Source organism: Pseudomonas sp. 51_B, from assembly GCF_017491595.1.
Classification (GTDB): domain Bacteria; phylum Pseudomonadota; class Gammaproteobacteria; order Pseudomonadales; family Pseudomonadaceae; genus Aquipseudomonas; species Aquipseudomonas promysalinigenes.
Genome location: NZ_JAFGYW010000014.1, coordinates 57,672 through 114,185 on the forward strand (window position 1 = coordinate 57,672; position 56,514 = coordinate 114,185).

General features: G+C 60.9%; 53 protein-coding genes (2 of these 53 running past the window's edge). 12 read left to right on the forward strand and 41 right to left on the reverse strand.

Going from position 1 to position 56,514, the window contains the following annotated elements:
* The 13 genes from J5M56_RS15970 to J5M56_RS16030 all read right to left on the reverse strand — a co-directional run.
* Positions 1-679: the beginning of a sensor histidine kinase KdpD gene (locus tag J5M56_RS15970; RefSeq protein ID WP_186478545.1), read on the reverse strand. The gene continues 1,976 nt to the left of window position 1, outside the view; the window shows 679 of its 2,655 coding nt (coding positions 1-679); the start codon lies at positions 677-679; its stop codon lies beyond the left edge, outside the window.
* 127 nt (positions 680-806) lie between these two features.
* Complete coding sequence (gene kdpC, locus J5M56_RS15975) at positions 807-1,358, reverse strand: potassium-transporting ATPase subunit KdpC (RefSeq protein WP_060478555.1); 552 nt, start codon at positions 1,356-1,358, stop codon at positions 807-809.
* Between the two features lie 10 nt (positions 1,359-1,368).
* Complete coding sequence (gene kdpB / locus J5M56_RS15980; RefSeq protein WP_207937290.1) at positions 1,369-3,423, reverse strand: potassium-transporting ATPase subunit KdpB; 2,055 nt, start codon at positions 3,421-3,423, stop codon at positions 1,369-1,371.
* Positions 3,424-3,433: 10 nt separating this feature from the next.
* Positions 3,434-5,128, reverse strand: a complete 1,695-nt coding sequence (gene kdpA, locus J5M56_RS15985) for a potassium-transporting ATPase subunit KdpA (RefSeq protein WP_207937291.1) — start codon at positions 5,126-5,128, stop codon at positions 3,434-3,436.
* Positions 5,129-5,137: 9 nt separating this feature from the next.
* Positions 5,138-5,227 (reverse strand): K(+)-transporting ATPase subunit F, encoded by a 90-nt coding sequence (gene kdpF / locus J5M56_RS15990; RefSeq protein WP_060478558.1) that lies wholly within the window; start codon positions 5,225-5,227, stop codon positions 5,138-5,140.
* Positions 5,228-5,416: 189 nt separating this feature from the next.
* Positions 5,417-6,463: an AI-2E family transporter gene (locus tag J5M56_RS15995; RefSeq protein ID WP_186478548.1), complete on the reverse strand. Its 1,047-nt coding sequence runs from the start codon at positions 6,461-6,463 to the stop codon at positions 5,417-5,419.
* Between the two features lie 12 nt (positions 6,464-6,475).
* A complete protein-coding gene (locus J5M56_RS16000; RefSeq protein WP_060478559.1) occupies positions 6,476-7,270 on the reverse strand; it encodes a DUF4892 domain-containing protein in 795 nt (264 codons plus the stop codon).
* Between the two features lie 109 nt (positions 7,271-7,379).
* On the reverse strand, positions 7,380-8,234 hold the full coding sequence (locus J5M56_RS16005) for an alpha/beta hydrolase (RefSeq protein ID WP_186478549.1): 855 nt from the start codon (positions 8,232-8,234) through the stop codon (positions 7,380-7,382).
* Positions 8,231-9,019 (reverse strand): alpha/beta hydrolase, encoded by a 789-nt coding sequence (locus J5M56_RS16010; protein WP_186478550.1) that lies wholly within the window; start codon positions 9,017-9,019, stop codon positions 8,231-8,233. The genes J5M56_RS16005 and J5M56_RS16010 overlap by 4 nt, the downstream gene beginning before the upstream one ends.
* A gap of 92 nt (positions 9,020-9,111) precedes the next feature.
* The gene (locus J5M56_RS16015) at positions 9,112-9,486 is read right to left on the reverse strand and encodes a hypothetical protein (RefSeq protein ID WP_186478595.1); all 375 of its coding nucleotides are present in this window, start codon (positions 9,484-9,486) and stop codon (positions 9,112-9,114) included.
* Positions 9,487-9,597: 111 nt separating this feature from the next.
* Positions 9,598-10,056, reverse strand: coding sequence for a phosphohistidine phosphatase SixA (sixA, locus tag J5M56_RS16020; protein WP_186478551.1), 459 nt, complete (start codon positions 10,054-10,056; stop codon positions 9,598-9,600).
* Complete coding sequence (locus tag J5M56_RS16025; protein WP_060478563.1) at positions 10,053-10,400, reverse strand: DUF4389 domain-containing protein; 348 nt, start codon at positions 10,398-10,400, stop codon at positions 10,053-10,055. Before J5M56_RS16025 ends, sixA begins: the two co-directional genes overlap by 4 nt.
* A gap of 15 nt (positions 10,401-10,415) precedes the next feature.
* A complete protein-coding gene (locus tag J5M56_RS16030; RefSeq protein ID WP_186478552.1) occupies positions 10,416-11,441 on the reverse strand; it encodes an NAD(P)H-dependent glycerol-3-phosphate dehydrogenase in 1,026 nt (341 codons plus the stop codon).
* A 152-nt stretch (positions 11,442-11,593) separates the two neighbouring features.
* Between J5M56_RS16030 and J5M56_RS16035 the strand changes: the two genes are divergently transcribed.
* The 5 genes from J5M56_RS16035 to fabB all read left to right on the forward strand — a co-directional run bounded on the left by J5M56_RS16035 (position 11,594) and on the right by fabB (position 18,479).
* Positions 11,594-13,708, forward strand: coding sequence for a TonB-dependent receptor (locus tag J5M56_RS16035; RefSeq protein WP_186478553.1), 2,115 nt, complete (start codon positions 11,594-11,596; stop codon positions 13,706-13,708).
* Positions 13,708-14,592: an ABC transporter substrate-binding protein gene (locus J5M56_RS16040; protein WP_186478554.1), complete on the forward strand. Its 885-nt coding sequence runs from the start codon at positions 13,708-13,710 to the stop codon at positions 14,590-14,592. Before J5M56_RS16035 ends, J5M56_RS16040 begins: the two co-directional genes overlap by 1 nt.
* Positions 14,589-16,514 carry an ATP-binding protein gene (locus J5M56_RS16045; protein WP_186478555.1) on the forward strand — a complete coding sequence of 642 codons (1,926 nt, stop codon included), beginning with the start codon at positions 14,589-14,591 and terminating at the stop codon, positions 16,512-16,514. Before J5M56_RS16040 ends, J5M56_RS16045 begins: the two co-directional genes overlap by 4 nt.
* Positions 16,515-16,731: 217 nt before the next feature.
* Complete coding sequence (fabA, locus tag J5M56_RS16050) at positions 16,732-17,247, forward strand: 3-hydroxyacyl-[acyl-carrier-protein] dehydratase FabA (RefSeq protein ID WP_060478568.1); 516 nt, start codon at positions 16,732-16,734, stop codon at positions 17,245-17,247.
* 11 nt (positions 17,248-17,258) lie between these two features.
* Complete coding sequence (fabB, locus tag J5M56_RS16055) at positions 17,259-18,479, forward strand: beta-ketoacyl-ACP synthase I (RefSeq protein WP_186478556.1); 1,221 nt, start codon at positions 17,259-17,261, stop codon at positions 18,477-18,479.
* Between the two features lie 51 nt (positions 18,480-18,530).
* Here the strand turns inward: fabB and J5M56_RS16060 are convergent, their stop codons facing one another.
* Positions 18,531-19,538 (reverse strand): amidohydrolase family protein, encoded by a 1,008-nt coding sequence (locus J5M56_RS16060; protein WP_186478557.1) that lies wholly within the window; start codon positions 19,536-19,538, stop codon positions 18,531-18,533.
* Between the two features lie 111 nt (positions 19,539-19,649).
* Here J5M56_RS16060 and J5M56_RS16065 point away from each other — a divergent pair, with 111 nt between their 5' ends.
* A complete protein-coding gene (locus tag J5M56_RS16065) occupies positions 19,650-20,531 on the forward strand; it encodes a pirin family protein (RefSeq protein WP_186478558.1) in 882 nt (293 codons plus the stop codon).
* Between the two features lie 51 nt (positions 20,532-20,582).
* Here J5M56_RS16065 and J5M56_RS16070 read toward each other — a convergent pair whose 3' ends face one another.
* The 4 genes from J5M56_RS16070 to J5M56_RS16085 form a co-directional block, all read right to left on the reverse strand.
* Positions 20,583-21,308 carry a dienelactone hydrolase family protein gene (locus J5M56_RS16070; RefSeq protein ID WP_186478559.1) on the reverse strand — a complete coding sequence of 242 codons (726 nt, stop codon included), beginning with the start codon at positions 21,306-21,308 and terminating at the stop codon, positions 20,583-20,585.
* Positions 21,309-21,389: 81 nt separating this feature from the next.
* Positions 21,390-23,297, reverse strand: a complete 1,908-nt coding sequence (gene htpG, locus J5M56_RS16075) for a molecular chaperone HtpG (protein WP_060478573.1) — start codon at positions 23,295-23,297, stop codon at positions 21,390-21,392.
* Between the two features lie 69 nt (positions 23,298-23,366).
* Positions 23,367-23,849 (reverse strand): PaaI family thioesterase, encoded by a 483-nt coding sequence (locus tag J5M56_RS16080; protein WP_186478560.1) that lies wholly within the window; start codon positions 23,847-23,849, stop codon positions 23,367-23,369.
* A complete protein-coding gene (locus J5M56_RS16085) occupies positions 23,846-24,322 on the reverse strand; it encodes a PaaI family thioesterase (RefSeq protein WP_186478561.1) in 477 nt (158 codons plus the stop codon). The genes J5M56_RS16080 and J5M56_RS16085 overlap by 4 nt, the downstream gene beginning before the upstream one ends.
* A gap of 152 nt (positions 24,323-24,474) precedes the next feature.
* Between J5M56_RS16085 and J5M56_RS16090 the strand changes: the two genes are divergently transcribed.
* Positions 24,475-24,738: a hypothetical protein gene (locus J5M56_RS16090; protein ID WP_060478576.1), complete on the forward strand. Its 264-nt coding sequence runs from the start codon at positions 24,475-24,477 to the stop codon at positions 24,736-24,738.
* 68 nt (positions 24,739-24,806) lie between these two features.
* On the opposite strand, the gene J5M56_RS16095 is transcribed toward J5M56_RS16090, so the two are convergent.
* The 11 genes from J5M56_RS16095 to sdhC form a co-directional block, all read right to left on the reverse strand.
* Positions 24,807-25,556 (reverse strand): DUF599 family protein, encoded by a 750-nt coding sequence (locus J5M56_RS16095; RefSeq protein ID WP_186478562.1) that lies wholly within the window; start codon positions 25,554-25,556, stop codon positions 24,807-24,809.
* A 179-nt stretch (positions 25,557-25,735) separates the two neighbouring features.
* Entirely contained in the window at positions 25,736-27,049 is a 1,314-nt protein-coding gene (gene brnQ, locus J5M56_RS16100; protein ID WP_186478563.1) for a branched-chain amino acid transport system II carrier protein, read from the reverse strand.
* Positions 27,050-27,426: 377 nt separating this feature from the next.
* On the reverse strand, positions 27,427-28,311 hold the full coding sequence (sucD, locus tag J5M56_RS16105) for a succinate--CoA ligase subunit alpha (RefSeq protein WP_016393102.1): 885 nt from the start codon (positions 28,309-28,311) through the stop codon (positions 27,427-27,429).
* Positions 28,311-29,477, reverse strand: coding sequence for an ADP-forming succinate--CoA ligase subunit beta (sucC, locus tag J5M56_RS16110; RefSeq protein ID WP_023381351.1), 1,167 nt, complete (start codon positions 29,475-29,477; stop codon positions 28,311-28,313). Before sucC ends, sucD begins: the two co-directional genes overlap by 1 nt.
* A gap of 172 nt (positions 29,478-29,649) precedes the next feature.
* On the reverse strand, positions 29,650-31,086 hold the full coding sequence (gene lpdA / locus J5M56_RS16115; protein WP_060478579.1) for a dihydrolipoyl dehydrogenase: 1,437 nt from the start codon (positions 31,084-31,086) through the stop codon (positions 29,650-29,652).
* Positions 31,087-31,181: 95 nt separating this feature from the next.
* Positions 31,182-32,402: a 2-oxoglutarate dehydrogenase complex dihydrolipoyllysine-residue succinyltransferase gene (gene odhB, locus J5M56_RS16120; RefSeq protein ID WP_207937292.1), complete on the reverse strand. Its 1,221-nt coding sequence runs from the start codon at positions 32,400-32,402 to the stop codon at positions 31,182-31,184.
* Positions 32,403-32,444: 42 nt separating this feature from the next.
* Positions 32,445-35,276, reverse strand: a complete 2,832-nt coding sequence (locus J5M56_RS16125) for a 2-oxoglutarate dehydrogenase E1 component (protein ID WP_060478581.1) — start codon at positions 35,274-35,276, stop codon at positions 32,445-32,447.
* Positions 35,277-35,523: 247 nt separating this feature from the next.
* Positions 35,524-36,228, reverse strand: a complete 705-nt coding sequence (locus tag J5M56_RS16130) for a succinate dehydrogenase iron-sulfur subunit (protein ID WP_060478582.1) — start codon at positions 36,226-36,228, stop codon at positions 35,524-35,526.
* A 10-nt stretch (positions 36,229-36,238) separates the two neighbouring features.
* A complete protein-coding gene (gene sdhA, locus J5M56_RS16135) occupies positions 36,239-38,011 on the reverse strand; it encodes a succinate dehydrogenase flavoprotein subunit (protein WP_060478583.1) in 1,773 nt (590 codons plus the stop codon).
* 3 nt (positions 38,012-38,014) lie between these two features.
* On the reverse strand, positions 38,015-38,383 hold the full coding sequence (gene sdhD, locus J5M56_RS16140) for a succinate dehydrogenase, hydrophobic membrane anchor protein (RefSeq protein WP_060478584.1): 369 nt from the start codon (positions 38,381-38,383) through the stop codon (positions 38,015-38,017).
* Positions 38,377-38,763 (reverse strand): succinate dehydrogenase, cytochrome b556 subunit, encoded by a 387-nt coding sequence (sdhC, locus tag J5M56_RS16145; protein ID WP_012315350.1) that lies wholly within the window; start codon positions 38,761-38,763, stop codon positions 38,377-38,379. Before sdhC ends, sdhD begins: the two co-directional genes overlap by 7 nt.
* A 350-nt stretch (positions 38,764-39,113) precedes the next feature.
* Between sdhC and gltA the strand changes: the two genes are divergently transcribed.
* Positions 39,114-40,403, forward strand: coding sequence for a citrate synthase (gltA, locus tag J5M56_RS16150; RefSeq protein WP_060478585.1), 1,290 nt, complete (start codon positions 39,114-39,116; stop codon positions 40,401-40,403).
* Positions 40,404-40,573: 170 nt separating this feature from the next.
* Here gltA and J5M56_RS16155 read toward each other — a convergent pair whose 3' ends face one another.
* From J5M56_RS16155 to J5M56_RS16195, 9 genes are all read right to left on the reverse strand, one after another.
* Positions 40,574-41,179: an START domain-containing protein gene (locus J5M56_RS16155; protein WP_207937297.1), complete on the reverse strand. Its 606-nt coding sequence runs from the start codon at positions 41,177-41,179 to the stop codon at positions 40,574-40,576.
* 33 nt (positions 41,180-41,212) lie between these two features.
* Positions 41,213-41,467: a YkgJ family cysteine cluster protein gene (locus tag J5M56_RS16160; protein ID WP_186478582.1), complete on the reverse strand. Its 255-nt coding sequence runs from the start codon at positions 41,465-41,467 to the stop codon at positions 41,213-41,215.
* Positions 41,468-41,591: 124 nt separating this feature from the next.
* Positions 41,592-42,041: a hypothetical protein gene (locus tag J5M56_RS16165; RefSeq protein ID WP_060478588.1), complete on the reverse strand. Its 450-nt coding sequence runs from the start codon at positions 42,039-42,041 to the stop codon at positions 41,592-41,594.
* A 67-nt stretch (positions 42,042-42,108) separates the two neighbouring features.
* Positions 42,109-43,551 carry a PLP-dependent aminotransferase family protein gene (locus tag J5M56_RS16170; RefSeq protein WP_060478589.1) on the reverse strand — a complete coding sequence of 481 codons (1,443 nt, stop codon included), beginning with the start codon at positions 43,549-43,551 and terminating at the stop codon, positions 42,109-42,111.
* Between the two features lie 192 nt (positions 43,552-43,743).
* Positions 43,744-44,556 (reverse strand): OmpA family protein, encoded by an 813-nt coding sequence (locus J5M56_RS16175; protein ID WP_186478583.1) that lies wholly within the window; start codon positions 44,554-44,556, stop codon positions 43,744-43,746.
* The gene (locus J5M56_RS16180) at positions 44,553-44,906 is read right to left on the reverse strand and encodes a DUF4398 domain-containing protein (protein WP_060478591.1); all 354 of its coding nucleotides are present in this window, start codon (positions 44,904-44,906) and stop codon (positions 44,553-44,555) included. The genes J5M56_RS16175 and J5M56_RS16180 overlap by 4 nt, the downstream gene beginning before the upstream one ends.
* Positions 44,907-44,915: 9 nt before the next feature.
* On the reverse strand, positions 44,916-45,737 hold the full coding sequence (locus J5M56_RS16185) for a transporter substrate-binding domain-containing protein (protein ID WP_186478584.1): 822 nt from the start codon (positions 45,735-45,737) through the stop codon (positions 44,916-44,918).
* 78 nt (positions 45,738-45,815) lie between these two features.
* A complete protein-coding gene (locus tag J5M56_RS16190; protein WP_060478593.1) occupies positions 45,816-46,745 on the reverse strand; it encodes an FAD-binding protein in 930 nt (309 codons plus the stop codon).
* Positions 46,746-47,495 carry an electron transfer flavoprotein subunit beta/FixA family protein gene (locus J5M56_RS16195; RefSeq protein ID WP_060478594.1) on the reverse strand — a complete coding sequence of 250 codons (750 nt, stop codon included), beginning with the start codon at positions 47,493-47,495 and terminating at the stop codon, positions 46,746-46,748.
* A 527-nt stretch (positions 47,496-48,022) separates the two neighbouring features.
* Here J5M56_RS16195 and J5M56_RS16200 point away from each other — a divergent pair.
* Positions 48,023-49,705, forward strand: a complete 1,683-nt coding sequence (locus tag J5M56_RS16200; RefSeq protein ID WP_186478585.1) for an electron transfer flavoprotein-ubiquinone oxidoreductase — start codon at positions 48,023-48,025, stop codon at positions 49,703-49,705.
* 71 nt (positions 49,706-49,776) lie between these two features.
* On the opposite strand, the gene J5M56_RS16205 is transcribed toward J5M56_RS16200, so the two are convergent.
* The 3 genes from J5M56_RS16205 to J5M56_RS16215 form a co-directional block, all read right to left on the reverse strand.
* A complete protein-coding gene (locus J5M56_RS16205) occupies positions 49,777-51,102 on the reverse strand; it encodes an MFS transporter (protein WP_186478586.1) in 1,326 nt (441 codons plus the stop codon).
* Positions 51,103-51,171: 69 nt separating this feature from the next.
* The gene (locus tag J5M56_RS16210; RefSeq protein ID WP_060478596.1) at positions 51,172-51,651 is read right to left on the reverse strand and encodes a response regulator; all 480 of its coding nucleotides are present in this window, start codon (positions 51,649-51,651) and stop codon (positions 51,172-51,174) included.
* 170 nt (positions 51,652-51,821) lie between these two features.
* Positions 51,822-52,298: a sigma-70 family RNA polymerase sigma factor gene (locus J5M56_RS16215; RefSeq protein WP_060478597.1), complete on the reverse strand. Its 477-nt coding sequence runs from the start codon at positions 52,296-52,298 to the stop codon at positions 51,822-51,824.
* A 204-nt stretch (positions 52,299-52,502) separates the two neighbouring features.
* On the opposite strand from J5M56_RS16215, the gene J5M56_RS16220 reads away from it, so the two are divergent.
* The 3 genes in view from J5M56_RS16220 to J5M56_RS16230 are tightly spaced (at most 3 nt apart) and all read left to right on the forward strand, a layout consistent with a single transcriptional unit that may run on beyond the window.
* The gene (locus J5M56_RS16220) at positions 52,503-53,660 is read left to right on the forward strand and encodes an efflux RND transporter periplasmic adaptor subunit (protein WP_207937293.1); all 1,158 of its coding nucleotides are present in this window, start codon (positions 52,503-52,505) and stop codon (positions 53,658-53,660) included.
* Complete coding sequence (locus J5M56_RS16225) at positions 53,661-55,625, forward strand: MacB family efflux pump subunit (RefSeq protein WP_207937294.1); 1,965 nt, start codon at positions 53,661-53,663, stop codon at positions 55,623-55,625.
* A 3-nt stretch (positions 55,626-55,628) separates the two neighbouring features.
* Positions 55,629-56,514, forward strand: partial view of an efflux transporter outer membrane subunit gene (locus J5M56_RS16230; RefSeq protein ID WP_207937295.1) — the 5' portion only. Its footprint extends 530 nt past the window's final position; 886 of the gene's 1,416 nt are visible here — the first part of the coding sequence; the start codon lies at positions 55,629-55,631; its stop codon lies beyond the right edge, outside the window.

Genomic DNA, 56,514 nt, shown 5'->3' on the forward strand with positions numbered 1-56,514 from the left:
CTTGGGCGGCGGCGGTCTGCATGGCCAGCTCACGCAAAGCGGTCAGGTTGGTGGGCGAAAAGTAGGCATCGATAGCGGCCCGTGCCTGCTCCGGTACGTAAACCTTGCCTTCACGCAGGCGTTCAAGCAGCTCGCGCGGTGGCAGGTCGATCAGCACCAGCTCGAAGGCTTCTTGCAGCACCCAGTCTGGCAAGGTTTCACGCACTTGCACCCCGGTAATGCCACGAACCTTGTCGTTGAGGCTTTCCAGGTGCTGGACGTTGACCGTGGTGTACACATCGATACCAGCGGCAAGCAGCTCCTGCACATCCTGCCAGCGTTTGGTGTGGCGGCTGCCGGGCGCGTTGGTATGTGCCAGCTCGTCGACCAGGACCAGAGCCGGCGCCGCCTTGAGCAGGCCGTCCAGGTCCATCTCCTCGAGGGTGACACTACGGTACTCGCTGCGCAGCAGCGGCTGCTGGTGCAAACCGGCCAGCAGCGCTTCGGTTTCGGCGCGGCCGTGGGTTTCGACCACCCCGGCAAGCACCTGCACACCTTGGCGTTGCTGGGCATGGGCGGCCTGGAGCATGGCAAAGGTCTTGCCCACACCGGGGGCTGCACCGAGGAACACCTTCAGCCTGCCGCGACCGCTGCGCGGCAGGCTGGCCAACAGCGCATCTGCGCGGGTGGAATCACTCATCTTTCATCCTGTTTCCTGCGAACACCTGCAGGCGCGAACGCCGTCAATGGGGGAGCTACTGGCTTGGTGAACTGTGACCGCTTAGCGCCTAGAGCCACTTCTGAGGATTGGCGCTAAGCGATCATAGTCAATGGCCGAGTTTGTCCAGGCTCTGGTTCAAGGCCAGTACATTGACCACCGGCGGCCCGACCAATGGGTGGAGGGTGGCCTCTTCCACCAAGCCTTGCAAGCGCGCCACAGGCAACTGCCGCGCCGCCGCCACCCGAGGGATCTGGTAAGCGACCGCTGCTGGCGGCAGGTGTGGGTCCAGGCCGCTGGCAGAGGTAGTCAGCAGCGCTTGCGGCACCGGCCCCAACTGAGCCTGGTAGAGGGCAGCGGCATCCGTCGTGATCCGTTCGGCCAGGGCTGGGTTGCTCGGCGCCAAATTGCTCGCAGCGCTGGCTACCGTGGCGAATGCGCCCGCCGAAGGCCGCGAATGGAACCAGCTATCGCCTTGGAAATCCTGGGCGATCAGCGCCGAACCGCGCACTCGCCCTTGATCATCGCGCACGAGGCTTCCGTTGGCTTGCTCCGGGAACGCCACTTGGGCCACCCCGGTCACCACCAGCGGGTAAAGCCCCCCAGTGATGACGGCCATCAACAGGATCAGGCTCAAGGCCGGGCGTAGGTAATGCTTCATGGTGGCCTCCTCAGACCAGGTGCAGGGCGTTGAGCACGATGTCGATCAGCTTGATCCCGGCAAAGGGTACGATGATGCCCCCCACGCCATAGATCAGCAGATTGCGTCGCAACAGGTGCGCTGCACTTGCCGCCTGCACGCGCACACCGCGCAGCGCCAGGGGGATCAATACGATGATGATCAGTGCGTTGAAGACAATCGCCGAGAGGATCGCGCTCTGCGGGCTGACCAGCTGCATCAGGTTGAGCACGCCCAGTTGCGGGTAGATAGCGGCGAACAGCGCCGGCAGGATGGCGAAGTACTTGGCCACATCGTTGGCGATGGAAAACGTCGTCAGCGCCCCACGAGTGACCAGCAGCTCCTTGCCTACCTGCACCACGTCCAGCAGCTTGGTCGGGTCGCTGTCCAGGTCAACCATGTTGGCGGCCTCACGGGCGGCCTGGGTGCCGTCGTTCATGGCCATGCCGACATCCGCCTGGGCCAGCGCCGGGGCGTCGTTGGCGCCATCGCCGCACATCGCCACCAAGCGGCCGTCGTTCTGCTCCTGACGGATGCGCGCCAATTTCTTCTCGGGTGTGGCCTCGGCCAATACATCGTCCACCCCAGCTTCGGCAGCGATCGCAGCAGCGGTCAGCGGGTTGTCACCGGTCACCATCACCGTACGAATACCCAGCTTGCGCAGCTCGGCGAAGCGTTCACGGATGCCCGGCTTGACCACATCCTTGAGGTGGATCACGCCAAGCAGACGCTTGTCCAGACACACCAACAGCGGCGTACCACCACTCTGGGCGATGCGTTCCACCTCGCGGGCCAGGGCAACTGGCATCTCCAGGCGCTGCATCCCGACGAAGGCCAGCACCGCATCGACGGCACCCTTGCGGTAGCAGCGCTGTTGAAAGTCGATGCCCGACAGGCGCGTCTCGGCACTGAAGGCAATCGCCTGGTACTGACCTGGCGAGGGTTCGATGAAATCGTGCAACTGACGCAGGTACTCGACGATCGACTTGCCCTCGGCAGTGTCATCGGCAAGCGATGCGAACATCGCACCCTCCCCCAGTTCCTTGGCGGTCACACCGGGGGCAGCATACAGCGCACTGCAGCGGCGGTTGCCAAACGTGATGGTGCCGGTCTTGTCGAGCATCAAGGTATGCACATCGCCGGCCGCCTCCACCGCACGGCCAGAGCGGGCAATCACGTTAAGGCGCACTAGACGGTCCATGCCGGCAATGCCAATGGCCGAGAGCAGGCCGCCGATGGTGGTGGGTATCAGCGTCACCAGCAATGCGGCAAGAAAGATCAGCGGTAGGCTGCCGCCGGCAAAATGGGCGAAGGGCTGCAGGGTTACGACGACAATCAGGAAGATCAGGGTCAGGCCTATCAGCAGAATGTCCAGAGCAATCTCATTGGGGGTCTTCTGCCGCTTGGCACCTTCGACCAACGCGATCATGCGGTCCAGGGTCGATTCGCCGGGATTGCTGGTGATGCGGATCAGCAGCCAGTCCGAGACCAGCCGAGTATTGCCGGTGACAGCCGAACGGTCGCCACCAGACTCGCGGATAACCGGCGCGGACTCACCCGTGATGGCAGCTTCATTGACCGCAGCGATGCCCTCGAGCACCTCGCCGTCACCCGGAATCATCTCGCCTGCCACCACGCGTACCACATCATCCTTGCGCAGCGCCGTGGCCGCCACAGGCTCGAAACTGCCATCACGTTTGCGCCGCTGCGCCGTCAACCCCTGGCTACCGGCTTTGAGGCTATCGGCGCGGGCTTTGCCACGCCCTTCGGCGAGGGCCTCGGCGAAGTTGGCGAACAGCACGGTGAACCATAACCATAGCGCGATCTGCGCAGCCACACCGGTGCTGACGCCATTGCCGGGCGCAAAGCACAGTGCAGTTGTGAGCAAAGCCGTCAGAGCAACCACCAGCATCACCGGCGAACGTTTGAGCTGGCGCGGGTCCAGCTTGACGAAGGCCTGGAGCAAGGCTGGCCGCCACAGGGCCGCGATACGCGTCTGATCATTGGTGCCGCGTGAGGCTTTCATTTCAGGAATGGGCATGTTCATGAATAGTTCCTCAGAAACCCAGGCTCAGTTGTTCAGCGATCGGCCCCAGGGCCAGGGCCGGCAAGAAGGTCAGCCCACCCACCAACAAGATGGTCACCAGCAGCAGGCCGGCGAATAGCGGGCCGTGGGTGGGGAAACTGTTGCTCCCCTGCGGCGCCCGCTGTTTGGCTGCGAGGCTGCCGGCCAAGGCCAGGATCGGCAGGATGTAGCCGAAGCGGCCAATGAGCATGGCAAAGCCGATCATCAGGTTGTGGTACACCGTATTGGCGCCAAAGCCTGCGAACGCCGAACCATTGTTGGCGGCCCCTGAGGTGTAGGCATACAGCAACTGGCTGAATCCATGGGCGCCCGGGTTGCTCACGGCACTAGCTGGGCCTGGCAAGCTGGCGGCAAGGGCCCCCAGCACCAGAACGCCAACCGGCATCACCAGCAGGGTTGCCACGAGCAGTTGCACTTCACGGGCCTGCAGCTTCTTGCCAAGGTACTCCGGCGTACGGCCGATCATCAGCCCTGCCAGGAACACGGCGATCAGCACGAACAGCAACATGCCGTAGAGCCCGGCACCGACACCGCCGAATATCACTTCCCCAACCATCATATTGACCATGGCCACCATGCCGGTCAGCGGGTTCAGGCTATCGTGCATCGCATTGACCGAGCCATTGGAGGCCGCCGTGGTAGTCACGCTCCACAGCACCGAACCGGTGGTGCCGAAACGGCTTTCCTTGCCTTCCATTGGCGCGCTCTGCTGCACCTGGGCACTTTCCAGTGCCGGATTGGGCTGATACTCCGACCACAGCGCCGTGGCGCCCCCGATCAGAAACAGGGCGAGCATGCAGCCAATGATTGCACGGCTCTGGCGCAGGTCTTTGACGTAATGCCCGAAGGTAAATACCAAAGCCACTGGGATCAGGATGATCGAGACCACCTCGAACAGGTTGCTCAATGCCGTGGGGTTCTCGAACGGGTGCGCCGAGTTGACGCCGAAGAAGCCACCACCGTTGGTACCCAACTGCTTGATGGCGATCTGGCTAGCAGCTGGACCGAGCGGGATGGTCTGGTCCGTACCCTGCAGCGTCAGCGCGTGGGCATAGTCGGCAAACGTCTGTGGTACGCCTTGCCAGACCAGCAGCAGCGCCAACAGCAGGCTCAGCGGTAACAGGCCATAGAGCGTTGCCCGGGTCATGTCGACCCAGAAGTTGCCCAGATCGCTGGTGCAGCGACGAGCGATACCGCGGCACAGCGCGACCAGCACGGCAAGGCCGGTGGCGGCGCTGACGAAGTTCTGCACCGCAAGCCCCATCATCTGGCTCAGGTAGCTGACCGAAGCCTCGCCGCTGTATGCCTGCCAGTTGGTGTTGGTGACGAAGCTGACCGCTGTGTTGAACGCCAAAGACCACTCAAGGCCAGGCAAGTGCTGCGGGTTCAGTGGCAAAGAGCCTTGCAGCATGAGCACGCTGAACAGCAGCACGAAGCCCGCCAAGTTGAAAGCCAGCAAGGCCAGGGTGTATTGCTTCCAGTTCTGCGCCTGTTCGGCATTGACCCCTGCCAGGCGATAACAGCCCTTCTCCAGCGGCCCCATCACAGGCGTCAACCACGTACGTTGTCCCTCCATGACGTTGTAGTAAAAACGCCCGAGCCAAGGTGCTGGCAACAGCACGAGAGCAAAAAACACGATCAGCAGCGTGTAATCGTAACTGTGCATGGCTGCTCCCTAGCTGCGATCGGCGTGCAGCAACGCCACCAGCAGGTAAATTGCCAAAGCCACTGCCAGCAGCAGTGACAGACCGTCGAGCATGTACATCAGTGCAACTCCCCTTTTTGCGGCATTGGCTTGCGGCATTGGCCGCTTCGGGGAAATTGTCCGAGTGATGGGCGTAAAGAGGCGAGATCAGGGGGTGGGGGTGGGAATAAAGAATGCGTAAAGACGAGGAATCTCGAATGCCTGCGCCGGCCTGCTCGCGGGTAACCCTGCGAACAGGCCAGTTTCGGTTTACTGCTGTGGCTGCGCCGCGTTACGGCTCCATTCCAGCAGCAGGCTGTAACCAACCGCCAGTAAAGTCGGGCCGATGAACAGACCGATGAAGCCAAAGGCGATCAACCCCCCGAACACGCCGAGCAGCACGATCACCAGCGGCAGGTTGCCGCCTCGGCTGATCAGGTAGGGTTTGAGCACGTTGTCCACGCCGCTGATGACGAAGGTGCCCCAAATGCCGAGAAACACCGCCATGCCATACTCGCCCTTCCACACCAGCCAGCCGGTGGCCGGAATCCACGCCAGCGGCGGCCCCATGGGGATCAGGCTGAGCATGAAGGTCACCAGCCCCAGAACGATCGCCCCAGGCACGCCTGCGATCAGAAAGCCTATCAGCGCCAGAAGGCCTTGAGCTGCTGCGGTGCCGATCACGCCATTGACGACCCGCTGCACGGTCCCTGCCACCAGCTCCAGATAGTAATCGGCGCGTTCGCCCACCAGCCGGTTCAGCAGCCGCAGCACGAACGCCGACAACCGTGGCCCGTCCCGGTAGAAGAAAAACACGAATATCAGGCTCAGGGTCAGCTCCAGCACGCCACTGCCAATCTGCGCACTGCGTGCCAATAACCAGTTGCCCACTTGCCCCAGGTAGGGTTTTACCGATGCCAGCAGGGCCGCGCCTTGCTGGTCCAGCGACTGCCACCCGCTGACCAGGCGCTCACCTACGAAGGGGATGCCGCCAAGCCAGTCCGGTGCGTCGGGCAGGCCATCGACCTGTACGTCACGTACGAAGACGACGGTGTCGCGTATGTGATCGGCCAAGTTGAAGCCCAGCCATACCAGCGGCAAGGCGACGATGAGAATCCAGGCCACGGTCAGCACACTGGCAGCCAAGGTTTCGCGCCCTCCCAGCACACGCGTCAGCAGACGCATCAGTGGCCAGCTGGCGAAAGCGAGGATGGCCCCCCATAACAGCGCGGACATGAACGGTGCCATCACCCACAGCGTGGCGCCGAACAATGCCAGCAGCAGAATCTGGACCAACAGGCGGTCATTGATGCCCATGGCGATGCTCACTCAACGAATCAGTTCCAGGTGCAGGCCGTCGGTAGGCGCATCGCCGACTTCAAGCCGGCTGAGGCGCACGCCCGCCTTGCCCAGCAATTCGCGCCAGGCCCCGGCCTGGGCGCCACTTAGGCTCACGCGCAAAGTACTGTCGAGGTTCAGGCTGCGGGCCAGCAGAGTGACCCAACTCTCCTGAGGTGCAGCCAAATCCGGGTAGTCGAGTTTGCCCGTATCGCGCAGTTCGCGCAGCACCGTGGCGGCTGTGGGAAGTATCTCGCCCAGCGGGCTGGCGGCGACGAACTCTTCCACGTGCAGGTAGGCGCGGCGGTTGCCCCGGGTGACGCTGTACAGTGCGACCAGGGTGTCGGCCTCCTCGGCCGAGCGGCGCAGCAGGATGAACGCCTGTTGCTCGTCACCGCCGTTCAACCTTGCGTTGGCAAACACATCGTTGGCCCACAGGCTGCCTTCACCGCAATCGCGGCCCTGGCACCAGAACAGCGGGTAGCCGCCCTCGTTCTGTAGCGCCTCGCGGGCGCTAGTGAAGGCTTCGCGAGCACTACGCTCGACCGGCAGCTCGTAGGTGACCGAGCTGACCTGGCCACGGCTTTCAATCTTGTCATCGACACGCAGGCGGCCGCTGATCTTGCGCACTGGGCCCATAGGATAGACACGTTCCTGCTCCACGGCCGGTCGCAGGTCCACTACCTTGGCGTCCGCGGGCACAGGCAGGCTGCCGGCCCACAGCAGGGGGCTGGCCAACGCCAAGCAAGCGGCGGCGGCAGTATGGATGGATACGGGCATGCTCATCGGCAGCCCATGCGGCGCAGCGCGCCGGGTTGAAGCTCCAGGTTGTCTGGCATTTGCATGGTTGTCTCCCTGTTCAACCCGCCAAGCCTCGGCACTTGTCAGATGCAAGTCAAGCAAAGCCAAAGAAGCGATTGAAACAGTCTGCGACAAGGATCGCACCCTGTTCATCGTTCAAGTGCAGATGATGGCCCCCTTGCAGCAGCGTCTGCTCGAAGGGTAGCTGATCCAGCAAATCGCTATGGCGCGCCAGCATGCCCTGGGCAGCCACCACTAGGCTGACCGGGCAGTTGACCCTTTGCACGAAGGCCATCGCCTGTGCCTGGCTCAAGCGCGTCGGCGAAGGCAGCGTCAGGCGGCTATCGCTGCGCCAGCTGTAGCCACCGGGCACCGGCATCAGGCCACGCTGGGCCAATAACTCAGCGGCCTCACGGCTGACCGCAACCATACCTTTCATGCGCGCTTGCACGCCCTGCTCCAGGCTGGTGTAAACCGATTTGCGCTTGCCGTCCAGGCGTAGCTGGGCCTGCAAGGCCATGCCTAGGCGCTCGCCAGCGTCCTGCTCGGCACCGGTGGGGGGAATGACGCCGTCGATCAACGCGAGGTGGCTGACCCGTTCAGGCAAGGCGCCTGCCAATTGCACCGAGATGATCGCCCCCAAGGAATGCCCCAGCAGCGCAAAACGGTGCCAACCTAACTGTTCGGCGACCCGCAGCACATCATGGGCATAGTCGGTCAGTGCATAACTCCCACCCGGCGGCCGATGTTCGGAATAACCGTGACCGGCAAGATCAAGGGCGACGATGCGCAACCCTTTGAGCAAGGGAGCCAGGCGCGCGAAGCTGTTGGCATTGTCCAGCCAGCCATGCAGGGCAATCACTGGCAGGCCATCGGCGGGGCCGAACAAGTGCGCCGCCAGCTCGATATGGCCCAGGTTCAGGCGAACCTCCTCGACCTGGGCGCTCATGCCTGGCTCCAGCGGTCGAACAGGCCCTTGATCAGGCTGGCGGTATCGGTCGGCCGCTCCAGTGGAAACATATGCCCACCCGGCACGCTGTGGTATTCGCCGCGGGGCATGCTGCGCACCGCCAGTGCATGGTGGCGGCGGATCACCGAACTGCGCTCGCCACGCACCATGGCCAGGGGCACCTGCAACTGGCGTGCAGGCGCTGGGCTGATGTGTGGAATACTGCGGTAGATGCTGATTTCGGTCGCCGGGTCGAAACGCAGACGCAGCCCGTGCTCGACTTGCTGCAGGCCATGGTCAAGGTAGGCTTCCAGGCAGTCGGTGTCGAAGTGGCGAAACAACGACTTGCTGGCGAAATAGTCGCGGGCGCTATCTCGGTCGGCAAACGTTTCACGCCGCCCGAGGGTACGAGCGGCCGGGGTGATGCGATCGATGAAGCCAAAGCGCTTGGCCGTGCGCAGCAGCCACTGGTCAGCGCGGGTCAGCACGGGGGAATCGAGCATCACCACGCCGCGGTACAGCTCCGGTCGGCGCAGGGCGGCATGCAGGTGCAGCACGCCACCCAGCGAATGGCCAACACCCCAGACCGGCGCCGCCTGCTGCTCCAGATGGTGCAGCAGTTCGTCGACCAGATTCTGCCAATTGTCGTTCACCGGAAAACGCGGGTCGTGGGCATGCTGGGCCAGGTGACTGACCTGATAATCCGGCGCCAGGGCACTGAACAGTTTGCCGTAAGTGGCCGAAGGAAAACCGTTGGCATGGGCGAAGAAGATCTGCTGCGACATGGCGCCGGGTCCGCATGTGAGTGATGGCCCATTGTCTGCACCCGGCGGGTAAACGGCAACGCCCGTAAAGGTCATCAGCGAGGGCGATCAGGTCATGCCGACTGATCGAAACTGGCCAGCGAGCGGCGAAGGCAGGCCTGCATGTACGCAATCTGGCTTTCCAGTGCTTCGCGGGCCAAGCTCTGGTCCTCGAGGTCCAGCTGCAAGCGACGCAGAGCCAGGCAGCTGGTCTGCAGTAGTTGCGACATGCGCATGCACGATCGCTGAAGTTCCTGCAGGTCCTGCTCGAGTTGCAAGTTGTCCAAAGGTTGCTGCTCGGCCTTGCTGCGCACGCGGCCCATCAGGTGATAGAACTTGGCGTCGGCAGCCTCGCGCAGCAAGGCATATTGGGCAAAATCCAGGCGGTTGTTGCGTTGCACGCTTTCCAAGGTGGGCTGCAGGTCCAGGGAGCGCAAAAGTTCTTGCATCATTTGGCTCATTCATTACTCCCTGGCTGTGATTGCGCTGGTCTTCCGTGACCGCAAGCTTGCGTGCCCTGCAAGTGCCTGACAACTGGCAGAAATGCTAGTTGTTCAATGTCAATCAGGCCTGGTCAGCGCACGCATCGTCATCAGACCGGCCAGCGGCCACTCACCTTCCAGCGCTGCCAGACTGGCGGTGGTCATGGGTACCGGCTGCTGCAGATGACCGTGCTCCAGCATGCCGACCAAGGCACCCACCAGAGGCTGGTGGCTGACCAGCAACACATGTTCCAGGCCCAGCCGCTCAAGCTCACTGATCACCTGCCGCACATCGCTCTCGGGGGTCAGCCAAGGGACAGTGATCACCGGTTGCGCGAAGCCCAGCGTGTCATGCACCAGGGCAGCGGTTTGTTGTGCACGTACGTACGGGCTGGCAATGATCGCCTGCAATGGCTGCCCCAGCAGCCGCGCCGCACTGCGCAGCACCTGCTCGCGGCCGTGGTCTGTTAGCCGCCGCTGGGGGTCGGTATTGGCGCGTTGCTCGGCCTCGCCATGGCGTAGCACCCACAGCTTCATAACTTAGGCTCTTCATCGCGTACCGGGTGTGCTGCCGGGGCCACGGCGTGGGGTGCCTCACCTTCTGGTGCGCGCGCTGCCGGCCAGTCGGCAAACGGCCAAGGCTTTTGATCGGTGTGGAAAGTACCGAACCGGCCGATCTGCGCCAGGTACTGGCTGAGACTATCGCCGAAGTTCATCATGCTGGCGCTCGGCGCGCCATAGACCAACCGATAGATCAGCTGCACCAGCACCAGGCCACCGAGCAGCAGCTCGGCCAGCTGCCAGACCACCAGGAACACCAGCATCCACAGCACCCGCAGGATGATCGACTCGCGCTGGGCTCGCTCGGGGGTATCGTTCATGTACTGCTCCTATGTTCAGTTGAAACCGCTGATGGAAATGAAGTCGACGTCTGTTTTGGGCTCGGCACGCATCAGGTGCTCGATCACCTGATTCAGCGTGCGGCCTTCGAACAGAATCGCGTGCAGGCCTGCCACCAGCGGCATGTAGACCTGTACTTCCTGGGCCTTGGCCTTGAGCACCTTGAGCGTGTTGACGCCTTCTGCCACTTCTCCCAGGCGAGTGACAGCCTGTTCCAGGCTCAGGCCCTGGCCCAGTGCATGGCCCACTTGGTAATTGCGGCTCTTGGGCGAGGAGCAGGTGACGATCAGATCTCCAACGCCGGCCAGGCCCAGGAAGGTCATGGGGTTGGCCCCTTGGCTGACGGCAAAGCGGGTCATCTCGGCCAGGGCCCGAGTGATGAGCATGCTTTTGGTGTTTTCGCCCATGCCAAGGGCTACGGCCATGCCGGCGATAATGGCATAGACATTTTTCAGCGCCCCTCCCAACTCGACACCGAAGCGGTCACTGCTGGCATAGACCCGGAACGTGCGCCCGTGCAGGACGGCCTGCACCCGCTGGCACAGTTGTTCGTCTTCGCTGGCAACCACTGTGGCGGTCAATGCATGCTCGGCGATCTCGCGGGCAAGGTTGGGGCCGGACAGTACGCCGATGCGAGCCTCAGGGGCAATTTCCTCGAGTATCTGACTCATGAGCTTGAAGCTCTGCGCCTCGATGCCCTTGGTCAGGCTGACCAGATACTTGCCGCGCAGCAGCTGGGCATGGGGCGCCAGTACGCTGCGCAAAGCACTGGACGGCAGCGCGACGAAAATAAGGTCGCTGCCTTGCAAGCTGCTCAGCAGGTCATTGACCGGCTCGACGCCCTCCTGCAGGCGGATACCCTTGAGGTACCGGGGGTTCTCACGGTTGACCCGCATTGCCTCGGCCTGCTCGGGATCGCGCATCCACTGGCGCACCGGCACACCGTTTTCAGCCAGCAGGTTCGCCACGGCGGTGCCGAAGCTGCCACCGCCCAGAACTGCAACAGGTTGCTGTTCAGTCATATTCAATCCGTTAAAGCCATTAGGTTAATTGGCGACCCGTTCATTATACGGCTCCACTGCCAAGCGCCAAGGCTGGCAACGCCAATGACGCACTGGCAAAACCCTGCTGGTCAGTTAACATGCCTGTTTAAACTCTCAGACAAGGCTGTCCTGTGTTCCTTGGCCTGCCCCCTTACCCTCGCGTGCTGCTGCTGACGGCCCTGCTCGGCGGCCCAGCCTTGGCCGATGACTTGTTCATCGACAACAGCGACCTGCCGCAGGTTCTGACCGCAACTCGCCTTAAACAGTCCCCGGCGGCAGTGCCGGGCAGCATGACCGTACTCGACAACGAGTTGATTCGCGCCAGCGGCGCCCGTGATATCCCCGAGCTGCTGCGCCTGGTCCCGGGGATGATGATTGGCTACGGCGCCGGTAACCAGCCGACCGTCAACTATCACGGCAGCAACGTCAACGATGCTCGACGCATGCAAGTGCTGATCGACGGCCGCTCGGTGTACCGCGCAGGGCTGGCCACCGTGGACTGGAGCGACATTCCGGTAGCCATCGAAGACATCGAGCGCATCGAGGTGTTCCGCGGCCCGAACACTGTCAGCTATGGCGCCAACGCATTGATGGCGGTGGTCAACATCCTGACCCGCAACCCGGCAGACAGTCACGGTACACGGATGAAGCTGACGCGCGGCCAGGACGGCATCAATGACTACTACCTGAGCCACGGCCTGGGCTGGGAGGGTGGCGACCTGCGTCTGTCGGTGTCCGGCCAGCAGGACGATGGTTTCGACGAAAATCAGTTCGGCCAGAACTACCGCGACAGTCGTCGCCTGAACCGCTTCAACCTGAGCGTGAGCCACGTCCTGGCCCCCGATCAGACCCTTGAGTGGCAGCTGGCAGCGAAAGAAGGCAGCAACCAGCGGCCCTATACTTACCAGCCGGTTTTCCCCTATGTCACTCAGACTGGCAACAACGCTGACGTCGACGCCAAGGATTACGCAGGCTCGGTGCGCTGGAACATCGATTTCAACCCCGAGCACAGCCTGTACGTACAGGGTTCGGCCCAGCATTTCGATCGCCAGCAGGTGTGGCGCGCGTGCGATGCGGCCCTGTCGTTCAGCCCGGAGCTGACGCGCCTATGGCAGATGAACCCTGACTTTGCCGAAAAGGTCGCCCGCGGAGCCAACAACCCGCCAAGCAGCAGCAACCCTGAAGAACAGGCGCTGGTCGACGCCATCAAGGACCAATGGAACAACCAGGGCGGCAGGAACGTGGTGTGCGGCGATGTCGACCAGAGCACGCGAGAAACCCGCTATGACCTGGAAATCCAGGACACCCTCAGCCTGACCGACAGCCTGCGCCTGCTCAGCGGCATGAATTACCGTTATGATCGCGCCGATTCGCAGACCTACTTCAATGGCAGCGTTGACGATCAGACCTGGCGCCTGTTCGGCCAGCTGGAATGGCGCGCTGACGAGCACTGGATCGTTCAGGGCGGCGCAATGCTGGAGAATTCGCGCCTGTCCGGTAGCTCCCTGACCCCACGCATGGCGGTCAACTACCTCATCACACCGCGCCATGGCTTGCGTGCAGTCTATTCGGAGGCCGTGCGCTCACCCGACATGTTCGAGAACAACGTCAACTGGAGCTACACGGTCAAGAATCTAAGCCCCGCAGCGTTCGGCCAGCGCAATGCCGAGTACTTCGTCAAGACCCGCGGCCCTGGGGATCTGGAACAAGAGCGTATGCGCTCTAGGGAACTGGGCTACAACGGTTATTTCAGCGACATCGACTTGAACGTGGATGTGAAGCTGTTCTACGACGAAATCACCGGCATGATCAGCGAGCCGCTGAAGAACAACCAGTTCATTGCCAGCAACGCCAACAAGGCCAGGTTCACCGGTAGCGAGGCACAGTTGGACTGGCGCGTGGCTGCGCGCGATCGCCTGCGCCTGACCTATGCCTACGTCGACGCCTGGGCCAGCAACACCGCAGACCGCCGCCTCAGCGCACGCAACAGTGGCTCAGCGGGATGGATGCGCGAATGGGGGAAAGGCTGGTCGAGTGGATTGTTCTACTACGGTGACGACGCCCTCAACCAGTACCGCTACGAACGCCTCGACCTGCGCGTGGCCAAGCGTTTTCACATACAGGGCAGCACCCTTGAGTTGGCGGCATTGTGGCAGCAACGCCTGGACGACCAACCCACCACCGTGGAACAGAACCGCTACGACAGCCGCCATCGCCTGAGCGTCAGTGCGGAGCTGGAATTCTGATGGCCCTGCTGCTACGCCTGCTGCTGTGTCTTTGGCCATTGGGCTCGCTGTCTGCCAGCGAAATCCTGCTGGTCGGCGAAGATCAGCCAGGCGTACGCAACTTCGCGCAAGCGCTGCAAGAGCGGCGCAGCCATGACCAAGTACGTTTCCAAAGCGTCGCCGAACTCTCCCGCCCCGACCAGCTCAAGGCTGACGTGCGCTTGGTGCTGCTCGACACTGTCGCGCTCGACTGGCGCCTTGGCCAGCATAACGGCCCACCCGCCCTGGCCATGCGTATCAGCCGGGTGCAGGCTGAGCAGCGCCTGGGAAAGTCGCGCCCTGGGTACCTGACGCTGCTGTGGAGCGACCCGCCGATGGCCCGGCAACTGCGCCTGGCCCGCTACTTGCTGCCGCAGGCCCAGCGCATTGGCGTGTTGTACGGTGAACACAGCCGCTTTCTGCTCGATGAACTGCGCCAGGCCGCGCGTCCATTGGGGCTGGAAATCGTCGCAGAGGACTGGCCAGACCCGCGCGACAGCCGCCCATTGCAGCACCTGCTGGGCACCAGCGACGTGCTGCTGGGGCTGGACGACCCACAGCTGTACAACTCCAAAACGGCAAAGAATTTGCTGCTCAGCAGCTACAGCCGGCAAATGGCGCTGATAGGCCCGAACGTAGGGTTCGTGCGCGCCGGCGCCTTGGCCAGTACCTACAGCGATCAGGAAGACTGGCTGAGCGTGCTCGATCAGTTGCTCGACCAACCGCCGGCGCGCTGGCCCCGCAGTTTGTATCCGGCACGCTTTGGCGTCAGCGGTAACCAGCAAGTGGCACGCGCTCTGGGGCTTGAACCCATTGATCCGAACGCCACCGCCAAAGCCCTGGCCGAAGGAGAACCCAAGCCATGAGCAAACGCCTGAGCTGGGACATCCATACCCGCACTCAGATCATCAGCCTTGGTCCTGCATTGTTGCTGACGTTGCTGTTGATCAGCTTCTTCACCTTCGTCCGAATTCAGGACTTACGCCAGGAGCTGAACCACACCGGGCAGTTGATTGCCAACCAACTGGCGCCTGCATCCGAATACGGCGTGATATCTGGAAACAATGAAGTGCTGGAAGGGTTGATGCGCGCAACGCTGAGCATTCCCCATGTACGTTTCTTGGAGGTACAGGACAGCCGCAACCACATCCTGGTGTACGTCGAGCAGCGCGACGAGAGCGGCAATCGGGCACAACAGGTAGAGGTATTCCAGGCACCGATCCGGCTGCAGCAAATCCGCCTGGACAGCGACTTTCTGCAACAAGGCAAGGCACCCACGGCCGGCATCGGCGATGACTACCTGGGCCGGGTGATCGTCGGCATGTCCGACGATGCGTTCAGCCAGCGGCAGCAGGAAATCGTCATCAAGGCCGCCATCCTCGCCCTGTTCGCTCTAGTGTTCACCTTTTTGCTGGCCCGTCGGCTGGCCATGAGCCTGGCCAGACCGATCAGCGCCATGGGGCACGCAGTCAAGGCCATTCAGCAGGGAGAATTCAATGCCCCGCTGCCAGTGGTAGACGACAGTGAACTCGGCCACCTGGCGCGCCATATCAACAACCTGGCCAATGCGCTGGACCAGGCCAGTGCCGAGCAAAAGCAGGCCATCGCCCAGTTGATCCAGGCTCGCGAGGAGGCCGAGCAGGCCAACGGCGCCAAGTCGGAATTCCTGGCGATGATGAGCCATGAACTGCGCACGCCCATGAATGGTGTGCTGGGCATGCTGCAACTGCTGGAAACTACCCAACTGACCAGCGAACAGGCCGAATACACGGCAGTGGCCAGCGAGTCTACCGGCCACCTGCTTAAGGTCATCAACGACATCCTCGACTTCTCGCGGATCGAACGTACTGCGCTGGAGCTCGAGCGCATCGAGTTCAACCTCGCCGAGCTGATCGCCAGCAGCGTGCAGTCGTTCCAGCACAGTGCGCAGCAGCGTAACCTGGACCTGCACCTTAAGTTACCGGCCGAAGATGCAAAGCCAATCGTGGTTGGCGACCCAACCCGCATTCGTCAAATTCTGCTCAATTTGATCGGCAATGCGCTGAAGTTCACCGAGCGCGGCGAGATCCAGGTCCAGGCGAGCTGGCAAATGCTCGACCGGCAATCGCTGAGGTTCACCTGCAGCGTGCGCGACACCGGCATCGGCATCGACAGCGATCGCCTGGAAATGATGTTCGTCGCCTTCCAGCAAGCCGACAGCTCGATTTCTCGCCGCTACGGCGGTACAGGCCTGGGCCTGTCGATAGCTCGCACCCTGGCTGAGCGCATGGGCGGCAAGTTGCGCGCTCAAAGCCGCGCAGGGCTTGGCTCGACGTTCACCCTGGAAGTACCGCTGCCCTTGGCCAGCAGTGTACCGGCAGCAGCGCTGGGTAGCGCAGCGGAGGGTGCTCCCCTACCGGTGGGCAATCGCATCCTGCTGGTGGAGGACAATCCAGTCAATCAGAGCGTGATCGAAGCCATGTTGCGTAGCTTGGGCATGGAGGTCAGCGTGGCTCAGGACGGTTTGCAGGCGGTTGAATATGTCAGCCAGCAGCCGTTTGCAGCGGTGCTGATGGACTGTCGCTTGCCGCAAGTCGATGGCTATGAAGCCACCCGGCGTATCCGGCTGTTGCCCGGCGGTGGGCAGCTGCCGATCATCGCCTTGACCGCCAATGCATTGCAGGGTGACCGTGAGCGCTGCCTGGCTGCAGGCATGAATGATTACCTAAGCAAACCGTTCCGTCGGACTGATTTGCAACGCATATTGCAACGCTGGTTACCCCCACGGTCAGCGGCGACTGGCGATTAATGCTAAATTGCGGCAGTCTTGGCAGTCTTAAAGACTGGACAGGACCTTATTCGGACCTGAAAATAGACGTTTCAGTGCACACCTGTACTTCTTTCGCCGGGTGCACTGTGACTTTCACCACAACGCAATAGTCTACCTGTAGGCTGCCGCTCCAGATGCTAGAAGGAGCGGCCGGGAAGATTCATCCCCTGCCACAGGGGGTTATTGAGGAGCTCGCATGACCAAACAACAAGCCTTTACTCGGGAAGAGCTGCTGCGCTGCAGTCGCGGTGAGCTGTTCGGCCCAGGTAATGCGCAACTGCCCGCGCCGAACATGCTGATGGTCGATCGCATCACCCATATCAGCGAAGAAGGCGGCAAGTACGGCAAAGGTGAATTGGTCGCCGAGCTGGATATCACCCCGGACCTGTGGTTCTTCGCCTGCCACTTCGAAGGCGACCCGGTCATGCCAGGCTGCCTGGGCCTTGACGCGATGTGGCAGTTGGTCGGTTTCTTCCTCGGCTGGCAAGGCCTGCCGGGCCGTGGCCGCGCACTGGGTTCGGGTGAAGTGAAGTTCTTCGGCCAGGTACTGCCTACCGCCAAGAAAGTCACTTACAACATTCACATCAAGCGCGTCCTCAAGGGCAAGCTGAACATGGCCATCGCCGATGGCTCGGTCAGCGTCGATGGCCGCGAGATCTACACCGCCGAAGGCCTGCGGGTCGGCGTGTTCACCTCCACTGACAATTTCTAAGGGTTATTCGCATGCGCCGCGTCGTTATCACTGGTCTGGGCATCGTATCGTGCCTGGGCAATGACAAAGCTACCGTCACCGAAAACCTGCGCAACAGCCGTCCGGGTATCCGTTACAACCCGGAATACAAGGAACAGGGGCTGCGTAGCCAGGTTTCCGGCTCCATCGACCTGAACCTCGAAGAACTGATCGACCGTAAGGTCTACCGCTTCGTTGGCCACGCCGCTGCCTACGCCTACCTGGCGATGCAGGACGCGATCAAGGACGCCGGCCTGACTGAAGAGCAGGTATCCAACCCACGCACTGGCCTGGTGGCCGGTTCTGGCGGCGCTTCGACCCTGAACCAGATGGAAGCGCTGGACACCCTGCGTGAAAAAGGCGTCAAGCGTGTTGGCCCGTATCGCGTAACGCGCACCATGGGCAGCACCGTGTCGGCATGCCTGGCCACTCCGTTCAAGATCAAGGGCATCAACTACTCGATCTCGTCGGCCTGCGCCACATCGGCTCACTGCATCGGCACCGCCCTGGAGCAAATCCAGTGGGGCAAACAGGACATCGTCTTCGCCGGTGGCGGTGAAGAAGAGCACTGGAGCCAGTCGTTCCTGTTCGACGCCATGGGCGCCCTGTCGACCAAGCGCAATGATACCCCCGAACAGGCCTCGCGTGCCTACGACGCCGATCGTGATGGCTTCGTCATCGCAGGCGGTGGTGGCATGGTAGTGGTCGAGGAGCTGGAACATGCCCTGGCCCGCGGCGCGAAGATCTACGCCGAAATCGTCGGTTATGGCGCCACTTCCGATGGCTACGACATGGTCGCGCCAAGCGGCGAAGGTGCTATTCGTTGCATGCAGCAGGCGCTGTCCACCGTCGACACCCCTATCGACTACCTCAATACCCACGGCACTTCGACCCCGGTCGGTGACGTTGCGGAAATGAAAGGCGTGCGTGAAGTATTCGGCGACAAGGCACCGAAGATCAGCTCGACCAAGAGCTTGTCGGGCCACTCCCTGGGCGCTGCCGGCGTGCACGAGGCGATCTATTGCCTGCTGATGATGGAAAACAACTTCATCGCCGGCTCCGCCAACATCGACGAGCTGGACCCTGAGGTCGCCGACCTGCCAGTGCTGCGCAAAACCGAAGAAAACGCCAAGATCGATACGGTCATGAGCAACAGCTTCGGCTTCGGCGGCACCAACGCCACCCTGGTGCTCAAGCGCTGGACCGGCAAGTAACAGCCCGCAGCAGTTAGCTGTACTGAGCGCCCCGACTGGTTCGGGGCGTTTTCATTTGCGGTGCTTGGGCAATACGGCCAGAAAATTGTCCCTTGCCACTTTGTTCGCCACCTCCTCCGGCAATGCATCCAGAAACGGTTTGAAACCCTGCATCTGCTCGCCAAGACTACCGAACCGCCCCACCACATCCGACCCCAGCATGAATCGATCCGGATGACGCTCGACCAGCGCGACCCAGTCCGGGCTCGGCACACCGTGTTCATCCAGTAGGTACGGCTGTAACACGCTCCACGATAAATCCACGTAGAGGTTGGGATAGTCAGCCAGCAGTCGCGTCAGTACTGGCAGGAGAAAGTCCATCCGAGTCTGATGCCGATGGATCTCTGCGCTACTGCCCGCATGGGCCCAGATGAAGCGGGTATGCGGATGATTGCGCAATGGCTCTTCCAGCTCAGCCAGGTACAGCGGGTTACGTTCACGCTTTGAAGTGATGTTCGAGTGCAGCAACACCGGCATGTCCCGCTCCGCGGCCAGGTGATAGATACGCGCCATGGCCTCGTTGTTGGCCCTGGGCGTTTCGCCGCTGGTCAACGCAGTCAGGTCGTCATGACGTGTGAATACTTCGCCAATGCCCTGCCACAGCTCAGGATCGAGGTCGAGCATACGCTCGATATGGCTCACGGCATTCTTGTCCACCGGGTTGAAACCGCTTAGAAACGGATGGAAGCGCTTTCTCTGTTCGGGCGCAAGCCTGTTCAGCGCAGCCGCTACGTAGGTATCGGTGGCACTGTACCAATAGGCGTCGGCGTCATCACCGGCGTAATAGCGCGGGCGCTTGGGTTCGTCTTCATGCCATTTCTTGGCCACTGGGATTCCCGAAATCATCGCATGCTCAACGCCCGCCTGGTCCATGGCCTTGATGAGCGCTGCCATGCCTTCGGTTTCCTGAAAGAAGTCTACGTAATGCAGGTGCGCATCACTGTACTGGTAGTCACGAGCCTGGGCCGCCTGGCTTAGCCAGCCAGACAACAGCATGCAGGCCAGCGTTCTTGCAATCATGGGCGCCCTCCTCCTCAGTTTTGAAAAGGGTAGACCGAACAGGCCGCGCATCGGTTCAGCAGCGCCCAGGAAACCGCTATGCTGGGCGTATGCCACTTTCTGGAGCCGAGCATGAGTAGTCCACTGATCATCCGCCCACGCGCCGAATCGGTGGAAGGCCAGCCGATTCTGCGCCCGCTGCCTTCAGCACAGTGCCGCAGCGTCGGGCCGTTCGTGTTCTTCGACCACATGCTCAAGACCGACTATGCGCCGGGCCAGGGCATGGACATTCGCCAACACCCGCATATCGGCCTGTCGACCCTCACCTTCCTGTTCGAAGGCGCGCTTGTGCACAAGGACAGCCTAGGCTCGGAACAACGCGTACTGCCAGGTGATGTGAGCTGGATGACTGCCGGCAAAGGTGTAGCGCATGTCGAACGCACACCAGCAGACGCCCTGGCCCAGGGCTCGCGCTTGCATGGGCTGCAGGTATGGCTGGCCTCACCAAAAGCACTCGAGCAGGGCGAGCCGAGTTACCACCACCACCCAGCGGCAACCCTCCCGGTCAGTGACAACCTAGGCGTACGTATCTGCATGATTGCTGGTAACGGCTTTTGCCTAGAATCGCCGGTGCAGGTGCTCTCCCCTACCCTTTATGCGCACGTGCTCATGCAGCCTGCCGCTACCTTGGTCGTGCCTGACGAACATGCCCAGCGGGCGCTGTATCTGCTCGACGGCGAGCTGTGGATGGACAGCGATCGGATAGAGGCTTGCAGCCTGATTCTGTTACCACAAGGGCAGGAGGTCACACTCTATGCCGAGCAAACATGCCAGCTGGTGCTGATTGGTGGCGCGCCATTGGACGGCCCGCGGCGGATGAACTGGAATTTTGTGGCCAGTGACCCAGAACTGATCGAGCAAGCTCGGGTCAGGTGGGCTGCCGGCGATTGGCCGGTGGTGCCGGGCGAAACATCGAGGATTGAGCTACCGCATGGAACCAGGGCCGCTTCATAGCCCATTCGCGGTCTAACCCGTGAATGGGCTGCAAGGCAGCCCCATGCGGTATCAGCGCTGGAATACTTCGCTGAGCAGGTTGTGCATCGAGCGGAACGCCCGCTCCGAAGTGCGGCGATCGTACTGCATCTTGCCAGGCACATTGGCATTCGGGTCGGTGAACGAATGCACCGCGCCACCATAGCTCAACAGTTGCCAATCGACCTTGGCCGCGGTCATTTCCTCTTCGAATGCTGGCAGTTGCTCCTTCGGCACCAACGGGTCGGCAGCCCCATGCAATACGAGCACGGAACCGTTGATACGCTTGGCGTCTTCAGGGTTGGGGGTATCCAGAGTGCCGTGGAACGACACCGCCGCTTTCAGGTCGGCACCGCTGCGGGCCAACTCGAGGGCACAGCAACCTCCGAAGCAGAAACCGAAGGCTGCCACTTTACCCGGCTCAAGCAGCGCTTTGGACTGGCCCAGCAACTGGTCCAGTGCCTCTTTCATGCGCTTGCGCAGTTCACCACGGTCATTCTTCAAGGGCATCATTGCCGCCCCTGCCTCCTCGGCGTTCGACGGGCGAACCGACTGCCCATACAGGTCGGCGATCAGCACCACGTAGCCTTTCTCGGCCACTTCCTTGGCGATACGCTCGGCACCTTCGGCGATCCCCATCCAGTTTGGCGCCATCACCAAGCCCGGACGGCCCAGGGCCCCTGGCTCGTAGACCAAGCGGCTTTCATAGGTCCTGCCAGACAGGTGATACACCAGTGATTCGACGATTACCTTGCTCATCAAGCACTCCTTAGGCATTTTGGGGCAACGACATCCCGCCATGAAAAAAGCCCGCCGAAGCGGGCTTTGTGATGCATCAACTCAAGCAGATAGCTCGACCAGTAGCTTGTTCAGGCGACGAACGTAAGCCGCCGGGTCCTTCAAGCTGTCACCGGCCGCCAGGGCGGCTTGATCGAAGAGAATGTGCGACAGCTCAGCGAACCGGTCTTCACTCTGCTCGTGGTCGAGCTTCTCGATCAACGGGTGAGTTGGGTTGAACTCGAAGATCGGCTTGGACTCAGGCACCTTCTGGCCGCTGGCTTCCAGGATCTGGCGCATCTGCAGGCCCAGGTCCTGCTCGCCGATGGCCAGGATCGCAGGCGAGTCAGTCAGGCGGTGGGAAACACGCACCTCTGCCACGCTGTCACCCAGTGCACCTTTGAGGCGCTCGACCAGGCCCTCTTTGTCCTTGGCCACTTCTTCCTGTGCTTTCTTGTCCTCTTCCGAGTCCAGCTTGCCCAGGTCCAGGTCGCCGCGTGCAACGTCAACGAACGCCTTGCCGTCGAACTCGTTCAGGTAGCTCATCAGCCACTCGTCGATGCGGTCGGTCAGCAGCAGTACCTCGATGCCCTTTTTGCGGAAGACTTCCAAGTGCGGGCTGTTCTTGACCTGCGCGTAGGACTCGCCGGTGAGGTAGTAGATCTTGTCCTGACCTTCCTTGGCACGAGCCAGGTAGTCAGCCAGCGACACGCTCTGCTCGCCGCTGTCGTCCTGAGTGGACGCAAAGCGCAGCAGGCCGGCAATCTTTTCTTTGTTGGCGAAGTCTTCTGCAGGGCCTTCTTTGAGCACTTGGCCAAAGTTCTTCCAGAAGCCCTTGTACTGCTCAGGCTCGTTCTTGGCCAGCTTCTCGAGCATGTCCAATACGCGCTTGGTCAGCGCAGTCTTCATCGAGTCGATGATCGGGTCTTTCTGCAGAATTTCGCGAGACACGTTCAGCGACAGGTCGTTGGAATCGACCACACCCTTGATAAAGCGCAGGTACAACGGCAGGAACGACTCGGCCTGGTCCATGATGAACACGCGCTGCACATACAGCTTCAGGCCGCGAGGTGCTTCGCGCTGATACAGGTCGAACGGGGCGCGAGCAGGCACGTACAGCAGCGAGTTGTATTCGAGCTTGCCTTCGACCTTGTTGTGGCTCCAGGTCAGCGGGTTCTCGAAATCATGACCGATGTGCTTGTAGAACTCCTGGTATTCCTCGTCCTTGACCTCAGAGCGGGAGCGGGTCCACAAAGCGCTGGCGCGGTTGACGGTTTCCCATTCCTGGGCAGGCTGCTCTTCACCCTCGGCAGCTTCAGGCTGCTCCTTGGGCAATTCGATCGGCAAGGCGATGTGGTCGGAGTACTTCTTGACCACATTACGCAGGCGCCAACCATCGGCGAATTCCTGCTCGTCTTTTTTCAGGTGCAGAACGATACGGGTGCCGCGCTGGGGCTTGTCGATGGTTGCAACTTCGAACTCGCCTTCACCTTTGGAAGACCAGTGCACACCTTCAGCGGCAGGCAAACCGGCACGGCGGCTGTAGACATCGACCTTGTCGGCGACGATGAACGCCGAGTAGAAGCCAACGCCGAACTGACCGATCAGGTGCGAATCCTTCTTCTGATCGCCGGTGAGGTTCTTCATGAAGTCAGCGGTGCCCGACTTGGCGATGGTGCCCAGGTGAGCAATCACATCTTCACGGCTCATGCCGATGCCGTTGTCTTCGAGGGTCACAGTGCCGGCCTGCTTGTCGAAGCTCAGACGGATCTTCAGGTCGGCATCGCCCTCGAGCAGCTCTGGCTTGGCCAGGGCTTCGAAGCGCAGTTTGTCGGCAGCGTCGGAGGCGTTGGAGATCAGCTCACGCAGAAAGATCTCTTTGTTCGAGTACAGCGAATGGATCATGAGGTGCAGCAGTTGCTTCACCTCGGTCTGGAAGCCCAGCGTTTCTTTTTGAGTCTCCACACTCATGGTCTTCAAAACTCCGATCTGATGGCAATGGCGCCTGGCGGCCGGTATGGCCTGCTTTAACGGCGGATGTCATGCAGATGGGGGCTGCCCGGACGATTTCAAGGGCTTTTGCGGTTCGATCTTGAAATGTGCACGCGCGGTGGCGATCGGCGAATGTCGGTCAGCCTGCCAGGCGGTGATGGCCACGTTGGTTACCCGCCGCCCCTGACGGAACAACTGGCATTGGGCGTAGGTGTCGCGAAAATGCCCGGCACGCAGGTAGTCGATGGAAAAATCGATGATTTTCGGAATGCTCGCGCTTTCGCTGTAGACAAGCAGGTAAAGCGCCGCAGCAAGCTCCATGAAACCCGCGATGACACCACCATGAATGGCCGGCAGCAAGGGGTTGCCAATGTTGCGCTGACTGGCTGGTAGGCAAAACAGCAGGTCGTCGCCCTCACGCTGGCACTGAATACCGATAAGGCCGGCATAGGGGATCAAGCCTAGCAACGGCTCGTACTCACCACGTGCATGGGCAGCGTTCAGTTGCAACCGGACGTCTTCAGGGATCATGCGCCACCCTCCTTGAGACTGTTACCGAAGCGGATGCCCCCTTTGATCTCCTGACCCAGGCGCATGAAGGTGCCCACAACATGGCAGATTGGCTGGCCAGGGTCGTCCTGATAGGCGGTGCCACGGGTGAAGATCACGTCGCGTGTCACTCTATAACATTGAGCATGCCCGTAGATTGGCTTGCCGGGTAACGCGCCATGCATGTAGTCGATACGCAGGTCCAGTGTCGGGCATACCTCGAAACGTGGCAGTACGCACAACGTGGCCATCCCACAGGTTGTATCCATCAGGGTGGTCAATGCCCCGCCGTGTACCGCGCCCGTCTGCGGGTTGCCGACGATTGCCGGGGACCAGGGCATGACCAGCGTCATCCCCTCACTGTCGGCATGGGCCACGCGCATGTCCAACAACCGACAGTGACTTAATGCTGAAAGAAAACGTTCGGCCATGGCCGGCAAGCTTGAATCGTTCATACGCTGTTTCCGTGATCACTGCCTTGACGGCATAAAACCAGTAAAAAGTCCATGTAGAACGGTGCGTTATATATCTTGAACGAATGCGGAACTTCTTCGGCAGGGCTGAACTCGAAGAAACAACTCACTTATCACTAAGAGGAAACAACCCCATGCGTAAACCTTTTGCTTTTGCTCTGATGCTGGCTGCTGCCATGGGCCTGGCTGCTTGCGATAAAGCGAGTGAAGACAAAGCCCAGGACGCACAAGAACACCGTGAACAAGCTCAGGAAAAGATGAGCGATGCTCAGGATAAGATGAACGACGCTGCCAAGGAAAATGCCGAAGCCGCCAAAGATCAGGCTGAAGCCGAGCAAAAGGCTGCCCAAGAGGCTGCCCCTGCGACTCCAGCTCCGACCGAACCTGCCAAGCAGTAATTGGGTCCAAACAAAAAAACCCGACATTGTCGGGTTTTTTTGTGCCTGAGATTTAGCGATTAATCGATTCAGTTAGTTATGCCGGAACTTTCTCTTGGCGTGTCGGTCGCTGGACTTTCAGTGGGTGTGAAGACCATAACGTCCAGTACATCGGAGTGAAACTCGCGGCGATACAAAATCAGAACCACCCCCACACTCATGACCATGAATAGCCATGGGCTGATGAACCAGGTCAGCATGGCCATCCCAAAGTAATAAGAGCGCAGGCCCAAGTTGAACTGGTTGGCCGCCAGCGACAGCACGCGCGCTGCTCGAGAAGCAAAAGCCTTACGCTCCAGCTCATTGACCTGACGCTCACCGATCATCGGTGCAGACCCCACCAGCACGGCGGCAAAGTTGTATTGACGCATGCACCAACTGAACGTGAAAAAGGCGTAGACGAAGACCAAGGCCAGGCACAGCAGCTTGATCTCGGACATTCCTTGCGAGGTCTGCTGCACCAGGGGTAGGTCTGCAAGCAACGACAGCGCGCGATCCGACGCCCCCAACACGGTCAGAATCCCTGCCAGGATAATCAGCGTGCTGGAGGCAAAGAATGAGGCGTTGCGCTCCAGGTTGCCGATAACGCTGGCATCTGCAATACGGTTGTCGCGCAGCAGCATGCGGCGCATCCAGTCTTCCCGGTACAAATGCAGCACACTGGCCAGGCAGGCAGTATCGCGCCCCTTCCAGATGGCATAGCGGGTGTAACCACCCCAGCAGACTACGAACCAGCAGACAGCCAGTAGGTTGTGAAGGTTGCTTTGGATGAAGTTCATGCAGATTTCCCGAGGGGCAGCACAAATACAAGTATCCGGGTTTCGACGTCCAACAGCGGCAAAAGGCACACCTGAAACGAAAAAGCCCCGCACCATTAGAGGTACGGGGCTTTCTTCGTCTTGACCCTTGGCAGACAGCCTATGGCTTTTGGCCGGCGCCGCGTTCAGGCATCAACGGCTTATGCCAAGGCTTCGCGGGGCTTGCCCAGCATACGGTCGCACACCACTGCGCCAATCAGAGTCAACACCGACGGCACCAGCCAGGCCAAGCCTTGATCGCTCAGCGGCAAGTGTGCCAGGGCATCAGGCAGCACGTGGGCAATGTCGCTGCCCTTGATCGCATCGACGATCCCAAAGACCAGCGATACCAGCATTACCGGTGCCAGGATGCGCGTAGGCGAATTCCACAGCTCTTTCACGAAGCTCAGCCCCACCACTACGATGCATGGCGGATAGATGGCGGTGAGGACCGGGATCGAGAACATGATCAGCTTGGTCAGGCCCAGGTTGGAGATCAACAGCGAGAAGCCAGCTAGGATCACCACCAACGCACGGTACGACAACGGCAGCATCTGGCTGAAGTACTCCGCACAGGCACAGGTCAGGCCCACTGCGGTCACCAGGCACGCCAAGGCAATCAGCACCGCAAGGAAGCCGCTGCCCAGGGAGCCGAAGGTATGCTGCACGTAGGCATGCAGGACAGCGGCACCGTTAGTGGCTCCGGCGGCGATATCGTGACTACCGGCACCCAGGCGGAACAGGCTGATGTATACCAATGCCAAGCCGACACCGGCGATCAGGCCGGCGATAATGGCGTAGCGGGTGATCAGCTTGGGCGATTCGACACCACGCGAACGAATGGCGTTGACGATGACGATACCGAACACCAGCGCACCGAGTGTGTCCATGGTCAGGTAGCCATCGGAGAAGCCCTTGGAGAATGCCGAGGCGGCGTAGGCCGGCTGCGCCTCACCGATGGTCCCGGCCGGCAGGGCGAAGGCTGCAATACCCAGCACCGCCAAAGCGATGATCTTAAGTGGCGCGAGAAAGCGGCCGACCGTGTCCAGCAACTTGCCTGGATACATCGACACCGCCAAGACCACTGCGAAATAAACCAGGCTGTAGATGAACAGCGCAGTTGGGCTTTCACCCGTCAACGGCGCCACGCCAACTTCGAACGACACCGTTGCCGTACGCGGCGTGGCGAACAGTGGACCGACCGACAGGTAGCAAACGGCCGCTAGCAGGCCACCGAAGAACTTGCCGATCGGGCTGCTCAGGGCGTCCATGCCGCCACCGACTTTGGCCAGGGCGACTACGGTGATGACCGGTAAGCCCACAGCAGTGACCAAAAAGCCCAGAGCCGCCATCCATACGTGTGGGCCGGACTGCAGGCCTACGATAGGCGGAAAAATGATGTTGCCAGCGCCTACGAAAAGCGCGAACGTCATAAAGCCAAGCGCCAGGATATCCTGGCCTTTGAGAACTTTCATTTAAGGTAGTACCACACTGCTGAAATCGGGATTCGAGAGGGGATTTCCCATTTGGATGCGGGGAAATGCTGCCCGGCTTGATGAGCCAGACCCGTTTAGCGTGTCGTTCCCTTTTGGGGTACGGGCACAGAGTGAGCGCGTAGATTAACCGTTTTACCCAACAAACGCACTGATCCAGTGCTGCTTGTCCGATGTGCGTAAGTGTTTGTCGTCTGGTTATCTGACTGCGGCGATAATTTATTGCCGATTCGAGCAAATGTCTGGTGGAAAAACCTGACAGCACCTATCGAATTTTCCACAAGCTGAAATGCGCCTGCCAGCAACGACAAAGGCCACCCGAAGGTGGCCTTTGTGCGCGTGGGGGGGTGTAGCAGGTATTACTTCTTGGCTTCCCAGCCGGTCAGCTCGGCCAGTGCCTTGCCGATGTCAGCCAGGGAACGCACGGTCTTCACACCAGCGTCCTGCAGCGCGGCGAACTTCTCGTCCGCAGTGCCCTTGCCGCCGGAGATGATGGCGCCAGCGTGGCCCATGCGCTTGCCCGCAGGTGCAGTTACACCGGCGATGTAGGAAACGACTGGTTTGGTCACATTGGCCTTGATGTAGGCCGCCGCTTCTTCTTCAGCCGAGCCGCCGATCTCACCGATCATGACGATCGCTTCGGTCTTCGGATCTTCCTGGAACAGCTTGAGGATATCGATGAAGTTCGAGCCTGGGATCGGGTCACCGCCGATACCTACGCAGGTCGACTGGCCGAAGCCGGCGTCGGTGGTCTGCTTGACCGCTTCATAGGTCAGGGTGCCGGAACGCGAAACGATACCGACCTTGCCTGGCAAGTGGATGTGGCCTGGCATGATGCCGATCTTGCACTCGCCTGGCGTGATCACGCCTGGGCAGTTAGGGCCGATCAGGGTCACGCCCAGTTCATCGCACTTGACCTTGGCATCGAGCATGTCCAGGGTCGGGATACCTTCGGTGATGCAGACGATCAGCTTGATGCCGCCGAATGCAGCTTCCAGGATCGAGTCCTTGCAGAACGGAGCTGGAACGTAGATGACCGAAGCGTCAGCGCCGGTGGCTTCCACGGCTTCCTTGACGGTGTTGAACACCGGCAGGCCCAGGTGGGTGGTACCACCCTTGCCTGGGGTAACGCCGCCGACCATCTTGGTGCCGTAGGCAATGGCTTGTTCGGAGTGGAAAGTACCCTGCGAGCCGGTGAAGCCCTGGCAGATGACTTTGGTGTCTTTATTGATCAGGACGCTCATTACTTGCCCTCCGCAGCTTTGACAACTTGTTGAGCAGCGTCGGTCAGGCTGGTTGCCGCAATGATGTTCAAACCGCTTTCTGCCAGTACTTTAGCGCCCAGTTCGGCGTTGTTGCCTTCGAGGCGAACCACAACCGGAACCTTGACGCCAACTTCTTTCACTGCACCGATGATGCCTTCGGCAATCATGTCGCAACGAACGATGCCGCCGAAGATGTTGACCAGAACGGCCGCGACATTGCTGTCGGACAGAATGATCTTGAACGCTTCGGTAACGCGCTCTTTGGTAGCACCACCGCCCACGTCGAGGAAGTTGGCTGGCTTGCCGCCGTGCAGGTTGACGATATCCATGGTACCCATGGCCAGGCCGGCACCGTTGACCATGCAGCCGATGTTACCTTCAAGGGCAACGTAGTTCAGTTCGAACTTGGCAGCGTGAGCTTCACGGGCGTCGTCCTGAGACGGGTCGTGGAAAGTCTTCAGCTTAGGCTGACGGTACATGGCGTTGGCGTCGATGTTGATCTTGGCATCGAGGCAGTGCAGATCGCCATCGGCCTTGATCACCAGCGGGTTCACTTCCAGCAGGGCCAGATCGTGATCCTTGAACAGCTTGGCCAGGCCTACGAAGATCTTGGCGAACTGTTGTACTTGCTTGCCTTCCAGACCCAGCTGGAATGCCAGCTCACGACCCTGGAACGGCTGAGCGCCAACCAGTGGGTCGATGGTGGCCTTGAGGATCTTCTCAGGCGTTTCGTGCGCGACTTTCTCGATGTCCACGCCACCTTCGGTGGAGGCCATGAACACGATACGGCGGCTCGAACGGTCCACTACAGCGCCCAGGTACAGCTCTTTGGCGATGTCGGTGCAGGATTCGACCAGAATCTTGGAGACGGGTTGACCGTTGGCATCGGTCTGGTAAGTAACCAGATTCTTGCCCAACCACTGTGCAGCGAACGCCTTGGCGTCTTCCTTGCTGCGAACCAGCTTTACGCCGCCCGCTTTACCGCGACCACCGGCGTGGACCTGGGCTTTGACGACCCACTCCGAACCACCGATCTTGTCGCAGGCTTCTGCTGCTTCTTCAGGGGTGTCGACCGCGAAACCCTTGGAAACTGGCAGGCCGTACTCAGCGAACAGCTGCTTACCCTGATACTCGTGAAGATTCATGCTTTTTACCGTCTTCGTTAGGTACTGCGCTTCGGCGCTGCGCCATCACTGGCGCCGCACCACCTGTGACCATTGACCCCGGGTTTTCCCGTGTAGCCTGGTCCGGCGGACATTCCGCGGTGAGTCATGCACGCAAGACTCACGACGGGCAGACCGCCGTGGTTTCTTATGATTAACGCTTCTTACGGTTGGCTACGTGAATGGCGCCGCCATTCACTGCCAGCGCTGCTTCATGCAGCGCTTCGGACAGGGTTGGATGGCTGAAGACCATCATGCCCAGGTCCTCGGCACTGGTGCCGAATTCCATTGCGATTGCGCCCTGCTGTACCAGTTCGGCAGCCGATGGGCCGATCACGTGAACGCCCAGAACGCGGTCGGTCTTGGCGTCGGCGATGACCTTGACGAAACCACCCGTGTCGTTGGCTGCCATGGCACGGCCACTGGCCGCGAACGGGAAGGTGCCTACGTTAACCTCAACACCCTCGGCCTTCAAGGCTTGTTCGGTCTTGCCGACCCAAGCGATTTCCGGGTGGGTGTAGATCACCGATGGGATCAGGTCGTAGTTCATCTGAGCCTTGTGGCCCTTGATGCGCTCGACCACCATGATGCCCTCTTCCGAGGCCTTGTGCGCCAGCATCAGGCCACGCACCACGTCGCCGATGGCGTAGACGCCCGGCACGCTGGTGGCGCAGTAGTCATCGACGTAGATATAGCCGCGCTCGTCGATGTTCACACCGCTGTCAGCAGCCAGCAGATCGGTAGTTACCGGACGGCGGCCGACCGCGACGATCAGCTTGTCGAAGGTAATCTTCTGCTCGCCTTCGGCGTTGGTGTAGGTGACTTCGACTTCGTTGCCGTTGACTTTCGAACCGGTGACGCGAGCACCCAGTTTGATGTCCAGGCCTTGCTTGGTCAGGGTCTTCTGGGCTTCTTTGGACACGGCGGTGTCGGCAGCCATCAGGAAGGTATCCAGAGCCTCAAGAACAGTGACTTCAGCACCCAGGCGAGCCCACACGGAGCCCAGTTCCAGGCCGATCACGCCAGCACCGATCACGCCCAGGCGCTTGGGTACCGATTGGAATTCCAGTGCGCCGGTGGAGTCGACGATGACGTTCTGGTCGACAGGCGCTGGTGGGATGTCGATCGGGCGGGAACCCGAAGCGAGGATCACGTTTTCGGCTTCGATGACTTCGGTAGTGCCGTCAGCTTTGGTCACTTCGACTTTCTTGCCAGCCAGCAGCTTGCCGTGGCCCTGGATCGAAGTCACGCCGTTGGCCTTGAACAGCGTTGCAACACCGCTGGTCAGGTTCTTGACGATGCCAGCCTTGCGACCAACCATGGTGCCAACATCCATCTGCACGTCACCGGTGGAAATACCGTGGACGTTGAAGCTCTCCTTGGCTTCCTTGTACTTCCAGGAGCTGTCCAGCAGCGCCTTGGATGGAATGCAACCTACGTTCAAGCAGGTGCCACCCAGGGCCAGCTTACCCTCGGCGTCGGTGTACTTCTCGATACAGGCAGTCTTCAGACCAAGTTGTGCGGCCTTGATGGCAGCCACATAGCCGCCAGGACCTGCACCGATTACCACTACGTCAAATTTCTGGGTCATAAAAGATTCCTTATCAGCAACTAGCTACAAGCCAAAAGCTGCAAGCCTACACGCTTCTGCTCGAAGCTTGCAGCTTGCAACTTTTGGCTGTTCGATTAGATGTCCAGCAGCAGGCGAGACGGATCTTCCAGCAGGTTCTTGATGGTGACCAGGAAGGTTACCGCTTCCTTGCCGTCGATCAGACGGTGATCGTAGGACAGCGCCAGGTACATCATCGGGCGGATGACCACCTGGCCGTTGATGGCCATCGGACGCTGGATGATGTTGTGCATGCCCAAGATGGCAGCTTGTGGCGGGTTGACGATCGGGGTCGACATCATCGAACCGAAGGTACCACCGTTGGTGATGGTGAAGGTGCCGCCGGTCATTTCCTCGATTGCCAGCTTGCCGTCACGGGCCTTCTTGCCGAAGGTGGCGATACCGTTCTCGATTTCAGCCAGGCTCATCGACTCGGCGTTGCGCAGTACCGGCACCACCAGGCCGCGGTCGCTGGATACGGCAACGCCGACATCGGCATAACCGTGGTAGACGATGTCGTTGCCGTCGATCGAGGCGTTGACAGCCGGGAAGCGCTTGAGCGCTTCGGTAGCAGCCTTGACGAAGAACGACATGAAGCCCAGGCGCACGCCGTTGTGGGTCTTCTCGAACAGATCCTTGTACTTCGAACGCAGCGCCATGACTTCGGTCATGTCGACTTCGTTGAAAGTGGTCAGCATCGCCATGCTCGACTGGGCTTCGACCAGGCGTTCGGCGATCTTGGCGCGCAGGCGGGTCATCGGCACGCGCTTCTCGGTGCGATCGCCAGCGGCAACCACCACCGGGGCAGCGGCCGCTGCAGCAGGCTTGGCAGCCGGAGCAGGCGCCGATTTCTTGTTGGCCACGGCAGCGACGACGTCTTCCTTGGTGATGCGGCCACCTTTACCCGTGCCGGCAACGGCAGCCAGGTCGATACCGTTCTCTTCGGCCAGCTTGCGGGCGGCAGGTGCTGCGATCGGGTCGTCTTCGCCAGCATCGGCGGCGGCGGTGGCGGCCGGAGCAGCGGCAGCAGGGGCAGCAGCAGGGGCGGCGGCGGCAGCACCGCCTTCAACGATCGAGCCCAGCACTTCATCGGACAGGACGGTGTCGCCCTCGCCTTTGACGATGGCGCCCAGCACACCGTCGGCGGTGGCCAGTACTTCCAGGACGACTTTGTCGGTTTCGATGTCGACGATCAGTTCGTCACGCTTGACGGCATCGCCAGGCTGTTTGTGCCAGGTGGCAACGGTGCCATCGGCAACCGATTCCGGGAAGGTTGGGGCTTTGATCTCGATAGCCATTATCTGTGTTTCCTTAAATTCGGTTTCAGGTGCGCGAAGGCATTAAACAGTGAAGGCGTCTTGCAGCAGTTTCTCTTGCTGCTCGGCGTGCTTCGATGCGTAACCACAGGCAGGCGCGGCGGAAGCGTCGCGACCGGCGTATTCCAGGACCAGAGCCTTGTTGTGACGGCCCAGGATACGGCGCATGTGGTGCTGACTGCTGTACCAGGCACCCTGGTTCATCGGTTCTTCCTGACACCAAACCGCATGCTTGAGGTTGGTGTAAGGCGAGAGGATCTCGACCAGGTCGTCCTCTGGGAACGGATACAGCTGCTCGATACGCACGATGGCGATGTCTTCACGGCCTTCGGCACGGCGTTTTTCCAGCAGGTCGTAGTAAACCTTGCCGCCGCACAGCACCAGGCGCTCGACCTTGGCCGGATCGAGGGTGTCGATTTCCGGGATCACGGTCTGGAACGAGCCTTCGGCCAGGTCTTCCAAGGTCGAAATGGCCAGCTTGTGGCGCAGCAGCGACTTCGGCGTCAGTACGATCAGCGGCTTACGCAGCGGACGGATGACCTGACGACGCAGCAGGTGGTAGATCTGTGCAGGCGTGGTGGGCACGCAAACCTGGATGTTGTGCTCGGCGCACAGTTGCAGGTAGCGCTCCAGGCGCGCGGAGGAGTGCTCAGGCCCCTGCCCTTCATAGCCGTGTGGCAGCAGCATGGTCAGACCGCACAGGCGGCCCCATTTGTGCTCACCGCTGGTGATGAACTGGTCGATCACCACTTGCGCACCGTTGGCGAAGTCGCCGAACTGGGCTTCCCAGATCACCAGCGCGTTCGGCGTGGTGGTGGAATAGCCGTATTCGAAGGCCAGTACCGCCTCTTCCGACAGGAAGGAGTCGTACAGCTCGAACCGCGGCTGGCCTGGGAACAGGTTTTTCAGCGGAACGTAAGTGCTGGCGTCCTTCTGGTTGTGCAGCACAGCGTGACGGTGCGAGAAGGTGCCACGGCCGATGTCCTGGCCGGTCATGCGGATCGGGTGACCTTCGAACTGCAGGGTGGCGTAGGCCATGGTCTCCGCGTAACCCCAGTTGATCGGCAAGCCACCGGCCTGCATCTTCTGGCGGTCTTCGTAGATCTTGGCAACCTGACGCTGGACGACGAAGCCTTCAGGCAGTTCCAGCAGCTTGGCCGACAGGTCCTGCAGGGTCTTGAGGTCGAAGCGGGTGTCGTGGCGGGCAGTCCAGGCATGGCCCAGGTAAGGGCGCCAATCGACGAACAGCTCACGGTTCGGTTCTTTGACCAGGCTCTTGACCACGTGCAGCCCGTTGTCCAGGGCGTTGCGGTATTCGTCGATCTTGGCCTGGGCGCGCTCGGCATCGATGCGACCGGCCTGGATCAGCGACTCGGCATACAGCTCGCGCGTGGTACGCTGCTTGCTGATCTGCTGGTACATCAGCGGCTGAGTACCGTTCGGCTCGTCTGCCTCGTTGTGCCCGCGGCGACGGTAGCAGACCAAGTCGATGACTACGTCACGCTTGAACTGCATGCGGTAGTCGACGGCCAGCTGAGTCACGAACAATACGGCTTCCGGGTCGTCGCCGTTAACGTGCAGGATCGGCGCCTGAATCATCTTGGCAACGTCGGTGGCGTACTCGGTGGAGCGCGCGTCCAGCGGATTGCTGATGGTGAAACCAACCTGGTTGTTGATCACGATGTGCACGGTGCCGCCGGTCTTGAAACCGCGGGTCTGCGACATCTGGAAGGTTTCCATGACCACGCCCTGGCCGGCGAATGCTGCATCGCCGTGGATCGAGATCGGCAGTACCTTGTCACCCAGGGTATCGTTGCGGCGGTCCTGACGGGCACGCACCGACCCTTCCACCACTGGCGAGACGATTTCCAGGTGGGACGGGTTGAACGCCATGGCCAGGTGGACTTCGCCGCCCGGCGTCATCACGTTGGAGGAGAAGCCCTGGTGATACTTCACGTCACCGGAGCCCAGCTCGTTCATCTTCTTGCCTTCGAACTCGTCGAACAGCTCGCGCGGGTTCTTGCCGAAGGTGTTGACCAGCACGTTCAGACGGCCGCGGTGGGCCATGCCGATCACCACTTCCTTGGTGCCGTAGGAGCCGGAGCGCTGGATCATTTCGTCCAGCATCGGGATCAGGCTTTCGCCGCCCTCCAGGCCGAAGCGTTTGGTACCAGGGTACTTGGTGCCCAGGTACTTCTCCAGGCCCTCACCGGCAGTCACGCGCTCGAGCAGGTGGGCCTGCACGTCGGCGGAAAACTCCGGACGACCGCGCACGCTTTCCAGGCGCTGCTGGAACCAGCTGCGCTGCTCAGAATCGACAATGTGGGTGAACTCGGCGCCAATGGTGCGACAATATGTCTTCTGGAGGGCCTCGAAGATCTCGCGTAGGCTCGCCTCCTCTTTGCCGATGAACAGGTCGCCGGCACGGAAGGTCGTATCAAGATCGGCATTGGTCAAGCCGTAATGATTGATCGACAGGTCTACTGGCGCAGGTCGCTGCCACAAGCCCAACGGGTCGAGCTTGGCAGCCTGATGGCCGCGCATACGATAGGCCTGGATCAGTCGCAGAACTTCAACCTGCTTCTTCTCGTGTTCTGTGCTCACGCTCCCGGCAGAAACCGGCTGAGCGCGGCGCTGGTTCTTTGCCAGCAGTACGAAATGGTCGCGGATCGTCGAGTGCGATACATCGGTAGCGGTGCTGCCGTCGGCGGGCAACTTCTGGAAGTAAGTGCGCCACTCTTCTGGCACAGCGTTAGGGTCGTGCAGGTAGAGTTCGTAGAGCTCTTCCACATATGCAGCGTTACCACCTGAAAGGTGGGCGCTTTCCCACATGCGCTGCATCACGCTTTCTTGCATGCTTGGTCACCCTCGGTTAGGGGACTGATCGGCAAAAAACCACAGCAAACCTGGAAAAGTCCGAAAGAAGCGACTGAACCACGCCACTTGGATCCTGCTGATTTTCCGGGTACCAGCCCGGAAAGCCCCTGCTGGTCTCATATCTTCATAGGTATCGAGCGCGAGCTTCGTGAGCCCTTGCTCAGGTTTTACCTCAGTGCGGGCTCACCACCCGCACCTCGGCATACTGCAGTTACAACGCTTTGAATCAGGTGCCGCTTTGCAGCAGCATGTTACGTACGTGGCCGATTGCCTTGGTTGGGTTCAGACCCTTCGGGCAAACGTTGACGCAGTTCATGATCCCGCGGCAGCGGAATACGCTGAACGGGTCATCCAGGGACGCCAGGCGCTCCTGGGTCTTGGTATCACGGCTGTCGGCCAGGAAGCGATAAGCCTGCAGCAGCGCGGCCGGGCCCAGGAACTTGTCCGGGTTCCACCAGAACGACGGGCAGGAGGTCGAGCAGCAAGCGCACAGAATGCACTCGTACAGCCCGTCCAGCTTTTCGCGATCTTCCGGCGACTGCAGACGCTCGATAGCCGGGGCTGGAGTGTCGTTTTGCAGGAACGGTTTCACCTTCTCGTACTGCTTGTAGAAGATGCTCATATCGACCACCAGGTCACGAATGACCGGCAGGCCTGGCAGCGGACGCAGAACCAGCTTGTTGCCCTTGACCACACCCGACAGAGGCGTGATGCAAGCCAGGCCGTTCTTGCCGTTCATATTCATGCCATCGGAACCGCAAACGCCCTCACGACAGGAGCGACGGTACGAGAAACCCTCGTCCTTCTCCTTGATCAGCGCCAGCACGTCCAGGACCATCAGGTCCTTTCCGCCGGTGTCGACGTCGAACGACTCCATCTTGGGCGCCGAGTCGGTATCCGGGTTGTAACGATAAACTTCGACTTTCAACATAGCAGCCACCTCAGTAAGTCCGGACTTTTGGTTCGAAGGCTGGAACAGTCTTCGGCGCAAAGTTGACGCCACGCTTGGCTACGCGCTTCTCACCCGGGTAGTAGAGGGTGTGGCACAGCCAGTTCTCGTCATCACGGTCTTCGAAGTCTTCACGGGCGTGCGCGCCGCGGGACTCTTTACGGGCTTCGGCCGCAATGGCGGTAGCTTCGGCGACTTCCAGCAGGTTCTGCAACTCCAGCGCTTCGATACGCGCGGTGTTGAAGGCCTGGGACTTGTCGTTGATCTTGACGTTGGCGATGCGCTCGCGCAGGCCGGCCAACTGCTCGATACCCTTGAGCATGTATTCGCCGGTACGGAACACACCGAAGTAGTTCTGCATGCAGCTTTGCAGCTCGCGCTTGAGGCTGGCAACGTCTTCGCCAGTGTTGCGCTCGTTGAGCTTGTTCAGGCGGCTCAGGGCGACATCGATGTCGGTGTCGCTGGCGTCCAGGTGCTCGATACCGTCGCTCAGCGCCTTCTCCAGGTGCAGGCCGGCAGCACGGCCGAACACTACCAGGTCGAGCAGCGAGTTGCCGCCCAGGCGGTTGGCACCGTGAACCGATACACAAGCAACTTCACCTACGGCGAACAGGCCAGGAATGATGTGATCCTTGCCTTCTTCGTCCATGGTGATGGCCTGGCCATGAATGTTGGTGGCAACGCCGCCCATCATGTAGTGGCAGGTCGGAACGACCGGCACCGGCGCGACCACAGGGTCGACGTGGGCGAAGGTCTTGGACAGTTCGCAGATACCTGGCAGACGGCTGTGCAGCACTTCTTCGCCCAGGTGATCCAGCTTCAGCAGTACGTGGTCCTTGTTCGGGCCCACGCCGTTGCCGGCGATGATTTCCTTGACCATGGAGCGGGCGACCACGTCGCGGCCGGCCAAGTCTTTGGCGTTCGGCGCGTAACGCTCCATGAAGCGCTCGCCATGGGCGTTGATCAGGTAACCACCCTCACCGCGGCAACCCTCTGTGACCAATACACCGGCGCCGGCAATGCCGGTCGGGTGGAACTGCCACATCTCGATGTCCTGCACCGGCACACCGGCACGCAGGGCCATACCGATACCGTCACCGGTGTTGATCAGGGCGTTGGTGGTGGAGGCATAGATACGACCAGCACCGCCAGTGGCCAGAACGGTGGCCTTGGACTTGATGTACATGGTTTCGCCGGTTTCGATGCAGATCGCAATCACACCGACGAACGCGCCTTCCTTGTTCTTCACCAGATCAACGGCGTAGTACTCGTTGAGGAAGGTGGTGCCTGCCTTCAGGTTGCCTTGATACAGGGTGTGCAGCAGCGCATGGCCGGTACGGTCGGACGCAGCACAAGTACGGGCGGCCTGGCCACCTTTACCGAAGTCCTTGGACTGACCACCGAACGGACGCTGGTAGATACGGCCAGTTTCGGTACGCGAGAACGGCAGACCCATGTGGTCCAGCTCGAAGACCGCAGCAGGGCCTTCCTGACACATGTATTCGATAGCGTCCTGGTCACCGATGTAGTCGGAACCCTTGACGGTATCGTACATGTGCCAGCGCCAGTCGTCGTTCGGGTCGGCCGAGGCGATGGCGCAGGTGATGCCGCCCTGGGCGGATACAGTGTGCGAACGGGTCGGGAAGACCTTGGTGACTACGGCAGTCTTGTGACCGCCCTGAGCCAGCTGCAGCGCTGCGCGCATGCCGGCACCGCCGCCACCGATGATGATGGCGTCGAAAGAAATGGTTGGAATGCTAGCCATGGATCAGATACCCCAAAGAATCTGCACACCCCAGACGAAGTAAGCGAACATCGCAACGCCGCATACCGCCTGGAACAGGAAACGAATCGCAGTTGCCGACTTGCCGAACGACATAGGCGTCAGGTAGTCAGTGGCGATGGTCCACATGCCGACCCAGGCGTGAGCGCCCAGGGCAACGAGGGCCAGCAGACTGAAGATCCGCATCGCGTTATTGGAGAACAGAGCGTGCCATTGGGTGTAGTCGATGCCTGGGTGGGCGACCACGTAGCCGATCAGGAAGAGGAAGTAAGCCGCGAGAACGACCGCAGAAACGCGCTGCGCCATCCAGTCATAGAGGCCCGAACGCGACAGGTTCGTGACATTGGTTACCATACCCAAACTCCCACCAGAACGATCAGCACCACGGAGATGACGATCACGATTTTCGAGCCCAGCTTGCCGCCTTCCAGCGTCTCACCGATACCCATGTCCATGATCAGGTGACGAACACCTGCCACGAGGTGATAAAGCAGGGCGGACAGCAGGCCCCAGGTCACGAACTTGGCCAGCGGGCTGGTCAGACACGCCTTCACCTCGCCGAAACCTTCCTCGGAACCCAGCGACTTGCCCAATGCATAAAGCATGATGGCAAGGCCAAGGAACAGGATGACGCCGGAGATACGGTGAAGAATGGACGTGTACGCAGTGACGGGAAGCTTGATGGTCCTTAGGTCTAGGTTTACAGGTCGTTGGCTTTTCACGGCTTTTTTCACACTGAAGAGCCCCTAGCGAATCAGGGCAAAGTTGTTGGTAAGTGTACTGGTCAGGTACCCACCACCCAGGGAACGGCGACCCCCCCTGGTTCAGGCTTGCAAGCCCAGGGAGTCGGGTGCCGAGTATAGACAGTTAGGCTGCTTATGACAACGTGACGGGGTAGCCCAAATAGCGGATTGCCTTTAGCGAGCAAAAGGCGTAAATGGGCGAGAAATTCTTGAAAAATCAGGCGTTGAGGGCCGTTTCAACCAGCCTTTAGGCAAATTGACATTCGAATTTACTTCTCTATAGTGGTGCGGGCCCTGCGTGGGGGGCTGTCTGATGATTTCAAGCATTAATAGGAGGCCACATGGCTGACAAAAAAGCGCAGTTGGTCATCGAGGGCGCTGCCCCCGTCGAGCTGCCCATTTTAACCGGCACCGTTGGTCCTGATGTAATCGACGTCCGCGGGTTGGGGGCCACTGGTCACTTCACCTTCGACCCAGGTTTCATGGCGACCGCCTCGTGCGAGTCGAAGATCACCTACATCGACGGCGACAAAGGCGTGCTGCTGCACCGCGGCTACCCGATCGAACAGCTCGCCGAGAAATCCGACTACCTGGAAACCTGCTACCTGCTGCTCAACGGCGAACTGCCGAATGCCGAGCAGAAGGCCCAGTTCGTCAGCACCGTGAAAAACCACACCATGGTTCACGAGCAGCTGAAATCGTTCTTCAACGGTTTCCGCCGCGATGCTCACCCGATGGCGGTAATGTGCGGCGTAGTCGGCGCCCTGTCGGCGTTCTATCACGACTCCCTGGACATCAATAACCCGCAACACCGCGAAATTTCTGCGGTGCGCCTGGTCGCCAAGATGCCGACCCTGGCTGCGATGGTTTACAAGTACTCCATGGGCCAGCCGATGATGTATCCGCGCAACGACCTGTCGTACGCGGAAAACTTCCTGCACATGATGTTCAACACCCCGTGCGAGATCAAACCGATCAGCCCAGTGTTGGCCAAGGCCATGGATCGCATCTTCATTCTCCATGCCGACCACGAGCAGAACGCCTCCACCTCCACCGTACGCTTAGCTGGCTCCTCGGGTGCCAACCCGTTCGCCTGTATCGCCGCTGGCATCGCCGCTCTGTGGGGCCCGGCCCACGGCGGTGCGAACGAAGCGGTACTGACCATGCTCGATGAAATTGGCGATGTTTCGAACATCGACACCTACATCGCCAAGGCCAAAGACAAGAACGACCCGTTCAAGCTCATGGGCTTCGGTCACCGCGTGTACAAAAACCGCGACCCACGCGCCACCGTGATGAAGCAGACCTGCGACGAAGTGCTGGGCGAGCTGGGCATCAAGAACGATCCGCAGCTTGAGCTGGCCATGCGCCTGGAAGAGATCGCCCTGACCGATCCTTACTTCATCGAGCGCTCGCTGTACCCGAACGTCGACTTCTATTCGGGCATCATCCTCAAAGCGATCGGCATTCCAACCAGCATGTTCACCGTGATCTTCGCCCTGGCACGCACCGTCGGCTGGATCTCGCACTGGAAAGAAATGCTCTCCAGCCCGTACAAGATCGGCCGCCCTCGCCAGCTGTACACCGGCGAACTGCAACGCGACATCGTCGAGCTGCAAGACCGCAAGTAAGCCTGCCGGCCGAACTCAAAAGGCTGCCACTGTTGGCAGCCTTTTTTATTGTCTTTTTCCTGCGCCCGGCCATCGCGAGTGGGCCGCCCCACCACAGACCTCGGCATTCGCATCGATCCGTGCGGGAGCGGGCTCACCCGCGAAGCGGCTCAGACAGGCTGCACAAAACCTCAGTTCTTCTCAGCCCGCTCACGCAGCCCTTTTAGCGTATTGAACGGGGCATCGACAACAAACTTGTTGGCTACCATCGCAGGCACGCTGCCGCCTGGCTCAGTATGCACCTGATAGGTCACCTCGGTGCTGTCACCCTTGGGCACCAACTTCCAGAAACCCTCGACTTTCGCAACCCGCACAAAACCTTTTTCTTCCGGGATGTAAGTTGGCTCTTCGACCAACTCGCGGGTGATGCTGCCGTCAGCCCCTTTTTTGGTGGTCACTCGCAGCACCGAATCCCGCGGCGTCACAGGCCATGGCGTATTGAATTGGGTGTAGGTCCAAACCTCGCCGCCCTCCTGTTTCAAGAGCTTTTGCAACTTGCACTCGTGAATCCACTTGCAGGCACCGACCACATCCTCCTGCAACGCCTGCACCTTGGCCAGTGGCGCCTTGATCAGCGTCACCCCTTGATAAGCCTTGTACTTGGAGCCCGGCACCTCACTGAGTGAAACCTTGATGCCCTCCTCGTTCTTGGCCACCTGCCAGTTTTCAGCCCAGGCCGCCGGAGCCAGCAAGACACTCATGCCACACAGCAGTGCAATACGCTTGAACGATCTCATCATGTTTATCCTTGTTGTCGAAGATCCAGCCTCTCACGCCGCCGTTATCTGTTCCCACCAGCCAAGAATCCTGATCGCCTCATCGCGATCGTTGCCACACACCTCGATATCGGCCTTGAACCCTCCACACACCGCGGGCCGCTCGGGCTTGCCGAACAGGTCGCAGAGATTGTCCAAGGTCAGGTGCAGGCAGCGCTCACCGGCAGGCTTGCCATGGGGCATGCGCGGCATCGCTGAAGAAATGGATGGAGCGATGCAGCAGGCACCGCAGCCCTCGCGACAATTCATGGCTAAATCAGGACTCCCTGGAACAGAACGGGACGAACGCCCCTGGATAGTAACGGCTCAAACATGCGTTTGAAATTGCCAGGCCGATGAAATCTGCAGTGACTCGGCAGTCAGTTGCGGCCGCTCAATTACGAAACTCGAAATCCAGTGCTGCCCCTTCGACATCGCGGCGGCTTTCGTTGCGCAACTGCAACTGCATTTCGTTGCTGATCAGCCGACCGTTGAGCTGGAACGGGCTATCGTCTTCGGGCTTGTCCGCGAACATGGCCGGCAGCAGAGGTTTGCGGCGCGTCGTGGAAACACCCACTTGCGGCTCGAGTTTGTCGACCATCTCGGCTGGTAGGCTCAGGTCCAACTTGGGCTTTGGTAGAGGCTGAGCTACCGCCTTATTAACCGGCTTGGCCCGGGCTTTGGCCTTACGAGGCGCGGACTTGGCTTTGGCCACTGGCTTGGCTGGCGTCTTGGCTTGCGCGCTTTGTGCCTGGACGGCAGGCTGCGCCGCGTGAGCTGCGGAGCCTGGCAGCCAGAACGGAACAAGACAGATGACCAGCACAGCACTTGGCAACAAATTCATGGACTTCGGCAGGCAGGCGAGAATGGAAAGTGTCTATGCTCTCCGTTCCGCCCTTCGCTGGCAAGCCTTACAAAAGTAAGGCCTGTGATTCTCTGCACAATTGCTGGGCCAACAAACCGAGTGTCATAACCGCCCTTTCGGCTTCCTTGTTCCAGGGAATGCCGCAGTTGAGCCGTATGCAGTGGTTGAATTGCTCGGTGTTACTGAAGATCAGACCGGGCGCGATACTGATACCCTGCTCCAGCGCACGCACATGCAATTCTTGCGTATTCACTCGCCCTGGCAGGCTGACCCAGAGGATGAAGCCCCCGGTGGGCCTGGTCATCTGCGTACCCTCGGGAAAATGTTGCTGGACCGCCAACTGGTACGCACTGAGGTTCTTGCGATACTCCTGACGGATGTAGCGCAAGTGCCGGTCATAACCCCCATTTTCCAAGTACGCCGCCACCCCCATCTGCGTCACGCTACACGCTGAGTGAGTGGTGAATGTCTGAAGGCGTTGAATTTCATCCTGATAACGCCCCGCCACCATCCAGCCGACCCGCACACCTGGCGAAAGGGTCTTGGAAAAGCTCGAGCAATAAATGACTCGATCCAGCCGGTCGAAGGCCTTGAGCGCCTTGGTCTTGCCCTGCTCGAACATCAATTCGCCGTAGATATCGTCCTCGACGATCTGGATATCGAAGTCCGATGCCAGGCGCAGCAGCTGTTTCTGGCGCTCCTCCGGCACGGTGCCGCCGAGCGGGTTGCTCAGGCGCGCCGTCAGTACCAGCGCCTTGATCGACCACTGATTGGCAGCCAACTGCAGGGCTTCGAGACTGATGCCGGTGGAGGGGTCGCTGGGAATTTCGATAACCTTCAACCCCAGCAGGTCAGCCAACTGCAACAGCCCATAATAGGTGGGCGACTCAGCGGCGATCAGATCACCAGGGCGAGTCAGCACGCGCAATGACATCTGCAAGGCATCGACACAACCGTGGGTGACGATGACCTCCCGCGGATCGACCAGCACACCTGCATCGCGCATGCGGATCGCAATCTGCCGGCGCAGAGGTTCGAAGCCTGGGCTGAACATGTAGCTGAAGGCTCGCGGACTGTGAAAGCGGGTGACCTTGGCGATCTGCTGGTGCAGAGCGCGCACCGGCAGATAGTCAACATGAGGTACGGCAGCGCCGAACGGAAACACCCCATCGCGGCGGGCTTCTGTCAGAACCTGTTGAATAATGCTGGCGCGGGTGACCAGCCCGGGGCGTTCAACGCGGGCTATATCGGGTGTCTGTGCGGTCAGCGCAGGCGTTTGGTGCACGTAATAGCCCGACTGTGGCCGGGCGCGAATCAGCCCCTGATCCTCGAGATTGGCGTAAGCCTGCAACACCGTGGCATGGCTGACGTTGAGCTGGGCACTCATCTTGCGCACGGACGGGACACGCTCGCCTGGCTGGTAGACACCGCGACGGATGTCATCGGCCAGTTGCTGGGCGATACGCTGGTACAACAGCAGGTTGGTCATGGGGTTGTCTCGGCTCGCAGACGGGCTCGTTGTTCTTGTACGACAAACTGACGGTAAAGCATACCGTAACAGTTGCAAAGTGTACTGGGACAGATGGCTGGTTCGTCAACGCTACAGTTGTGTGACAGCCATCATCCGAACTGCCCAGTCAGGACCTTGACCAGGAGGCCCCGAGCCACCTGGTCAGCCCACTCAGCGCGCGGGCGCCAGGCGGCCCTTGTCGTCAGAAAAAACGATTTCGACCCGGCGATTCTGCGCCCTGCCACGCTCCGAGGCGTTGGCTTCGATCGGGTATTGGTCGCCGTAACCTTCGACCTGCAGGCGCCTCTCATCGATGCCCAGATCCACCAGCATGTCGGCCACCGACTGGGCACGATCACGTGACAATTTAAGGTTGTCTTCAGGGGTGCCTGTGCTGTCGGTGTAACCTTCGATCCGCACCACGCGGCGCGGATTGAGTTGAAGGAACTGGACCAGCTTGAGCACGGTGCGACTGGCCGAATTCCTGAGGTCCGCGCTACCGGTGTCGAACAGCACGTCGCTCAGCGTCATCACCAGGCCACGATCTGCCTGTTCTGATGCCAGCGCGGCAATCTGGTTCTCAACCCACTTGCCCTGCTGCTGAACACTGGCGAGTTTCGCTTCACGCAGCGCAAGCTGCAGACGCTGGCGTTCCAGGTCGAGCTTGGCACGGCGCTCCTGGTTCAGTGCCAGCTTGGCGTGCTCGGTGGCGATCTCGCTGTAGCGCTGGCTCAGGTAGGCGTAATGGCGCACGTCACTGCCCGTGCCGATATAACTGGACAGGCGCTCGGCACGCGACAGCGACTCACCGGCTCGGATCACGTCACGCGGCGCACTGCGCAACACGTCAGCATCGTCCTTGACCTTCTGGAAAGCCGCAGTGGCTTCATCCAGCGCTGCCGAGCTGCGCTGGCTGGCACAGCCTTGCAAGCCGGCCGCCAGCACCAGGAGTACCAGCGCGGCGCTCTTATGCACAAACATCATGGCTGCACCTCCAGCTGCTTGTGCAGGCGCTTGACCCGCGACTGCAGCAGCTGCAGCTGCTCTTCACTCTTCTGGTTCAGCACCTGCGCCTCGGCCAATCGCGCATCCAACTCAGCCTGTTCGGCACGCATGCGCGCGTCGCGAAAGTCCTGGGTGAGCATATTGGTCTTGGCCCGGGCGAATTTGTCTTCGGCCAGCTTCATCGCTTCGACCTGATCGGTGGCACCGACGGCTTTGGCCTGCTCCAGCGCCTGCTCGGAAATACGCATCTGTTCGTTGGGCGCCGGATCATTGGCGCAGCCAGCCAGGCCGAGCATGGCCACGGCTAGGATCAAGGATTGGGTTCTCACGCACTCTTCCTAATGTTTAGGGGCATCCGCCTGCACTTGCATCTGTGCCTTCCAGCGCTCGACATTACGTTGCAGCACGGCTTCGGACGCACCGGAGATCGGCAATTCTGTCAGCTTTTTTGCCAATTGCCCACGCAACCACGAGTCGTTGCAGGCCGAGTTGTGCGACACAGCCAGATATAAACCCGGGCGGTCCACTGGCAAACCGCGGGCGATCAGGTTGTTGCTCATGCCCAAACTCTGGGTCATGGCCATGCCCGAGTAACGCCCGGCCAAGACATAATCGACCTGGCCCAGTACCAGTTTCTGGAAGGCCTGAGTGAGGTTCTGCGCCGGCACCAGCTTGAGCTGGGCCTTGGCGAAGGCGGTGAAGGCTGGGGTCAGTCGTGCACGCTCCGACAGGCTCCCCTGATAGCTGGCAAGGTCAGCCGGGCCCTGGAACGCCAGCGTCGCGTCGTGGCGGGTCCAGACCAGGTATTCGTTTTGCTGCAGCGGCGGGTGGATATAGTCCAACGCGGTCAGCTGCTCCACTTGCATGGGTGTATCGAGCAGCAGGTCCATGCGCCCACTGCGCACTTCTTCCAGCGCCTGATCGCGCCGCCCCGCATTGAGCACTTCGACCTTGACTCCCAACTCCCCTAGAACCTGACGCAGCAGGTCGACATTGGCCCCCACCAGGTGCTTGGGATCGTCAGGGTCCTGCCAGGAATAGGGTGGCGCATCTGGGCTGCCGGTCGCCACGAGGCGCTCGCACTTGCCCGCCGCCATCACCACTGGCGACAACAGCGCCGCCATGCATGCCAGCACTTTGCTCGCGTTGCGCAACACCATCCGTCACTCCTTGTCCAGCAACAAAAAAACCCGGCCCTCTGTCGAGGGCCGGGCTTCTTTATAAGTGAAGCAGGCGGATCAGACCAGCTTTTCCAGCTCCGGAACCGCTTCGAACAGGTCGGCGACCAGCCCGTAGTCCGCTACCTGGAAGATCGGCGCCTCTTCATCCTTGTTGATCGCAACGATCACTTTGGAATCTTTCATACCCGCCAGATGCTGGATCGCGCCAGAGATACCAACGGCAATGTACAGCTGCGGTGCAACGATCTTGCCGGTCTGGCCGACCTGCATGTCGTTTGGCACGAAGCCTGCGTCGACTGCAGCGCGCGATGCCCCCACAGCAGCGCCGAGCTTGTCGGCCAGGCTGTACAGGTGCTTGAAGTTGTCACCGTTGCCCATGCCACGGCCGCCGGAAACGACGATCTTGGCAGCGGTCAGCTCTGGGCGGTCGGACTTGGCCAGCTCTTCGCCAACGAAAGCCGAGATACCGGCGTTGTGCGCAGCAGCCACCGCTTCGACGGCAGCTGAGCCACCTTCGGCGGCCACAGCGTCGAAGCCGGTGGTACGCACGGTGATGACCTTGATGGCCGCGCTCGATTGCACGGTGGCAATGGCGTTACCGGCGTAGATCGGGCGCTTGAAGGTGTCGGCGGACTCGACCGAGATGATCTCGGAGATCTGGTCCACGTCCAGCAGCGCGGCAACGCGCGGCAGGATGTTCTTGCCATTGGTGGTGGCCGGAGCCAGCACGTGGCTGTAGCCGCTTGCCAGCTCGACGATCAGCGGCGCAACGTTCTCTGGCAGTACGTGGGCGTAGGCAGCGTTGTCGGCAACCAGCACCTTGGCCACACCAGCGATCTTGGCAGCAGACTCGGCAACGCCGCCGACGTTCTGGCCAGCGACCAGCACGTGCACATCGCCACCGATTTTGGCGGCAGCGGCGACAGTGTTCAGGGTGGCCGGGGCTACGGCACCATTTTCGTATTCAGCGACAACCAGGATAGTCATTTAGATTACCTTCGCTTCGTTCTTCAGCTTCTCGACCAGTTCGGCCACCGATTTGACCTTGATGCCAGCGCTGCGAGCAGCCGGGGCTTCAACTTTCAGGGTCTTGGTGGTGGAGGCCAGGGAAACGCCCAGCGCGTCTGGCGTGACGGTTTCCAGCGGCTTCTTCTTGGCCTTCATGATGTTGGGCAGCGACGCGTAGCGTGGCTCGTTCAGGCGCAGGTCAGTGGTGACGATGGCAGGCAGGTTCAGCGCAACGGTCTGCAAGCCGCCGTCGATTTCACGGGTGACGTTCAACTTGTCGCCAGCCGCTTCAACCTTGGAGGCGAAGGTGCCCTGGGCGAAACCGGTGAGCGCGGCGAGCATCTGGCCGGTCTGGTTGTTGTCGCTGTCGATGGCCTGTTTGCCGAGGATGACCAGCTGTGGCTGCTCCTTGTCGACAACCGCTTTGAGCGCCTTGGCCACGGCCAGAGAGTTAAGTTCGTCAGCGGCTTCGACCAGAATGGCACGATCGGCACCCAGGGCCAGGGCGGTACGCAGTTGCTCCTGCGCGGTAGCCGGGCCGACGGAGACGACAACGATTTCGGTCGCCACGCCCTTTTCCTTCAGGCGTACGGCTTCTTCCACGGCGATTTCGCAGAAGGGGTTCATGGACATCTTGACGTTAGCAAGGTCGACGCCGGAGTTGTCCGCTTTGACGCGAACCTTGACGTTGTAGTCGACCACTCGTTTGACAGCTACAAGAACCTTCATGGATTCCTCGTTACTCTCCGGTGAATAGATAGTCGCCTGGGGCAGAGCCCGGCGATGCGCGTGGGTACAAGGGCACCTCTAAAAACGTACCGGGGCAAAGCTCATGGTGACCGAACAGTCTTGTCGCGACCGTTGCGGCAAATACCCACGGGTCATTTCGTGTCGTGGCGTGTAGACTTCACTACAAGTTGCTTTGCGACCCGACAACCCTGCTCCACACCTGGTCTTTAGAGGTGTACCTGCGCCCGGCTGCAAGCCTACGGCGAACGTAAAACCGCTCGTATCTTGACCGTAACACCCAATCCGGTCAATACGGCAAATCGGTCACCTTCCAGCCGCGTTCCTGTGATTTTACTGGGCTGCGGCAAATTCAAACAAACGTTTGTATTGGACCCGCCAAGTGGTGTAGATATAATGCGCGCCAAGACAAAACGGTGTAGTCCGTCCAATGCGTAGCTACAGTTTCGCGCCCTTGAAGCGCCGCGGCACGCAAGCACCCATAAGACAAAGCAACAGCACGAGCCTTGATGAGTAGGAGAGAACCTGTGGAACGCGAATACATGGAATTCGACGTGGTCATCGTCGGGGCAGGCCCCGCGGGCCTGTCAGCCGCCTGCCGCCTGAAGCAGAAGGCCGCCGAAGCCGGTAGCGAGATCAGCGTCTGCGTGGTGGAAAAAGGCTCCGAAGTCGGTGCTCACATCCTCTCCGGGGCGGTCTTCGAGCCGCGCGCCCTGAACGAGCTATTCCCTGACTGGAAAGCGCTCGGTGCGCCGCTCAATACCGAGGTCAAGCGCGATGACATCTACGTGCTCAAGGATGGCGACAGCGCAACCAAAGTGCCAGACCTGTTCGTGCCAAAGACCATGCACAACCAGGGCAACTACATCATCTCTCTGGGCAATCTGTGCCGCTGGCTGGCCCAGCAGGCCGAAAACCTGGGCGTGGAAGTCTACCCAGGCTTCGCCGCACAGGAAGCCCTGTTCGATGAAAACGGCGTGGTGCGCGGCATCGTCACCGGTGACATGGGCGTGGACCGTGAGGGCAACCCAAAGGACGGCATGTACACCCCCGGCATGGAGCTGCGTGGCAAGTACACCCTGTTCGCCGAAGGCTGCCGTGGCCACATCGGCAAGCAACTGATCAAGCGTTTCAATCTCGATAGCGAGTCCGATGTGCAGCACTATGGCATTGGTCTGAAGGAAATCTGGGAGATCGACCCGGCCAAGCACGAGCAGGGCCTGGTGGTGCACACCGCCGGCTGGCCGCTTGACGTGGTGAGCGCCGACAACACAGGCGGCTCGTTCCTCTACCACCTGGAAAACAACCAGGTGGTTGTCGGCCTGATCGTCGACCTGTCCTACGCCAATCCTTACCTGTCGCCGTTCGACGAATTCCAGCGCCTGAAGCACCACCCGGTAATCAAGCAGTATCTCGAAGGCGGCAAGCGCATCAGCTATGGCGCCCGCGCCATCTGCAAGGGAGGCCTGAACTCGCTGCCGAAAATGGTATTCGAAGGTGGCGCACTGATTGGATGCGACCTGGGCACCCTGAACTTCTCCAAAATCAAGGGCAGCCACACCGCAATGAAATCCGGCATGCTCGCCGCCGACGCCGTGGCCGACGCACTGATCGCGGGCAGCGAGGGTGGCGACATCCTGAACACATACGTCGAGGCGTTCAAGGCCAGCTGGCTGCACGAAGAACTGTTCGCCAGCCGCAATTTTGGCCCGGCCCTGCACAAGTTCGGGCCACTGTTCGGTGGTGCATTCAACTATGTCGACCAGAACTGGTTCGGCGGCAAGCTGCCCTTCACCCTGCACGACACCAAGCCCGACTATGCCTGCCTCAAGCTCGCCGCCGAGTCGAAGAAGATCGACTACCCAAAACCGGACGGCAAGCTCAGCTTCGACAAGCTCAGCTCGGTATTCCTCTCCAGCACCAACCATGAAGAGGAACAACCCTGCCACCTCAAGCTGACTGACCCGAACGTGCCGATCGCCAGCAACCTGCCGCTGTACGACGAGCCGGCTCAGCGTTACTGCCCAGCGGGTGTGTACGAAGTAGTCACCCAGGAAGATGGCAGCAAGCGCTTCCAGATCAACGCGCAGAACTGCGTACATTGCAAAACCTGCGACATCAAGGACCCAGCCCAGAACATCACCTGGGTTACCCCTGAAGGCGCTGGCGGGCCGAACTACCCCAACATGTAAGGCTGCCGCCCTCGCGTAGCGAAAAGCCCCCGGGTCATCAGAGCCGGGGGCTTTTTTGCATCAGATGGCTGCTATTTTTCAGCGCATGCAACCGGTGCAGCCTCCACAGCGAACGCCAGAGGCTCACGACGCCCGAAATACACGGCTGTCAGCAGCCCCACCGTGCCCATCATCAGACAAAAGCCTACACACACCCAAGGGCTCCAGGGCATTAGCGCAATCAACGCCAGTGGCGTGGTACTGGCCCACAGTGCATAAGCCACGTTGTATGTGAACGAAATTCCCGAAACCCGGATCTGCGCCGGGAACAGCCCGACCATCACCGAGGGCACCACCCCCACTACGCCACATGCCAGCCCAGCCAAGGCATAGGCCAGCCACGTCACGCCCCACTGCCCTACCAGGCTTGCGTACAACGCACCGATACCCAGCGGCAGCAGCAGGCTGTAGATCATCAGGGCGCGCCAGGCACCGAGTCGGTCGACCAGCAACCCGGCCAGCACGCAGCCAAGGTTGAGGAAGACGATGCCCACGCTGCTCAAGGCGAAGGTATGCCCTGCCGTCATGCCAAAACGCTGTTGCATTACTGTCGGCGTGATCACCACCAGCACCACCACGGCAGAGGTCAAAACACAGGTGAGCAGCGCTGCCGGAATCAACGCCGAGCGATGCTCGCTCAGCACCTGCCTCAAGGGGAACTGCACCGGCTGCTCCTGACGCTCGCGCAATGCCAAAAATACCGGCGTTTCGCTAAGCCAGCGGCGCAGCCACACGCCGATCACACCGAATACCCCACCCAGCAGGAACGGGTAGCGCCAGGCGTAGTCGAGAATTTCCTGTGGGCTGAACACCTGTGCAAGCAATGTCGCGGTCAATGCTCCCAACAAGTAGCCGAAGGTCAGCCCCGCTTGTAGAAAACCAAGCGCATAACCACGACGCCCGTCGGGCGCATGTTCGGCGACGAAGGTCCAGGCGCTGGGCACTTCACCGCCCACCGCCGCGCCTTGCAGAATGCGCAGCGCCAACAGAATCAGGGGGGCCGCATAGCCGATGTCGGCATAGGTCGGCATCACCCCGATCAGCAGGCACGGCAAGGCCATCATGAGGATGCTCAGGCTGAACACCCGCTTGCGCCCCAGGTGGTCGGCAAAATGGGCCATCAGGATGCCGCCCAAAGGGCGTGCCAGGTAACCGGTCACAAAAATGCCGAAGCTTTGCAGAAGGCGCAGCCACTCCGGCATTTGCGGCGGGAAAAATAGCTGGCTGAGGGTCAGGGCGAAAAACACGAAGATGATGAAATCGTAGATTTCCAAGGCACCGCCCAGTGCCGCCAGGCCCAAGGTCCGGTGATCGCCGCGGCTGAACCGGGGCGGGCGAGCGGTATCGATGGCAGTCATGGCAGGTGTCCGCAGATCGGCAAAAGGCTGGAGGATAGCAAATCGCTCGCTACGGCCCCAGCGACTTGGCTAACGGCTGAAAACGGTGTGGCCGAAATTTCTAGGCCTGCGCTCAGGGACAGCGCCGGGGGCAAGGCTCGATGGCAGGGCGATCTTGCCCACCAGTACGGGGCTGTCGATGATCGCCATGAAAGACTGCAACGCTTCATTATCCGGCACTTGAGGCAGGCTGACGCTGACGGCCTGGCGCTCGGTCTGTGGCACGACGGGTACTTTCAAGTGGTGCGAGTGGTACAGCAAGGCATGCTGGATCTGCGCACTGACGCGGCAGAAGCGTGCCAGATCGACGCCCGCATGGCTGGCCAGCTCGATGTTGCCCAGCAACAGATTGAACGGTAGCAAGGCGCACTGCACCAAGCGCTGCAACTCCTCGAACGATTCAACCGGGGCGATACGGTAATAACCCAGGCCATTGAGCAGCTTCTCCAGCTGCAAGCGCTGCTGGGGATGCTCGTCGGCAATCAGAATGCGCAGGGTCTTGTTCGTCATTGTCGGACCTGGGCCGTCAGGTGATTATGGGACAGCTCCCTGACCAAACTGCGCCAAAAACAGGCAACCACCAGGCCAGCGCCCAGTGGGGTCAAACTAGATAGTTGTCGGGAAACCGGGGGAAATCAAGTGGCCATCACACAGAATTTTCACTTTCCAGCACACCGCGCTCAGGACTCCCACTGGCGCATACGTACCCGGCAGTGTCTCATGGCGTTGACGATGTGCTTTTCCACCAGGCTGCGGGAAATACCCAGATGCTCTGCAATTTGTTGATGCGACAGGCCATCGAGCTTGCGCAATAAAAAGCAATCCCGGCACACCTTGTTCAATTCATCCAGGGCCTTCTTCATCAGGGTCAGGCGCTGATCGAGCTGCATATCCTGCGGCGGCTCTGCGGCAAACAAATGCCCGTCGGCCTCGAGGGCGTCCAGGGACTCGGCCTGGCGTACCTGATGGCGCCTGTGTCGGTCGATCACCAGGTTGAGGGCGGTGCGATATAGAAACGCCCGCGGGTGGGTGATGTGCCCGCCCCCGCTGCGCTCTAGTACACGCAAATAGGCATCGTGGGCAACGTCCTCCGCAGCCTGTCGGTTGCCAAGGCGCGCGCTAAGAAAGCTCACCAGTTCGCGATAATAATGTTCCACAACAGCACCTGAAATCGTCCTTGCAACCCACGAGCGGGACTGAGTGATACTGGAGCGTGATAGTACAAATTATAACTATTCTCAGCAACACGCCTTCCCCTGCCGTGATCAACCTAAATATGCAGCGCCAACCTTCGTTTATCTGAAACTTCGGTGCGCACCGCAATTGGCTACGCGCGACCTCTCCCCTGGCTGGAAGCCCGCATGAGCCGCTCAACCTCCCCCCGTCGCCAGTTCACATTCGCAGCCATGGGCCTGATTGGCCTGGGCTGCCTGCTCGCCTGGCAGGCGCTGCCAAGCGGCGCGCAGCGCCAGGGCACCGTACCGGTCACACGGGCCGATATCGAAAGCAGCGTCACCGCCCTGGGCACCTTGCAGCCGCGCCGCTACGTGGATGTCGGTGCCCAGGCCTCGGGGCAGATCCGCACCTTGCACGTGGAGGCAGGAGACTCGGTACGCAAAGGGCAGCTGCTGGTCGAAATCGACCCCTCCACCCAGCAGGCGCGGCTGGATGCAGGGCGGTTTTCGATCGACAACCTCAAGGCCCAGCTCGCCGAACAGCGCGCACAGTTCGAGCTGGCCAACCAGCAACTCAAGCGCCAGCGCGATCTAGCCGCCGCCGGCGCGACCCGTGATGAGGACGTGCAGGCCGCAGCAGCCCAGCTCAAGGTCACCCAGGCGCGCATCGACATGTTCCTGGCGCAGATCCGCCAAGCCCAGGCGAGCCTGCGCAGCGACGAGGCAGAATTGGGCTATACCCGCATCTACGCGCCAATGGACGGCACGGTTGTGGCCGTCGACGCCCGCGAAGGCCAGACCCTCAATGCGCAACAACAGACCCCACTGATCCTGCGCATCGCCAAATTGTCACCGATGACCGTGTGGGCTCAAGTTTCCGAAGCCGATATCGGCAAGGTCAAACCGGGCATGACTGCCTACTTCACCACACTGTCCGGTGGCAAACGCCGCTGGAACAGCACGGTGCGACAAATCCTGCCGGTGCCGCCAAAACCCCTGGAGCAGAACCGCCAGGGCAGTGGCAGCCCAGTTAATGCCGCCAGCCAGGTGGTGCAATACACCGTACTGCTGGATGTCGACAACCCCGACGGCGCGCTGATGGCCGACATGACTACCCAGGTATTTTTCGTCTCCGGTCACGCCAGCCAGGTGTTGACCGTACCCCTGGCGGCACTGCACGGCGATGGCGAGCGTTACCTGGCTCGGGTCGTCGACCCCCACGGCAACGTGGTGCAGCGTCAGGTACGCACTGGCCTGAGCGACCGCCTGCGCATTGAGGTGCTAGAGGGGCTGAATGAGGGTGAACAGCTACTGATGGGCGCCACCGGCGCCAGCGGAGGCTGAATGAGCTCCCCTCTGATAGAGCTGGTCGATATCCGTAAATCCTACGGTGGCAAGGACTCGCCTAGCGTCGATGTTCTACGGGGCATCAGCCTGAGTATTCACCCTGGGGAGTTCGTTGCCATCGTGGGCGCATCCGGCTCGGGCAAATCGACCTTGATGAACATTCTCGGCTGCCTGGACCGACCGACATCGGGTCATTATCGCTTCGCCGGCAAGGGCGTGGCCGAACTGAGCAACGACGAACTGGCTTGGCTGCGCCGGGAGGCGTTCGGCTTCGTGTTCCAAGGCTATCACCTGATTGCGTCTGGTTCGGCCCAGGAAAACGTCGAAATGCCGGCCATTTACGCGGGTACGCCCGCCCCTGAGCGCCATGCTCGCGCCAGAGCCCTGCTCGCCCGCCTAGGCCTGGCCAACCGCAGCGGCAACCGCCCGCATCAGCTTTCGGGCGGGCAGCAACAACGGGTATCGATTGCCCGAGCCTTGATGAACGGCGGCCACATCATCCTTGCCGACGAACCCACCGGTGCCCTTGACAGCCATAGCGGCGCCGAGGTCATGGCGCTGCTCGACGAACTGGCCAGCCAAGGACACGTGATCATCCTGATCACCCACGATCACAAAGTCGCAGCGCGGGCTCAACGAGTGATCGAGATACGCGACGGCCAGGTGATCAGCGATAGCGCAGCCAAGCAGCCAACCATCGCTACCCCACAAGCGCTGCAGGCCGATGACCTGCGCCAGCGCCTGGCCCAAGGAGCCACTTTGCCCGGAGCCTGGAAGGGCGAGTTGCTCGAAGCTCTGCAGGCGGCCTGGCGGGTGATGTGGGTCAACCGCTTTCGCACCGCTCTGACCTTGCTCGGCATCATCATTGGAGTGGCTTCGGTAGTGGTCATGCTGGCCGTCGGTGAAGGCAGCAAACGTCAGGTCATGGCGCAGATGGCCGCTTTCGGCTCGAACATCCTTTACCTCAACGGCAAGCCCGCCGCACTGGGCGAGCCTGCCGGGGCCATTACCCTGGATGACGTTGCAGCCATCGGCCAACTGCCGCAAGTCAGGCAGATCATGCCAGTGTTAGGCGAGAAGGTGATGGTGCGCCACGGCAACCGCAGCCAGCGTTTCTACGTGGGAGGCAACAACAACCAATTCCCGCTGATCTTCAACTGGCCGGCCGTCGAGGGGGCGTTTTTCACCGAGGCTGATGAAGCCAGTGGAGCGGCAGTGGCGGTAATCGGCCAAAAGGTCCGGGACAAGATGCTCGACCCCGACCGGGACCCGCTCGGTCAATACATCCTGATCGGCAATGTACCCTTCCAGGTCATCGGCGTTCTGGCCGGCAAAGGCGCAAGCTCCGGGGACCAAGACGCCGACGGTCGGATCGTGGTGCCCTACGCGGCAGCGGCTATCCGCTTGTTTGGCCAGCGCGATCCCGATTACATCACCGTCGCCGCCACCGATGCCGCCCGGGTGGATGAAACCGAAGCAGCGGTCGACCGCCTGCTGCGCCAGCGACATCAGGGCCGCCACGACTTTGAACTGACCAACTCGGCGGCACTGATCCAGGCCCAGGCGCGCACCCAGAACAGCCTGGCGCTGATGCTCGGGGCCATTGCCGCCATCTCACTGCTGGTCGGCGGCATAGGTGTGATGAACATCATGCTCATGACCGTGCGCGAGCGCACCCGGGAAATCGGCATCCGGATGGCAACCGGTGCACGGCAGTACGACATCCTGCGCCAGTTCCTCAGCGAGGCGGTGATGCTGTCGATGGTCGGCGGCGTGGCCGGCATTGGCCTGGCGCTGCTGATTGGCGGCGCATTGATGCTGGGCAAGGTTGCCGTAGCCTTCACCCTGCAGGCCATGTTCGGTGCATTTTCCTGCGCCGTGCTCACCGGCATCCTGTTCGGCTTCATGCCGGCACGCAACGCCGCCCGACTCGACCCGGTCAAAGCCCTCACCAGCGAATAAACCATGACCCTGCCAAGCCGCATCAGCCTACTGTCCCTGTGCCTGGGCCTCGCCGCCTGTAGCCTGCCGCCCGCACCCTCCAGCGGTATCGTTGCGCCCGCCGCCTGGCAAGGCCCCAATGCTCGGGCCTCTGCACCTCTGCCCAGCGCCCAATGGTGGCACGCATTCGACAGCGCCGAGCTCAATCGCCTGGTCGAGCGCGCACGCAACAACGCCCACGACCTTGCAGCCGCTACCGCACGCGTGCGCCAGGCCCAGGCACGCGCAATGATCGCCGGTGCACCGCTACTGCCGCAGCTGCAGCTGGAATTGGACGCCAGCCGTCAGCGCCTGCTGCATGGCGAGGGCTATGATCAGCTCGATGTCAGCCGCTACCAGCCCACCAGCACGGCATTCGACATGCAGTTGGTCGCCAGTTACGAGCTCGATTTCTGGGGTGGCCTGCGCGCTGCCCGCCAAAGCGCGCTACACAGCCTTGATGCCAGCCGCTTCGATCGCCAGACGGTGGAGTTGACCTTGATCAGCAGTGTCGCCAGCACCTACCTGCAGGGCCTGGCCTTGCAGGAACAACTGCGCATTGCCCGCCTCAACCTGGAAAATGCCCGTGATGTGCTGGGCTTGGTACAGACACGCCAGGGTGCCGGCGCCGCGACGCGTCTGGAGCTGGCCCAGCAGCGCAGCCTGGTGGCTGCCCAGGCGCGGCAAGTGCCCAAGCTCGAACAGCAGTGGCAGGACAACCGCGTGACCCTGGCCACGCTACTGGGCGAACCGGTGCAGGCCCTGCCCACTACCAGCCAAGCGCTTGGCGCGGTGAACTGGCCGCAGCTCGGTAGCGGCGTACCCAGTTCACTGCTCACCCGCCGGCCAGACATTGCGGCCGCCGAAGCGC

Excerpts from the sequence above, each read along its gene's own strand:
- kdpC (WP_060478555.1), bottom strand. The coding sequence starts at position 1,358 with ATGAAGCATTACCTACGCCCGGCCTTGAGCCTGATCCTGTTGATGGCC.
- kdpB (WP_207937290.1), bottom strand. The coding sequence starts at position 3,423 with ATGAACATGCCCATTCCTGAAATGAAAGCCTCACGCGGCACCAATGAT.
- kdpA (WP_207937291.1), bottom strand. The coding sequence starts at position 5,128 with ATGCACAGTTACGATTACACGCTGCTGATCGTGTTTTTTGCTCTCGTG.
- kdpF (WP_060478558.1), bottom strand. The coding sequence starts at position 5,227 with ATGTACATGCTCGACGGTCTGTCACTGCTGCTGGCAGTGGCTTTGGCA.
- J5M56_RS15995 (WP_186478548.1), bottom strand. The coding sequence starts at position 6,463 with ATGGGCATCAATGACCGCCTGTTGGTCCAGATTCTGCTGCTGGCATTG.
- J5M56_RS16000 (WP_060478559.1), bottom strand. The coding sequence starts at position 7,270 with ATGAGCATGCCCGTATCCATCCATACTGCCGCCGCCGCTTGCTTGGCG.
- J5M56_RS16005 (WP_186478549.1), bottom strand. The coding sequence starts at position 8,234 with ATGAGCGCCCAGGTCGAGGAGGTTCGCCTGAACCTGGGCCATATCGAG.
- J5M56_RS16010 (WP_186478550.1), bottom strand. The coding sequence starts at position 9,019 with ATGTCGCAGCAGATCTTCTTCGCCCATGCCAACGGTTTTCCTTCGGCC.
- J5M56_RS16015 (WP_186478595.1), bottom strand. The coding sequence starts at position 9,486 with ATGCAAGAACTTTTGCGCTCCCTGGACCTGCAGCCCACCTTGGAAAGC.
- sixA (WP_186478551.1), bottom strand. The coding sequence starts at position 10,056 with ATGAAGCTGTGGGTGCTACGCCATGGCGAGGCCGAGCAACGCGCCAAT.
- J5M56_RS16025 (WP_060478563.1), bottom strand. The coding sequence starts at position 10,400 with ATGAACGATACCCCCGAGCGAGCCCAGCGCGAGTCGATCATCCTGCGG.
- J5M56_RS16030 (WP_186478552.1), bottom strand. The coding sequence starts at position 11,441 with ATGACTGAACAGCAACCTGTTGCAGTTCTGGGCGGTGGCAGCTTCGGC.
- J5M56_RS16040 (WP_186478554.1), top strand. The coding sequence starts at position 13,708 with ATGGCCCTGCTGCTACGCCTGCTGCTGTGTCTTTGGCCATTGGGCTCG.
- J5M56_RS16045 (WP_186478555.1), top strand. The coding sequence starts at position 14,589 with ATGAGCAAACGCCTGAGCTGGGACATCCATACCCGCACTCAGATCATC.
- fabA (WP_060478568.1), top strand. The coding sequence starts at position 16,732 with ATGACCAAACAACAAGCCTTTACTCGGGAAGAGCTGCTGCGCTGCAGT.
- fabB (WP_186478556.1), top strand. The coding sequence starts at position 17,259 with ATGCGCCGCGTCGTTATCACTGGTCTGGGCATCGTATCGTGCCTGGGC.
- J5M56_RS16060 (WP_186478557.1), bottom strand. The coding sequence starts at position 19,538 with ATGATTGCAAGAACGCTGGCCTGCATGCTGTTGTCTGGCTGGCTAAGC.
- J5M56_RS16065 (WP_186478558.1), top strand. The coding sequence starts at position 19,650 with ATGAGTAGTCCACTGATCATCCGCCCACGCGCCGAATCGGTGGAAGGC.
- J5M56_RS16070 (WP_186478559.1), bottom strand. The coding sequence starts at position 21,308 with ATGAGCAAGGTAATCGTCGAATCACTGGTGTATCACCTGTCTGGCAGG.
- htpG (WP_060478573.1), bottom strand. The coding sequence starts at position 23,297 with ATGAGTGTGGAGACTCAAAAAGAAACGCTGGGCTTCCAGACCGAGGTG.
- J5M56_RS16080 (WP_186478560.1), bottom strand. The coding sequence starts at position 23,849 with ATGATCCCTGAAGACGTCCGGTTGCAACTGAACGCTGCCCATGCACGT.
- J5M56_RS16085 (WP_186478561.1), bottom strand. The coding sequence starts at position 24,322 with ATGAACGATTCAAGCTTGCCGGCCATGGCCGAACGTTTTCTTTCAGCA.
- J5M56_RS16090 (WP_060478576.1), top strand. The coding sequence starts at position 24,475 with ATGCGTAAACCTTTTGCTTTTGCTCTGATGCTGGCTGCTGCCATGGGC.
- J5M56_RS16095 (WP_186478562.1), bottom strand. The coding sequence starts at position 25,556 with ATGAACTTCATCCAAAGCAACCTTCACAACCTACTGGCTGTCTGCTGG.
- brnQ (WP_186478563.1), bottom strand. The coding sequence starts at position 27,049 with ATGAAAGTTCTCAAAGGCCAGGATATCCTGGCGCTTGGCTTTATGACG.
- sucD (WP_016393102.1), bottom strand. The coding sequence starts at position 28,311 with ATGAGCGTCCTGATCAATAAAGACACCAAAGTCATCTGCCAGGGCTTC.
- sucC (WP_023381351.1), bottom strand. The coding sequence starts at position 29,477 with ATGAATCTTCACGAGTATCAGGGTAAGCAGCTGTTCGCTGAGTACGGC.
- lpdA (WP_060478579.1), bottom strand. The coding sequence starts at position 31,086 with ATGACCCAGAAATTTGACGTAGTGGTAATCGGTGCAGGTCCTGGCGGC.
- odhB (WP_207937292.1), bottom strand. The coding sequence starts at position 32,402 with ATGGCTATCGAGATCAAAGCCCCAACCTTCCCGGAATCGGTTGCCGAT.
- J5M56_RS16125 (WP_060478581.1), bottom strand. The coding sequence starts at position 35,276 with ATGCAAGAAAGCGTGATGCAGCGCATGTGGGAAAGCGCCCACCTTTCA.
- J5M56_RS16130 (WP_060478582.1), bottom strand. The coding sequence starts at position 36,228 with ATGTTGAAAGTCGAAGTTTATCGTTACAACCCGGATACCGACTCGGCG.
- sdhA (WP_060478583.1), bottom strand. The coding sequence starts at position 38,011 with ATGGCTAGCATTCCAACCATTTCTTTCGACGCCATCATCATCGGTGGC.
- sdhD (WP_060478584.1), bottom strand. The coding sequence starts at position 38,383 with ATGGTAACCAATGTCACGAACCTGTCGCGTTCGGGCCTCTATGACTGG.
- gltA (WP_060478585.1), top strand. The coding sequence starts at position 39,114 with ATGGCTGACAAAAAAGCGCAGTTGGTCATCGAGGGCGCTGCCCCCGTC.
- J5M56_RS16155 (WP_207937297.1), bottom strand. The coding sequence starts at position 41,179 with ATGAGATCGTTCAAGCGTATTGCACTGCTGTGTGGCATGAGTGTCTTG.
- J5M56_RS16160 (WP_186478582.1), bottom strand. The coding sequence starts at position 41,467 with ATGAATTGTCGCGAGGGCTGCGGTGCCTGCTGCATCGCTCCATCCATT.
- J5M56_RS16165 (WP_060478588.1), bottom strand. The coding sequence starts at position 42,041 with ATGAATTTGTTGCCAAGTGCTGTGCTGGTCATCTGTCTTGTTCCGTTC.
- J5M56_RS16170 (WP_060478589.1), bottom strand. The coding sequence starts at position 43,551 with ATGACCAACCTGCTGTTGTACCAGCGTATCGCCCAGCAACTGGCCGAT.
- J5M56_RS16175 (WP_186478583.1), bottom strand. The coding sequence starts at position 44,556 with ATGATGTTTGTGCATAAGAGCGCCGCGCTGGTACTCCTGGTGCTGGCG.
- J5M56_RS16185 (WP_186478584.1), bottom strand. The coding sequence starts at position 45,737 with ATGGTGTTGCGCAACGCGAGCAAAGTGCTGGCATGCATGGCGGCGCTG.
- J5M56_RS16190 (WP_060478593.1), bottom strand. The coding sequence starts at position 46,745 with ATGACTATCCTGGTTGTCGCTGAATACGAAAATGGTGCCGTAGCCCCG.
- J5M56_RS16195 (WP_060478594.1), bottom strand. The coding sequence starts at position 47,495 with ATGAAGGTTCTTGTAGCTGTCAAACGAGTGGTCGACTACAACGTCAAG.
- J5M56_RS16200 (WP_186478585.1), top strand. The coding sequence starts at position 48,023 with ATGAGTAGGAGAGAACCTGTGGAACGCGAATACATGGAATTCGACGTG.
- J5M56_RS16205 (WP_186478586.1), bottom strand. The coding sequence starts at position 51,102 with ATGACTGCCATCGATACCGCTCGCCCGCCCCGGTTCAGCCGCGGCGAT.
- J5M56_RS16210 (WP_060478596.1), bottom strand. The coding sequence starts at position 51,651 with ATGACGAACAAGACCCTGCGCATTCTGATTGCCGACGAGCATCCCCAG.
- J5M56_RS16220 (WP_207937293.1), top strand. The coding sequence starts at position 52,503 with ATGAGCCGCTCAACCTCCCCCCGTCGCCAGTTCACATTCGCAGCCATG.
- J5M56_RS16225 (WP_207937294.1), top strand. The coding sequence starts at position 53,661 with ATGAGCTCCCCTCTGATAGAGCTGGTCGATATCCGTAAATCCTACGGT.